42 protein-coding genes and 1 riboswitch (1 of these 43 running past the window's edge) are annotated in these 46,215 nt (G+C 69.4%); of the genes, 22 read left to right on the forward strand and 20 right to left on the reverse strand.

Annotation, left to right across the window (positions count from 1 at the left end; genetic code table 11):
- The 3 genes in view from ABEA30_RS04150 to ABEA30_RS04160 are tightly spaced (at most 43 nt apart) and all read left to right on the forward strand, a layout consistent with a single transcriptional unit that may run on beyond the window.
- Positions 1 to 1,272 carry the 3' portion of an MATE family efflux transporter gene (locus ABEA30_RS04150; RefSeq protein WP_345579406.1) on the forward strand. 36 nt of this gene lie to the left of the window's left edge, so the window shows 1,272 of its 1,308 coding nt (coding positions 37-1,308); its start codon lies beyond the left edge, outside the window; it ends in the stop codon at positions 1,270 to 1,272.
- 43 nt (positions 1,273 to 1,315) lie between these two features.
- Positions 1,316 to 2,560 carry a PQQ-dependent sugar dehydrogenase gene (locus ABEA30_RS04155; protein ID WP_345579409.1) on the forward strand — a complete coding sequence of 415 codons (1,245 nt, stop codon included), beginning with the start codon at positions 1,316 to 1,318 and terminating at the stop codon, positions 2,558 to 2,560.
- A gap of 18 nt (positions 2,561 to 2,578) precedes the next feature.
- A complete protein-coding gene (locus ABEA30_RS04160) occupies positions 2,579 to 3,382 on the forward strand; it encodes a hypothetical protein (protein WP_345579412.1) in 804 nt (267 codons plus the stop codon).
- Positions 3,383 to 3,479: 97 nt separating this feature from the next.
- Here ABEA30_RS04160 and pdxH read toward each other — a convergent pair whose 3' ends face one another.
- A complete protein-coding gene (gene pdxH / locus ABEA30_RS04165) occupies positions 3,480 to 4,118 on the reverse strand; it encodes a pyridoxamine 5'-phosphate oxidase (RefSeq protein WP_345579415.1) in 639 nt (212 codons plus the stop codon).
- Between the two features lie 55 nt (positions 4,119 to 4,173).
- Here pdxH and ABEA30_RS04170 point away from each other — a divergent pair, with 55 nt between their 5' ends.
- The gene (locus ABEA30_RS04170; protein WP_345579417.1) at positions 4,174 to 4,539 is read left to right on the forward strand and encodes a hypothetical protein; all 366 of its coding nucleotides are present in this window, start codon (positions 4,174 to 4,176) and stop codon (positions 4,537 to 4,539) included.
- 6 nt (positions 4,540 to 4,545) lie between these two features.
- Here the strand turns inward: ABEA30_RS04170 and ABEA30_RS04175 are convergent, their stop codons facing one another.
- Positions 4,546 to 5,226 (reverse strand): DUF1707 SHOCT-like domain-containing protein, encoded by a 681-nt coding sequence (locus ABEA30_RS04175; RefSeq protein ID WP_345579420.1) that lies wholly within the window; start codon positions 5,224 to 5,226, stop codon positions 4,546 to 4,548.
- Between the two features lie 159 nt (positions 5,227 to 5,385).
- The gene (gene clpB, locus ABEA30_RS04180) at positions 5,386 to 7,962 is read right to left on the reverse strand and encodes an ATP-dependent chaperone ClpB (RefSeq protein WP_345579423.1); all 2,577 of its coding nucleotides are present in this window, start codon (positions 7,960 to 7,962) and stop codon (positions 5,386 to 5,388) included.
- A gap of 300 nt (positions 7,963 to 8,262) precedes the next feature.
- Here clpB and ABEA30_RS04185 point away from each other — a divergent pair, with 300 nt between their 5' ends.
- The 4 genes from ABEA30_RS04185 to treS are packed head-to-tail and all read left to right on the forward strand — an operon-like array spanning position 8,263 to position 14,503.
- Positions 8,263 to 9,489: a helicase-related protein gene (locus ABEA30_RS04185; protein WP_345579426.1), complete on the forward strand. Its 1,227-nt coding sequence runs from the start codon at positions 8,263 to 8,265 to the stop codon at positions 9,487 to 9,489.
- Position 9,490: 1 nt separating this feature from the next.
- The gene (drmB, locus tag ABEA30_RS04190) at positions 9,491 to 11,500 is read left to right on the forward strand and encodes a DrmB family protein (protein ID WP_345579429.1); all 2,010 of its coding nucleotides are present in this window, start codon (positions 9,491 to 9,493) and stop codon (positions 11,498 to 11,500) included.
- Positions 11,497 to 12,246, forward strand: a complete 750-nt coding sequence (drmC, locus tag ABEA30_RS04195) for a DISARM system phospholipase D-like protein DrmC (protein WP_345579432.1) — start codon at positions 11,497 to 11,499, stop codon at positions 12,244 to 12,246. Before drmB ends, drmC begins: the two co-directional genes overlap by 4 nt.
- Positions 12,247 to 12,292: 46 nt before the next feature.
- Positions 12,293 to 14,503 carry a maltose alpha-D-glucosyltransferase gene (gene treS / locus ABEA30_RS04200; RefSeq protein ID WP_345579435.1) on the forward strand — a complete coding sequence of 737 codons (2,211 nt, stop codon included), beginning with the start codon at positions 12,293 to 12,295 and terminating at the stop codon, positions 14,501 to 14,503.
- Positions 14,504 to 14,806: 303 nt separating this feature from the next.
- Here the strand turns inward: treS and ABEA30_RS04205 are convergent, their stop codons facing one another.
- Genes ABEA30_RS04205 through ABEA30_RS04215 form a run of 3 tightly spaced genes read right to left on the reverse strand, consistent with a single transcriptional unit; the run spans position 14,807 to position 18,449 of the window.
- On the reverse strand, positions 14,807 to 15,691 hold the full coding sequence (locus tag ABEA30_RS04205) for a carbohydrate ABC transporter permease (protein WP_345579438.1): 885 nt from the start codon (positions 15,689 to 15,691) through the stop codon (positions 14,807 to 14,809).
- Positions 15,688 to 17,043: a carbohydrate ABC transporter permease gene (locus tag ABEA30_RS04210; protein WP_345579441.1), complete on the reverse strand. Its 1,356-nt coding sequence runs from the start codon at positions 17,041 to 17,043 to the stop codon at positions 15,688 to 15,690. Before ABEA30_RS04210 ends, ABEA30_RS04205 begins: the two co-directional genes overlap by 4 nt.
- Before the next feature lie 11 nt (positions 17,044 to 17,054).
- Positions 17,055 to 18,449, reverse strand: a complete 1,395-nt coding sequence (locus tag ABEA30_RS04215; protein ID WP_345579444.1) for an ABC transporter substrate-binding protein — start codon at positions 18,447 to 18,449, stop codon at positions 17,055 to 17,057.
- A gap of 177 nt (positions 18,450 to 18,626) precedes the next feature.
- Between ABEA30_RS04215 and ABEA30_RS04220 the strand changes: the two genes are divergently transcribed.
- On the forward strand, positions 18,627 to 19,127 hold the full coding sequence (locus ABEA30_RS04220; protein ID WP_345579447.1) for a SixA phosphatase family protein: 501 nt from the start codon (positions 18,627 to 18,629) through the stop codon (positions 19,125 to 19,127).
- A 17-nt stretch (positions 19,128 to 19,144) separates the two neighbouring features.
- Here ABEA30_RS04220 and ABEA30_RS04225 read toward each other — a convergent pair whose 3' ends face one another.
- Entirely contained in the window at positions 19,145 to 19,720 is a 576-nt protein-coding gene (locus ABEA30_RS04225; RefSeq protein ID WP_345579450.1) for a maltokinase N-terminal cap-like domain-containing protein, read from the reverse strand.
- A gap of 143 nt (positions 19,721 to 19,863) precedes the next feature.
- Between ABEA30_RS04225 and ABEA30_RS04230 the strand changes: the two genes are divergently transcribed.
- A complete protein-coding gene (locus tag ABEA30_RS04230; protein ID WP_345579453.1) occupies positions 19,864 to 21,654 on the forward strand; it encodes a glycoside hydrolase family 3 protein in 1,791 nt (596 codons plus the stop codon).
- 169 nt (positions 21,655 to 21,823) lie between these two features.
- On the opposite strand, the gene ABEA30_RS04235 is transcribed toward ABEA30_RS04230, so the two are convergent.
- From ABEA30_RS04235 to ABEA30_RS04250, 4 genes are all read right to left on the reverse strand, one after another.
- Positions 21,824 to 22,690, reverse strand: coding sequence for a hypothetical protein (locus ABEA30_RS04235; RefSeq protein ID WP_345579456.1), 867 nt, complete (start codon positions 22,688 to 22,690; stop codon positions 21,824 to 21,826).
- 129 nt (positions 22,691 to 22,819) lie between these two features.
- A complete protein-coding gene (locus tag ABEA30_RS04240) occupies positions 22,820 to 23,095 on the reverse strand; it encodes a DUF2277 domain-containing protein (RefSeq protein ID WP_345579459.1) in 276 nt (91 codons plus the stop codon).
- Positions 23,096 to 23,097: 2 nt separating this feature from the next.
- The gene (locus ABEA30_RS04245; RefSeq protein WP_345579462.1) at positions 23,098 to 23,460 is read right to left on the reverse strand and encodes a VOC family protein; all 363 of its coding nucleotides are present in this window, start codon (positions 23,458 to 23,460) and stop codon (positions 23,098 to 23,100) included.
- A 32-nt stretch (positions 23,461 to 23,492) separates the two neighbouring features.
- Positions 23,493 to 23,891 carry a hypothetical protein gene (locus ABEA30_RS04250; RefSeq protein WP_345579465.1) on the reverse strand — a complete coding sequence of 133 codons (399 nt, stop codon included), beginning with the start codon at positions 23,889 to 23,891 and terminating at the stop codon, positions 23,493 to 23,495.
- A 51-nt stretch (positions 23,892 to 23,942) separates the two neighbouring features.
- Between ABEA30_RS04250 and tdh the strand changes: the two genes are divergently transcribed.
- The 6 genes from tdh (at position 23,943) to ABEA30_RS04280 (ending at position 29,319) form a co-directional block, all read left to right on the forward strand.
- A complete protein-coding gene (gene tdh / locus ABEA30_RS04255; protein ID WP_345579468.1) occupies positions 23,943 to 24,974 on the forward strand; it encodes an L-threonine 3-dehydrogenase in 1,032 nt (343 codons plus the stop codon).
- Positions 24,975 to 25,002: 28 nt separating this feature from the next.
- Positions 25,003 to 26,187, forward strand: a complete 1,185-nt coding sequence (locus ABEA30_RS04260; RefSeq protein WP_345579471.1) for a glycine C-acetyltransferase — start codon at positions 25,003 to 25,005, stop codon at positions 26,185 to 26,187.
- A 33-nt stretch (positions 26,188 to 26,220) separates the two neighbouring features.
- Positions 26,221 to 26,316: riboswitch (TPP riboswitch) on the forward strand.
- The gene (gene thiM, locus ABEA30_RS04265) at positions 26,307 to 27,107 is read left to right on the forward strand and encodes a hydroxyethylthiazole kinase (protein ID WP_345579474.1); all 801 of its coding nucleotides are present in this window, start codon (positions 26,307 to 26,309) and stop codon (positions 27,105 to 27,107) included. It overlaps the preceding riboswitch by 10 nt.
- Positions 27,107 to 27,784: a thiamine phosphate synthase gene (gene thiE, locus ABEA30_RS04270; protein ID WP_345579477.1), complete on the forward strand. Its 678-nt coding sequence runs from the start codon at positions 27,107 to 27,109 to the stop codon at positions 27,782 to 27,784. The genes thiM and thiE overlap by 1 nt, the downstream gene beginning before the upstream one ends.
- The gene (gene thiD / locus ABEA30_RS04275; protein WP_345579480.1) at positions 27,781 to 28,620 is read left to right on the forward strand and encodes a bifunctional hydroxymethylpyrimidine kinase/phosphomethylpyrimidine kinase; all 840 of its coding nucleotides are present in this window, start codon (positions 27,781 to 27,783) and stop codon (positions 28,618 to 28,620) included. The genes thiE and thiD overlap by 4 nt, the downstream gene beginning before the upstream one ends.
- Before the next feature lie 12 nt (positions 28,621 to 28,632).
- Entirely contained in the window at positions 28,633 to 29,319 is a 687-nt protein-coding gene (locus ABEA30_RS04280; protein ID WP_345579483.1) for a TenA family protein, read from the forward strand.
- Between the two features lie 86 nt (positions 29,320 to 29,405).
- On the opposite strand, the gene ABEA30_RS04285 is transcribed toward ABEA30_RS04280, so the two are convergent.
- The gene (locus ABEA30_RS04285) at positions 29,406 to 30,437 is read right to left on the reverse strand and encodes a hypothetical protein (RefSeq protein WP_345579486.1); all 1,032 of its coding nucleotides are present in this window, start codon (positions 30,435 to 30,437) and stop codon (positions 29,406 to 29,408) included.
- Between the two features lie 183 nt (positions 30,438 to 30,620).
- Entirely contained in the window at positions 30,621 to 31,442 is an 822-nt protein-coding gene (locus ABEA30_RS04290; protein ID WP_345579489.1) for a PRC-barrel domain-containing protein, read from the reverse strand.
- 195 nt (positions 31,443 to 31,637) lie between these two features.
- Here ABEA30_RS04290 and ABEA30_RS04295 point away from each other — a divergent pair, with 195 nt between their 5' ends.
- The 4 genes from ABEA30_RS04295 to ABEA30_RS04310 all read left to right on the forward strand — a co-directional run bounded on the left by ABEA30_RS04295 (position 31,638) and on the right by ABEA30_RS04310 (position 36,912).
- Positions 31,638 to 34,199, forward strand: coding sequence for a glycogen/starch/alpha-glucan phosphorylase (locus tag ABEA30_RS04295; RefSeq protein ID WP_345579492.1), 2,562 nt, complete (start codon positions 31,638 to 31,640; stop codon positions 34,197 to 34,199).
- Between the two features lie 116 nt (positions 34,200 to 34,315).
- The gene (locus tag ABEA30_RS04300; RefSeq protein ID WP_345579495.1) at positions 34,316 to 34,858 is read left to right on the forward strand and encodes a hypothetical protein; all 543 of its coding nucleotides are present in this window, start codon (positions 34,316 to 34,318) and stop codon (positions 34,856 to 34,858) included.
- 13 nt (positions 34,859 to 34,871) lie between these two features.
- Positions 34,872 to 36,086 carry a hypothetical protein gene (locus tag ABEA30_RS04305; RefSeq protein WP_345579498.1) on the forward strand — a complete coding sequence of 405 codons (1,215 nt, stop codon included), beginning with the start codon at positions 34,872 to 34,874 and terminating at the stop codon, positions 36,084 to 36,086.
- Positions 36,070 to 36,912, forward strand: coding sequence for a hypothetical protein (locus ABEA30_RS04310; protein ID WP_345579501.1), 843 nt, complete (start codon positions 36,070 to 36,072; stop codon positions 36,910 to 36,912). Before ABEA30_RS04305 ends, ABEA30_RS04310 begins: the two co-directional genes overlap by 17 nt.
- A gap of 62 nt (positions 36,913 to 36,974) precedes the next feature.
- On the opposite strand, the gene ABEA30_RS04315 is transcribed toward ABEA30_RS04310, so the two are convergent.
- Positions 36,975 to 37,475 carry a hypothetical protein gene (locus tag ABEA30_RS04315; protein ID WP_345579504.1) on the reverse strand — a complete coding sequence of 167 codons (501 nt, stop codon included), beginning with the start codon at positions 37,473 to 37,475 and terminating at the stop codon, positions 36,975 to 36,977.
- Between the two features lie 146 nt (positions 37,476 to 37,621).
- On the opposite strand from ABEA30_RS04315, the gene ABEA30_RS04320 reads away from it, so the two are divergent.
- Complete coding sequence (locus tag ABEA30_RS04320) at positions 37,622 to 38,572, forward strand: L-lactate dehydrogenase (protein ID WP_345579507.1); 951 nt, start codon at positions 37,622 to 37,624, stop codon at positions 38,570 to 38,572.
- A 325-nt stretch (positions 38,573 to 38,897) separates the two neighbouring features.
- Here the strand turns inward: ABEA30_RS04320 and ABEA30_RS04325 are convergent, their stop codons facing one another.
- The 6 genes from ABEA30_RS04325 to ABEA30_RS04350 all read right to left on the reverse strand — a co-directional run bounded on the left by ABEA30_RS04325 (position 38,898) and on the right by ABEA30_RS04350 (position 43,941).
- Positions 38,898 to 39,317 (reverse strand): heat shock protein transcriptional repressor HspR, encoded by a 420-nt coding sequence (locus tag ABEA30_RS04325; protein ID WP_345579510.1) that lies wholly within the window; start codon positions 39,315 to 39,317, stop codon positions 38,898 to 38,900.
- A gap of 6 nt (positions 39,318 to 39,323) precedes the next feature.
- Complete coding sequence (dnaJ, locus tag ABEA30_RS04330; RefSeq protein WP_345579513.1) at positions 39,324 to 40,481, reverse strand: molecular chaperone DnaJ; 1,158 nt, start codon at positions 40,479 to 40,481, stop codon at positions 39,324 to 39,326.
- Positions 40,482 to 40,504: 23 nt separating this feature from the next.
- The gene (locus ABEA30_RS04335; RefSeq protein ID WP_386085230.1) at positions 40,505 to 41,056 is read right to left on the reverse strand and encodes a nucleotide exchange factor GrpE; all 552 of its coding nucleotides are present in this window, start codon (positions 41,054 to 41,056) and stop codon (positions 40,505 to 40,507) included.
- Positions 41,053 to 42,903, reverse strand: a complete 1,851-nt coding sequence (gene dnaK / locus ABEA30_RS04340; RefSeq protein WP_345579516.1) for a molecular chaperone DnaK — start codon at positions 42,901 to 42,903, stop codon at positions 41,053 to 41,055. The genes ABEA30_RS04335 and dnaK overlap by 4 nt, the downstream gene beginning before the upstream one ends.
- Positions 42,904 to 43,076: 173 nt before the next feature.
- A complete protein-coding gene (locus ABEA30_RS04345; RefSeq protein WP_345579519.1) occupies positions 43,077 to 43,241 on the reverse strand; it encodes a hypothetical protein in 165 nt (54 codons plus the stop codon).
- A 106-nt stretch (positions 43,242 to 43,347) separates the two neighbouring features.
- Positions 43,348 to 43,941 carry a DUF1707 SHOCT-like domain-containing protein gene (locus tag ABEA30_RS04350; protein ID WP_345579522.1) on the reverse strand — a complete coding sequence of 198 codons (594 nt, stop codon included), beginning with the start codon at positions 43,939 to 43,941 and terminating at the stop codon, positions 43,348 to 43,350.
- Between the two features lie 84 nt (positions 43,942 to 44,025).
- On the opposite strand from ABEA30_RS04350, the gene ABEA30_RS04355 reads away from it, so the two are divergent.
- Positions 44,026 to 45,861: a N,N-dimethylformamidase beta subunit family domain-containing protein gene (locus ABEA30_RS04355; RefSeq protein ID WP_345579525.1), complete on the forward strand. Its 1,836-nt coding sequence runs from the start codon at positions 44,026 to 44,028 to the stop codon at positions 45,859 to 45,861.
- Positions 45,862 to 46,215: the final 354 nt, after the last annotated feature.

Consider the following 46,215-nt stretch of genomic DNA (forward strand, 5'->3'; position numbering starts at 1 on the left):
CCCGCGTTCGCCGCGCTGGTGGCCCAACCCCTGATGATGCTGGCCGACACCTGGATCGTCGGGCACCTCGGCACCGTCCCGCTCGCCGGCCTCGGCATCGGCTCCGGCCTGCTGACCACCGTCACGGGCCTGATGATCTTCCTCGCCTACGGGTCGACGTCGGTGGTGGCCCGCCAGATCGGCGCGGGCCATCGCGGCCGCGGCATCGAACTCGGCGTCCAGGCCATGTGGCTGGCCGGGCTCATCGGCGCGACGGTGGGCGCACTCACGTGGGCGGCCTCGCCGCTCCTCGCCACCGCCCTCGGTGCCACCGGGGAAGTGCACGCACAGGCGGTCGAGTACCTGCGGTGGTCGCTGCCGGGGCTGCCGGGCATGCTCGTCATGCTCGCCGCCACCGGCACCTTCCGCGGCCTCGCCGACGCCCGCACGCCGCTGGTGCTGTCCATCGGCAGTGCGGCCCTCAACCTCCTGCTCAACGTGGCGTTCGTGTTCGGGCTGGGCATGGGCATCGGCGGCGCAGGCCTGGGCACCGCCCTGGCAGAGACGGCGCTGGGCGCGACGGCGGCGGTCCTCGTCGCCCGCAAGGCCCGCGCCGCCGGGGCACGGCTGCGGCCGTCGTGGAGCGAAATGATGAGCAGCCTCGCGGTGGGGGTCCCGCTGCTGCTGCGCACGGTCACGCTGCGCTTCGCGCTGCTCATCACCACCTACATCGCAGCCCAGCAGGGGGTGGCAGGGTTGGCCGCGCACCACGTCGTGATGCAGGTGTGGGGCCTCCTGTCCTACGCCCTCGACGCGCTGGCCATCGCCGGCCAGACCATCATCGGCACGGCGCTGGGCGCGGCCAACGCGCGCGAGGCCCGCGAGTCGACGCGCCTCATGACGTGGTGGTCCGTCGGCGGCGGTGCGGTGATCGGCGTGCTCGTCGTGCTCGCCCGGGGCCCCGTCGCAGCGTTCTTCTCCCCCGACGACACTGTGCGCACCCTGGTCGCCTGGCTGCTGGTGGTGATCTCCGCCACGCTCCCGCTGGCCGGGTTCGTCTTCCTGCTCGACGGCGTGCTGATCGGCGCGGGCGACGGCCGCTACCTCGCGATCGCCGGCGTCATCACGCTGCTCGGCTACGCTCCGCTGGCGTTCGGCGCGCTCGCCGTCGACCCCGGCAGGCCCGGGTTGACGTGGCTCTGGCTGGCGTTCGCCGTCGGGTTCATGGGGCTGCGCGCACTCACGTTGGGGCTCCGCGCCCGAGGCGACCACTGGATGCGCCTCGGGGCCTGAGGCCCGGGACCATCCTCGCTGGCGCGGCTGGTAGCGTCGTGACATGCGACGCCTTGCGCCTCTTGTCCTGACCGCCGCACTCAGCCTCGCCGCCTGCACGGGGCCGGGCGACCAGCCCAGCCCTGGCCAACCGGCGCCCACGCCCGACACGTCGCCGAACATCACCACGGCGGTTGCCTCGCCGTCGCCCAGCAGTGCCGCCCCCAGCCCGGACGCGAGCGAGGCGGTCTCGCCTCCGTCCACGGAGTCGCCGACGGTGCCGGAGACGCACGAGTTCACCATCACCGAGCACGAATCCTTCACCAACCCCTGGGCGCTCGAATTCCTGCCGGGGACGGACCTGTTGGCCATCACCGAGCGCACGGGCGCGCTCAAGCTGCGCTCCGCGGATGGCACTGTGCGCGAGGTGACCGGGGCGCCGGAAGTCGCCGTCGCTGGGCAGGGCGGCCTCGGCGACGTCATCGCCGGCCCCACGTTCGAGGCCGACGGCACCGTCTACCTCTCCTGGGTGGAGCGGGGCGACGGCGGGTCGGGCGCGGTGGTCGGCACTGCCACGCTGGACGCTGAGGCCGCAACCCTCAGCAACGTCACGAAGATCTGGACGCAGACCCCGAAGGTGGGCGGCGACGGCCACTTCTCGCACCGCCTCGCCATCCAGGGGGAGCACCTGTTCGTCAGCTCCGGAGACCGGCAGAAGATGGACCCGGCGCAGGAGATGGACAACACGCTCGGCAAGGTGCTGCGGCTCACGCTTGACGGCCAACCGGCCCCTGACAACCCCTTCCAAGAGGACGCGCCCGCGGCACAGCAGTTCTGGTCCATGGGACACCGCAACGTGCTGGGGCTGGCGTTCGACGCCGACGGCCGACTGTGGGCCTCCGAGATGGGGCCGGAGGGCGGCGACGAGTTGAACCTCATCAAGCCCGGCCTCAACTACGGGTGGCCCGCGGCCTCCAACGGCTCCCACTACGGCGGCGGCGAGATCCCGGACCACGCCGCGGGCGACGGGTTCGAGCCGCCCAAGGCTTTCTGGACACCGTCGATCTCCCCCGGGTCGCTGATGATCTACCAGGGTGACCTGTTCCCCGGCTGGAAGGGCGACGCGTTCCTGGGTGCGCTGTCCGGCGAACGTCTCGTCCGGGTGCCGCTCGACGGCGAAGTCGCCGGTACGCCGGAGGAGTGGCCGATGGGCGCGCGGATCCGGGCCGTGGAGGAGGGCCCCGACGGCGCGATCTGGCTGCTGCAGGACGGCGAAGGGGGCAAGCTGCTGGAGCTGCGACCGGCGTGACCGCGTAGGGTGACGGGCATGACCCGACGCATCACCGGTTCTCAACACGCTGTCGCCCTCGCCAAGTCCGCCGCCTGGGCAGGCATCACGCTCATCGACCCCCACCGGCTCACCGGATGGCGCAAGCACGCGTACTGGCTGGCGATGGCCGGCGGCGTGGCCGCCGAGACGGCGCTGACCGACGACCCGTACTCTTCGCCGGCGCTGCGGGCCGGCATCGGCGTTGGCGCTGCCGGCGTGACGTACGGCGCGCAGGACCTGCTCGCGCGCAGCGATGCCTGGTCGATCGGCCTGCTGCGGCGCCTCGGCCTGAAGCGGCCGCGGGTCTGGGCGGCTGCCGCAGTGTTCGCGTCGTCGCTGGCCGTGTCGCTGGCCGAGGCTGCCAAGGGCCGGGAGTTCCCGTTCGACGACGGCTTCGACGACGAGGGCCAGCCGCTCCCCGAGACGCTCGAACCGCTGCCCGACGAGGCCCGCGCCGTCATCACTGCGCTCCTGGGCGCCGTCGACGGTTGGGGCGGCGACGAACTGCGGAGCCAGCTCGAGGGTGCGGCGTGCCGGCCGGAGCAGGGGCAGTTCCTGCTGGTCCCCGACGAGGAGGCACCGCGCACGCTGCTCGACAGCTACACGTTCCCGGCTGTCGCCACGTTCCGCCGCGACGGCCTCAACCATGTGCTGATGCTCGACGTCGAGGACGGCCTGATGGCGTATCTCACGCACTTCGTGGAGCCGTACCCCGACGACGACAGCGGTCTGGACCTGTCGCTGCCCGCGGCGGGAGAGCTGAAGATCGTGCTCGGACAGGCCGACGCCTCGGACGCCTGACTTATCTCTACGCAATCAGAGCCCTCGATGTGGATTATCCACATTGAGGGCTCTGATTGCGTAGGGATAATTTTCAGCCGGCGGGCGGGGCCCCGTACTAGGGCTGGAGGCGGACGTTGCGCCAGCCGTCGGCAGTGCGGGTGCAGCGCACCCGATCGTGGAGCCGGCCGGGCAGCCCCTGCCAGAACTCGAAGGTGTCGACGTCGAGCACGTAGCCGCCCCAGTACGGCGGGCAGGGCACGTCGACCCCGTCGAACCGCTGCCGGGCCTCCTCGACGGCGACCTCCAGGCGGTCGCGCCTCTCCAGCGGCGCCGACTGGTGCGATGCCCACGCCTCCAGCTGGCTCTCGCGAGGACGCTTGGCGAAGTACGCCTCGTTGCGCTCGCGGGAGAGCTTCGCCATGGTGCCGACCGTGCGCACCTGCCGCATCTGCAGCGGCCACCACAGCGAGATGGCGGCCGCCGGGTGCGCCTCGAGGTCGCGGGCCTTGGCGGATTCGTAGCTGGAGAACACCACCAGGCCGTCGGGGCTCGCCTCCTTCAGCAGCACCACCCGCGACTGAGGCCTGCCGTCGGCGTCCACCGTGGCCAGGGTGACTGCGGTGGGTTCGGGCTCGCCGACGGCCAGCGCGTCGTTGAGCCAGTCCGCCAGCAGGTCCCACGGCTCGAGGGAGGCGACGTCTTCGGGCAGCGGTGCGCCGGTGTAGTCGCGGCGCACGTCGTGGAGGTTCGTCATGCCCCCATCCAATCATTCGCCCCACGCGGCCCGGCAGGGGGACTAGCGTCAGTGCATGAGTTACGACATCGCCGTGTTCGACCCGGCCAACGCCCCGCGGGACGACGACGCCTTCGTCGCCTGGTTCCAGCAGCAGACCGCGGCCGACGACGACCCCGACGCGGGCACCGTCGCGCTGCGCAACTGGTTCGCCGACTTCTCCGGCCACTTCCCCGCCGTCAACGGGCCCTACGCCGACTCCGATGACGGCACCACCACCTACGGGTTCGGGCGCGCCGTCACACGGGCCAGCTGCCCCGACGACGAGGCTGACAAGGCCGCGCGGGCCGGGCGTTCGTTGGCGGCCAAGCACGGCGTCGGCTTCTACAACGCCAACTCCGGCGAGGAGCGGCTGTTCTTCCCTGGCGGCGGTTCCGGCTAGGAGGACCTAGCGGCCGATCTGGCGGCTCCAGGAGTCGACGGTCTCCTTCGCAGTGCGCAGGTCAGCGCCGGTGAGTTCGCGGTAGCGCTTGACGGCGTTGATCTTGCGGCCGGCCCGCACCTCGTCCATGACGTACTCGCGCTCCGAGTAGGTCAACGGTCGCGTGGGCTGCGGCGCCGGGCCCACCTCCTGGTAGCGGCGCTTCTCGAACACGGCCGGATAGATCACCCACACCCACAGTGCGGTCAGCGCGATGAGGAAACCCCAGTCGATCATGCCCGCGACGGGGATGGCGAGCAGCACCATCCACCACTGCGCCCACCAGGGGCGGGGCCGCTTGGTGTGCTCGACCATGCCCTCGGGGTCGCCGTACGGCACGGGGGTGGGGTCGTAGCCGTGGGTCGCCGTCGTGTCGTCGTAGCCGTAGACCGGCGGGTTGGGGCTGTAGCCGTAGGACGGCGTGACCGGCTGCGGCGTCGGCGCCGAGGCCGGGTACTCACCCGGCCGGGGGTAGGGGAGATCGGTGAACAGGTCGGTGAGGTCGCTCTGGGTGCGGGCGGCAAGGGCCCGCGACATGCGGTCGTCGAACTCCTCCGCACTCAACCGACCGTTGGCGTGGTGCTCGCGCAGCATGCCCACCGCCTCGTCGCGTTCGGCATCCCCAATGCGCATGAAATCCGCAGCCATGGGGTCCAGCGTACCGCTGGGCGCTGGGCTGGGTGACTGCGGGTGATGAGCAATTGGATGGGGTCATCGGCCCCGAACGCCGGTTTCTCGGGCGTGTCGGGCCGTGACCCCATCCAATTGCTCACGGCGGGAAGGCGGCGGGCGGGGGCCGACGGCGGGTCAGGCGCCGTCGACCATCCCGATGCCGTCGTCGAGCCGGTCGAAGCGCACCGTCTGGCCGTCGTGGATCTCGCCGGACAGCAGGCCGCGGGCCAGGTCGTCCTCGATGGTCGACTGCACCAGGCGGCGCAGCGGCCGCGCGCCGTAGACCGGGTCGAAGCCCACCTCGCCGAGCCACGTCTTCGCCGCGTCGGACACCTCGACGGTGATCCGGCGCCCGGCGAGGCGTGCGTTGAGGCGACGCAGCTGGATGTCGACGATCTGGCTCAGCTGTTCCTGGCTCAGCGCCTCGAACAGCACAACCTCGTCGAGCCGGTTGAGGAACTCGGGCCGGAAAGCCTGCCGCACCACCGCCATCACCGACTTCTCCTTCTCCTCGGAGCTGAGGAGCGGGTCCGCCATGAACTGCGAACCCAGGTTGGAGGTGAGGATCAGCAGCGTGTTGCGGAAGTCGACGGTGCGGCCCTGGCCGTCGGTCAGCCGGCCGTCGTCGAGCACCTGCAGCAGGATGTTGAACAGGTCCGGGTGGGCCTTCTCCACCTCGTCGAGCAGGATCACCGAGTACGGACGGCGGCGCACCGCCTCCGTCAACTGGCCGCCCTCCTCGTAGCCGACATAGCCGGGCGGGGCGCCGACGAGCCGGGCCACCGAGTGCTTCTCGGAGTACTCGCTCATGTCGATGCGCACCAGCGCGGTCTCGTCGTCGAACAGGAAGTCGGCGAGCGCCTTGGCCAGCTCGGTCTTGCCGACGCCGGTGGGGCCGAGGAACAGGAACGAGCCCGTCGGCCGGTTCGGGTCGGAGATGCCGGCGCGCGAGCGGCGCACCGCGTCGGCGACTGCCGCGACGGCGGCCCGCTGCCCGATGAGCCGCTCGCCGATGCGCTCCTCCATGAGGAGCAGCTTCTCGGACTCGCCCTGCAGCAGGCGGCCCACCGGCACGCCCGTCCAGGCGGCGACGACCTCGGCGATGTCGCCGGCACCGACCTCCTCGGAGACCATCGACGGCGTCGCGTCGGACGCCTCCGCCTCCGCGAGCTCCTTCTCCGCGGCGGGGATCTCGCCGTAGAGGATGGTGGAGGCCTTCGTGAGGTCGCCCTCGCGCTGGGCGCGGTCCGCCTCCACCCGCAGCTGGTCGATGCGCTCCTTGAGGTCGCCCACCCGGTTGAGGCCGGACTTCTCCGACTCCCACCGCGTCTCCAGCCCGCGGAGTTGCTCCTGCGCGTCGGCGAGTTCTGCGTTGAGCGCGGCGAGCCGCTCGCGCGAGGCGTCGTCGTCCTCCTTCTCCAGGTGGAACTTCTGCATGGTCATGCGGTCGACGTCGCGGCGCAGCATGTCGATCTCCTCCGGGGAGGAGTCGATCTCCATCCGCAGGCGCGAGGCAGCCTCGTCGACGAGGTCGATGGCCTTGTCGGGCAGCTGTCGGCTGGTGATGTAGCGGTTCGAGAGCTCGGCGGCGGCCACCAGCGCGGAGTCGGTGATGCGCACCTTGTGGTGCGCCTCGTAGCGCTCACGCAGGCCGCGGAGGATGGCCACGGTGTCGTCGACGGAGGGCTCACCCACGTAGACCTGCTGGAAGCGGCGCTCCAGCGCCGGGTCCTTCTCGATGCGTTCGCGGTACTCGTCGAGCGTGGTGGCGCCGATCATCCGCAGCTCGCCGCGGGCCAGCATGGGCTTGAGCATGTTGCCGGCGTCCATCGCGCCCTCGCCGGAGGCACCCGCACCGACGACGGTGTGCAGCTCGTCGATGAACGTGATGACCTGACCCTCGGCCTCCTTGATCTCGTTCAGCACGGCCTTGAGCCGCTCCTCGAACTCGCCGCGGTACTTCGCGCCGGCCACCATCGACGCGAGGTCGAGCGACACCAGCCGGCGGCCCTTCAGCGAGTCGGGCACGTCGCCGGCGACCAGTCGCTGCGCGAGCCCCTCGACGACGGCGGTCTTGCCGACGCCGGGTTCGCCGATCAGCACGGGGTTGTTCTTCGTGCGCCGGGCCAGCACCTGGACCACGCGGCGGATCTCCTGGTCTCGGCCGATGACCGGGTCGAGCTTGCCGGAGCGGGCGCGCTCGGTGAGGTCGATCGAGTACTTCTCGAGCACCGACTCGCCGCCCTCGGATTCGGCCGACGTGACGCGCTTGCCGCCGCGCGAGGCCTCGAAGGATTCCTTCAGCGCATCAGCGGTGACGCCGGCGCGGTCGAGGATGGTCTTGGCGTCGGAGGCGATCGTGGCCAGGCCGATGAGCAGGTGCTCGGTGGCGACGAAGTCGTCGCCGAGGGTGTCGGCGAGCGTCTCGGCCGCCGCGAGCACGCGAGCGAAGGGGCCGCTCAGGGCGGGCTGGCTGACGGAGCTGCCCGTCGTCGAGGGCAGCTTGCCGATGGCTGCGACGGCGGCCTGGTCGACCTGGTCGGCATTGGCGCCGACTGCCTCGAGCAGCGCGCCGACGGTGTTGTCGGGCGTCAGGAGCAGCCCGTGCAGCAGGTGCACGGGCTCGGTGTTGGGGTTGCCGTGGGTGAGAGCCTGCCGGACCGCCGCCGTGACGGCGTCCCGCGACTTCGTCGTGAGCCGTTCGGTGTTCATGTAGCTGGATCTCCTTGATGGTGTCCAAAGGTGATTTCAAAGTTGAGTCTACATCACTCAACCTTAGCCGACACCTCGCTATTCCCTCGAGCACGAGAGCGATCATGATCGTCTTTCGAGAGGCAGGTCTGCCCTTCATGCCCACGTCTGATTGACTGAGCAACGAAGAGCCACGCGCGCCTTGGCTCCTCCGCCACGGTTCGCAATGCCGCCGATCAGGTGAAGGCGCTGTATGGAAGGGGCACAGCGCTGTTCCCGCCCCAAGTGCTGGACGCCTCGGACACGTACTTCTCACGGGAAGTGCCCATCTCCAAGGAGAACCCCGGTCGGCGCTACATCGGGGTCTGCGCCTCGGGCGTGCGGTTGACGGCCGCAGAGATCCGCGTCTCGGAGGTTCTCATGGCAGGCGCGCAGCTTCTGCTGGACCGCGGCGGGGCATCTGCCGATCCTTACCTCACGATGGTGGCCTACTTCAACGCCACCCGCGAACTGGCAGGCATGGCCCGCTTCATGCAGGACGACATCCAGACAGGCCTGGCAAGGGGACGGCTCTGGTCCAAACTCCCCCGCCGCAGTGGCATCGCCTTTGGGCCCATCAACCACGCGGAGCTCACCTCACGCGTGGCCAGCTCCGCAATCACTGAGACGCTGAATCAACTGGCGGTGCCTTTCGACCCCGATCAGGACACCAACGCTGCACGCCAAGCTCGGATCGCGGCTGCCCGAGCAGGGCAATCCGTCCCTAGGGAGGGCCCGCTGCCCTTCGACGCAGTGCTCGCCACCTCCATGCTTCAGGTGGGCGTCGACGTGCCGCGGCTGGGCCTCATGCTGCTGGTGGGCCAGCCCAAGAACACTGCGGAGTACATCCAGGCCTCTTCCCGGGTGGGCCGCTCGGCCGACGGGCCAGGCCTGGTGGTCACCTTGGGCAACTGGGCTCGCCCACGCGACCTCGCACACTTCGAGCAGTTCCGTCACTTCCACGAGACCTTCTACGCCCAGGTGGAAGCACTCTCAGTAACCCCGTACTCGGTCACCTCGATTGAGCGTGGGCTTGAGGGGGTGCTCGTGAGCGCCGCCAGGGTGGCGTCCGGCGTCGACGGTGCGGCTGGGTTGTCACCGGAATCCGGTGCGAACCGTGTCTCTGAGCAAACGGCGTTCCTCGACGCGCTGACGGGTCGCCTCGTCGCGAGGGCATTGACCGCATGTGGGGAGCACGACGCCAACTTGGTGAAGCAGCGGCTCGCGAGCCGGCTCGGCAACTGGCGGAAACGCCGGACAGACACGCTGGCGGAGAGCAAACAGCTCGTCTATGAGAAGACCCACAAAGCCGGGCAGGCGCCCCTGATGATCGGGGCAGAGGCAACCACCCGCAAGGAGATCCTGGAGGGTGCCCCCTTCGTAGTGCCCAACTCGATGCGCGAGGTTCAGCCGGAGATCAATCTGCTGGTCTCCCCCAAACCCGAACGTCTTTGGATTCAACATGGCGAGGGCGCACCGCAATGGGTGTTCCCTGCAGAGGAGGAGTGACATGACCAGTTGGATCAAGGGCCGCCGGCAACTCGACCCGCTCGCCGACGGCGAAGAACTGCAGGCAGCGAACGCCAAGAAGAACTTCGCGAAGGTAGGCTCCGGACGCCCTTCGTCGTTGCTGTACACCTACGGGCCTGGCGCGATCATGGATCTCCCCCACTTCACCGTCATGCCGGCGGGCTACGATGCATGGGAACCGGTGTGGGCACGCCGCGATGGCAGCAAGCCCATCCACGCACCCCGGCTCCTCGACGCAGTTCGAGTCCAGTTGGCGACACCAGTGCGGGAGATCAGGCCGTTCCCTCACCAACCCGACGTCGGGCTGTTTTCGGACGACGGCCGTGACTTGGGTGTGCCCGCCGTCGTTTTTCCCCAGTGGCTGCGCTGCACAGGCTGCGACAGATTGGCGCCGCTCAGCCACTTCGGGTATCGCAACACCCACCCTTACCGGCCCGACGAAGCCCAATTCCAGCACGAGGGCTGCCCCGGAAGGGGCGGCAACGCCAGCAAGAAGCGACGACCACTGGCGCTGCCCGCCAGGTACCTGCTCGCCTGCACCATGGGGCACCTTGACGAGTTCCCCTACGACGGCTGGGTGCACCACGGCGAGCGGTGCGCCACGTCGGAGATCCCACATCTCAAGATGATGGAGTCAACGATGGGACGCGGCGCCTCCGCCACCATTCAGTGCGCCTCATGCGGGGCGAAACGCGGAATGAACGAGGCACTGGGTGCAGCAGGCAGGGCCAAACTCCCCGGCTGCCGTGCACGGCACCCACACCTCAATGCGTTCGATGCGGCGGGCTGCAGCGCCGGCACGCACCTCATGCTGATCGGCGCCTCCAACCTCTGGTTCCCGCAGCTGCAATCGGTGATTGTGATGCCGATGGACCCCACGGAGAAGGCGCAAGACCTCGCGGACAAGATCCGCGCCGCCCTCGGTGATGACATCGGAGACTTCGACGGAGTGCGGGCGTCGGTGCTACGAAGGTCGCTCACCGAGATCGAGGGCCTATCGTCCATCGCCGACGGTGAACTCCACGCTGCTTACCAAGCTGCGCTGACCCCAGCCAGTAGCGAGGCCTTGGCAGAACGACGAGAGGGTTGGCACCCCAACGATCTGCTCGCACCAGAGTGGAAGGCCCTCACCCTTCAGGTGGGCGGCGACCATCACGAGGACGAGGCGAGCGGGCTGACCGTCAGCCTGCGCCCCCGCGACCCCGACCTGCCATCCCCCATCGCCAGGATTCTGGCCGTCGAGAAGCTGCGGCAGGTCAACGCTCTCATAGGCTTCACACGCATCGACGAGATGGACCGGGTCGCCGATCTGCCAGCACGCCGTGCTCCGCTGTCATTGACGCCACCAACTTGGGTGGTGGGCACAGAGAACCGCGGTGAGGGCATCTTCCTGCAACTGGACGAGGAAGCGGTACAGGAGTGGGAGCAGCGCGTGCACAATTCAGCGCTCTGGGCGGCGCACGTGGCTGCGCACAAGCGGAACTTCGAGAACCGCATGTCGGAGACCGCCAGCGTGACCGACCACTGGACGCGTCTACAACCGCCCAGGTACTGGCTGCTCCACACCTTTGCGCACGTGTTGCTCCGCGAGATGGCGATGACCTCCGGCTACGGCGCCGCGAGCATTTCGGAGCGGATCTACGCGTGGGAGGACGGTCAACGTGAACCGGCTGCGGGGGTCTTGTTGCTGACGACCTCCTCGGATTCCGATGGAACGCTCGGCGGGTTGGTCCGGTTGAGCCAGCCGGAGAGGCTGAACGACACGGTTCGCGGGGCGCTTCGTCGAGCCCTGCGCTGCTCGTCGGACCCCATCTGTGCCCACCGCACCCCGCAACAGCCGGAGGACTTCCTGCACGGTGCGGCCTGCCACTGCTGCACGATGGCCTCCGAAACTTCCTGCGAACGGGCCAATCGATTCCTGGATCGCCGATTCTTGGTGCCGCTCCCGGGCGAATTCAACGACTTGGGCTTCTTCCGAGATGTGCCATGAGCCATGAGTTGCGCCACTTGGGCGACACCCTCACCGGCACAGAGGCCGGGGACCTCGCCACGGCAGTGAGCGCCGGACGCACGCTGACGCAGGCGTTGCAGCTCGTGCAGGCGTCCAGACGTGCCGCGGTGAGACAGGCCGTGGAGGAGGCGACCTCCGCCATGGGGGCACAAGACCCGGCTCAGCTCAGTGCACTGCTCTACGGCATCCAAGGCGCGAAGAGCCGGCCCACGGAGGTCCTGCCGCAGTGGACGCTTCCCGGATACTTGGCCGATTACGGCGACCTCACGTCCAGCGTCGGCGAACTCGTTCGTTCTGCCCGCAGCGCCGTCACGTGCTCAACGTTCAACTTCCAGCGCTCCTCGGTGCTTTGGGAAGCGCTGCGCGAGGTCGCGCAGCGCGGCTCGGTGTCCGTCCGTGTCTATCTCGACGCAGGCGCAGCGGCGAGCAACCCTTGGACCCCATCCGCCACCGAGGTGGCTGAACAACTTCCGGGGGCGAAGGTCTTCCGCACGACGGAGCGGGACGGGAAACTGGTCGTGAATCATGCGAAGTTTGTCGCCGTCGACCACCAGTTCCTCATCGTCACGAGCGCCAACATGTCGATGAGCGCAGAACGCAGCAACATCGAGCTAGGGCTTCGAGTCCACTCGGAAGCCCTTTGTGAAGCCGTCGAAAAGCAGCTCTTGAGCGCAGAATCCGTCCTCTATGAACTCATGCCACCGTCGGTCCAGACAACCTCCTAGCCGCGAGCCACCTCATCCGTGTGCCGACCCCGGTAGCGTGGGGCAGGTGACCACCGCACCTGAGAACCCGGTCCCTGAGCAGATCGACGACGAGGAACTGCCGGAGTCGAGCTTCGACCAGCAGCGGTTCGCGGCCCGCCCGGCGCGCCTGCGGCCCCGGGCACGCCGTCGGCCCGACGACCAGGGGCCCATCGCGCCGCCCTTCACCGCCTCCGGGCAGAACCGCGCCTACGTGGAGTGGCTGGAGGAACAGTCGATGCTGCACGACGCGCTGGCGGTGTCGCGGCAGGTGGCGGGCAAACACCTCATGTGGGCCAACCCATACGCCCACCCGGACCCGCGGGCAGCGCTGCAGCGGGCGTCGGTGTGGTTCACGGCGTACCCGCTGTCGCACATCACGGACAGGGGCGAGTCCTTCCTCGGCGCGCTGGGCGCGCAGGCGTTGTGGGACGCGTTCTCGTCGATCGGCATCGACGCCCTCCACACCGGCCCGGTGAAGCTCGCCGGAGGCCTCCATGGCTGGGAGCCCACGCCGTCGGTGGACGGGCACTTCGACCGCATCTCGATGGCGATCGACCCCCTGTTCGGCACCGAGGACGAGTTCCGCCACATGTGCGAGACCGCCAACCGGCACCACGCCACCATCATCGACGACATCGTCCCGGGCCACACCGGCAAGGGTGCCGACTTCCGGCTCGCCGAGCTGAACTACCACGACTATCCGGGCATCTTCCACATGGTCGACATCCCGGAGGAGCACTGGCACCTGCTGCCCGACGTGCCGGAGGGTCGCGACTCGGTGAACCTCTCCCCCGAGGCCGAGCAGGCGCTGTCCGACGAGGGGCTGATCATCGGTGCCCTCCAGCGGGTGATCTTCTACGAGCCCGGCGTGAAGGAGACCAACTGGTCCTGCACGCCGCCGATCGTCGACTACAAGGGCGTCGAGCGACGGTGGGTGTACCTCCACTACTTCAAGGAGGGCCAGCCCACCATCAACTGGCTCGACCCGACGTGCGCCGGCATGCGCCTGGTGATGGGCGACGCGCTGCATTCGCAGCTCGACCTGGGCTCCGGCGGGCTGCGGCTCGACGCCAACGGGTTCCTCGGCGTCGAGCGGACCGTCGGGTCGCCTGCGTGGTCCGAGGGGCACCCGTTGTCGTTGGCGGCGAACCAGCTCATCGGCTCCCTGGTGCGCAAGGTGGGTGGCTTCACGTTCCAGGAGCTCAACCTGTCGATCGACGACATCGCCCGCACCGGCGCCGTCGGGCCGGACCTGAGCTATGACTTCATCACCCGCCCCGCCGCGCAGTTCTCCCTTGCCACGGGCGACACCGAATTCCTGCGGCTGGTGCTGCGCGAGGCGATGCGCATCGGCATCGACCAGGCGTCGCTGGTGCACGCACTGCAGAACCACGACGAGCTGACCTACGAACTGGTGCACTTCACCACCGCGCACCGCGACGACGAATTCACCCTCGGAGGCCAGACCTACACCGGCCTCGAGTTGGCCGAGCACGTGCGCCAGACCATGCGCGACAAGCTCACCGGCGACGCCGCACCCTACAACGCGGTGTTCACCACCAACGGCATCGCGAGCACGACGGCGTCGATCGTGGCCGCGTCGTTGGGGTTCGCCGACCTCGACGAGATCTCCGACGCCGACGCCCGCCGCATCGCGTCCGCGCACCTGCTGCTGTGCATGTTCAACGCATGGCAGCCGGGCGTGTTCGCGCTGTCAGGCTGGGACCTCGTCGGCGCGCTGCCGCTGGACCGCAGCGAGGTGAAGGCCCTGATCAGCATGGGCGACACCCGCTGGATCGAACGCGGAGCCTACGACCTGCTGGGCGTGGCGCCGGACGCCAAGAAGTCGTCGAGCGGCATGCCGCGCGCACGGGCCCTGTACGGGTCGGTGCCAGACCAGCTGAAGCGCGAGACGTCGTTCGCGAGCCGCTTGGCGCAGGTGCTGAAGGTGCGCAAGCGCAACGGGCTGCCCAGCGGCGCGCTCGTCGACGTCCCGGACGTCGGCGACAAGGCGTTGCTGGTGATGGTCAACGAGTTGGAGAACGGCACGACGCAGATCACCGCGCTGAACTTCGGAGGCGAGAAGTTGAGTGCCCGGGTGCAGTCGGAGAAGCTCCCCGCCGGCCGGGTGTTCGACCTGACCACCCGACGGAAGGTCGGCGCGGTCGACGACCTGCGCGGGTTCACCGTCGAGTTGCCGGCCTACGGCGGGCGGGCGATGATCATCCGGGACTGAGCTGGGGGCTTGTAGTCGCCCGACGGCGCACGCTCCGGCGACGACGGCGGACCGGTGTCGGCCCACACCCCCCCAGCAGCCGAGACCCGAAGCCGGGCACGGGGCATGAAGGACGCGAGTTCAGAGTCCACCCGCATCCCGCCACGCCCAACGTCGCCCCGCCCGCCCACGGGACACACTCGCGTCCTTCTTGCCCCGTGCCCGGCGGAAGCCTGCGGTGACGAACCCGGCAAGATTCAGACACGAGGAGCGACAACCGCGGGCGGCCCCATCCAAGGGACCGCCCGCGGCTGAACAGCGGCGTTACTTCTGCGAACCCGCCAGCAGCGCCTGGACGAAGTAGCGCTGGAAGGCGAAGAACACGATCAGCGGCACGATCATCGACAGGAACGCACCCGCCGAGAGCACGTCGATGTTCGAGCCGAACTGCCTCAGTTGCGACTGGATCGCCACGGTCAACGGCATCGACTGCGCGTTGGTGAAGATCAACGCCACCAGCATGTCGTTCCACGTCCAGAGGAACTGGAAGATCGCCAGCGACGCGATGGCCGGCAGGCCCAGGGGCAGGATCATCCGGAAGAAGATCTGCCACTCCGACGCGCCGTCGACCCTTGCCGCCTCCAACAACTCCGACGGGAACTGCGTGAAGAAGTTGCGCAGGAGGAAGATCGCGAACGGCAGGCCGAACGCCACGTGGAACAGGATCACACCCACCACGGAGCCAAAGATCCCCAGCTGGCCGAAGAGCCGCGCGAGCGGGATCAGCGCCACCTGGATGGGCACCGCCAGCAGCACGATGACGGCGATCAGCAGCCAGTCGCGGCCGGGGAAGTCGAGCCACGCGAACGCGTACCCCGCCAAGGCCCCGAGCAGCACCACCAACACCGTCGACGGCACCGCGATCACCACGGTGTTCCAGAACGATCCGGTGATCGTCGGGTTCGACAGCAGGTTGGCGTAGTTGTCCAACGTCAGCTGTGCCGGCTTGGTGAACACCTGCCACCAGCCAGACGCCGCGTTGTCGCCCGAGCTGCGCAGCGACGTGAGCAGCAGCCCGACGGTGGGCACCAGCCAGAAGATGGCCACGATGGCCAACACCACATTGACCACGGAGTTGTTCAGCGCACGCACCACCTTCTGGGCGGGGGTGAGCTTGGGCTTCACGATGCTGAGTTCTGCGGCGGTCATCGGCTGCGCTCCTCTCGGAAGCGGCGGATGTTCATGATCATCGACGGCAGCACCAGCACCAACAACAAGATGGCCAAGGCGGAGCCCAGGCCGTAGTCATTGCCGCCACCGAACGACACCGTCCACATCTCCACCGCGATCACGTTCGCCGCCGGTTTCGACGCGCCGGGCGGGATGACGTAGACCAGGTCGAAGATCTTCAGCACGTTGATGATCAGGGTCACGAACACCACGATCAGCACCGGCGCCAGCAGCGGGGCCGTGATGCGGGTGAACACGCGCCACTCGTTGGCGCCGTCGATCCGTGCGGCCTCCTGCAGCGACGGGTCCATGGCCGACAGGCCCGACGAGATCATCACCATCGCGAAGCCCGCCCAGATCCACACGTACGACAGGATCACCACGGCGTTGATGAACGTGGAGCTCAACCACGACACACCCTGCGCGCCCTCGCCGAAGTTCGCCGCGGGCAGTGCAACGCGGTAGCTGGCGCCCGGCTCGAGGCCCTCGATGAGGTAGGTGCCGTTGGGCTCGGTCGTGGCGTGCCCGGCGATCGTGCCGTCCTCGGCGACCGCGTCGACGCGGATGCCGGGCAGCCCGGACTTGCCCTCCTCGACCTGTCCCTGCGTACCGCCACCGCCGCGGATGACGTCGAGGAACACGGTGCCGGCGATCTGGTCGTCGCCCGGCGCTTCGGCCACGACGGCGCCCTCGGCGCCCTCCGGAAGGTCGTCCTGCCTGATGCCGGTGAGCGGGAGGTCGACGACCGTGCCCGCGTTCACCGTCGACTCAGTGCTGATGATCCCGCCCTCGGCGACGAGGCCCACGTCCTTGCGGGGGTTCGCGCCGGGATAGTTGGCGGTGTCGGAGAACGCGTTCTGCACCCCGACGATGGCCGCGTTCACGGCGCCGAGCTGCGGGTTCTCCTGGAACAGGCCGCGGAAGATGACGCCCGCGGCGAGCATCGAGATGGCCATCGGCATGAAGATGATCAGCCGGAACGCCGTCTTCCACTTCAGCCGCTGCAGCAGCACCGCGAAGATCAGGCCGAGCACCGTGCACACCAGCGGCGCCACCAGCACCCACATGATGTTGTTGCGGATGGCGGTGAACGTGGTCTCGTTGGTGAACATCGTGACGTAGTTCTGCCAGCCGGTGAACTTCTCGCCGGTGCGGTCGTAGAACGAGCGCACCAGCGTGAACACGATGGGGTAGACCACGAGGGCACCCAGCACGATCAGCGCGGGCGCCAGGAACGAGGCAATGACCAGGCCGCGCCGTAAGCGGCCCGAGGACCGGGGCTGGTGATCCCCGGTCCTCGGACGCTGCGGCGCGGTGACGACGGTAGTCACCGGGCCCCCTGTCAGCTGCCGTATGCCGAAGCGGCGGCCGCCTCGAGGCGCTGCATGGTGCCCTCGACGTCGGAGGGGTTCTCGTAGAAGGTGATCATCTCCTGCCAGAAGCCCTGGCCCTGGGTGCCACCGAACGCGCTGGGCGTCAGGTCGGACATGTCGAAGCGGAAGGCCTCGGCGCCGGTGAGGGCCTCAGCGATCTGACGCGAGATGTCGTCGGGGTACAGCGAGGTGTCGACACCGTTGTTCGGCGACGTCAGGCCGCCCTTGGGCACCCACACGGCCGCCGACTCGGGCGAAGCCAGGTACGCCATGAGGGCGTTGGTGGCCTCGTCGTCGGTGAACTGGATGGCGACGTCGCCGCCGCCCACCACCGCCGGGCCGGAGTCGTTCACGGACGGGAAGTTGAAGAACAGCGCGTTCTCGCCGACGGTGGAGTTGCCGTCGTCTGCGATGTTGCCGGCCACGAAGTCGCCCTCGTAGACGGTGCCCGCCTGCGGGTCAGCGCCGAAGACCTCGGTCACGGTCTCGGGGAAGGTGCGCTGCGCGCCGCCGTCCTGCACGAGGTCGCTGCTCCACAGCTCTGCGAGCGCGTCGAGCGCCTCCTTGACCGACGGGTCCGTCCAGGGGATCTCGTGGTTGGTCAGCTGGTCGTACATCTCGGGGCCCGCGGTGCGCAGGTAGACGTTCTCGAACCAGTCAGTCAGCGGCCAGCCCACGTCGGCGCCGATCGAGATGCCCGCGTAACCCGCGTCGCGGATCAGGCCGAGCTGCTCGAGGAAGCCGTCCCAGCTCTCGGCGGCGCCGGCGTCGGCGCCCGCCTCATCCCAGATGTCGGCGTTGTACCACATGGTCGACTTGTTGGCGGCCTTGAACCAGACGCCGTACAGCTCACCGTCGACGCTGCCGAGGTCGAGCCAGGACTGCGAGTAGTTCTCCTCGACGGCGGCCTTCACGTCGTCGGAGAGCGGCTTGAGGTGGCCATCGGTGGCGAGCTGCTGCATCAGCGCCGGCTGGCCGACGATGGCGACGTTGGGCGGGGTGCCGCCCTCGAGCTGGCCGGAGATGTAGGTGGGGCCGTTGTCGCCGAAACTGGTGTAGGTGACGCTGGCGCCGGTGTCGTCCATGAACTTCTGGAGGACGGCCTCGAAGTTGGCCTGCTCGGCGCCGGACCAGGCGGCCACGACGTTGAGGGTGCTACCGGAGAGATCGACGCTCGAGCCGGCCGGCGTGCTCTCCTCGCCGGCGGGCGTGGTCTGCTCGGCGGCGGTGGTCTCACCGGCCGCCGTGGTATCGGTGCCGGTGGTGGGGGCGGTGTCGCCGTCGCCGCAGGCGCTGAGCAGCGCCGCGCTGGCCATCCCGAGCGCAGCCAAGGCCGCGAAACGTTTGCGGGTGCGCTTGAACATAGGTGTCTCCTTCTTTGGCGGCAACGCATCTGTCCTGTCGTGGTCGGCGACCGCGTTGTCGTTGAGGACCGGTGAACACCTCCCAACCTATACAGCTGTCAATGGCTGTTGACGCTAACAATTGTTTCTTTTTGGCAACTTTTTCTCGATTGTGCGCACATCCGCTTAATCTGGACCATGACCGTGACCCTCATCCTCGTGCGCCACGCCAAGTCCGACTGGGGCACGGCCGTGGCGGACCGGCACCGGCCTCTCGCTGACAGGGGCATTCGGCAGGCGCCGCACACCGGACGGTGGGTCGCCGAGCACGTCGACGGCGTGGACCTCGCCGTCGTCTCAGTTGCCACCCGTGCGCGTGCCACGTGGGAGCTGCTCGCCGCGCACCTGGATCCCGCCGTGCGCCGCACCCTCTCCGAGAAGGCCTACACGTTCATTGGTCAGGACCTGGCAGACGTCGTGGCGGACCTGCCCGGCTCCGCTCGGACGGTTTTGCTCGTGGGACACAATCCGGCGCTCGAGGAACTCATCGAGATCGCCACCGGCCGGTCCGTGCCGATGCCGACGGCGGCGGTGGCGATGCTGCAGCTACGGAGCTGGCGCGGGGTCACGGACGGCAACGGGACGGTGCTGGCGGCCGGACGCCCGGCCGACGACCAGTGGACGGTCCAGGGCCCCTGACTTTCCCTCCGGCAGGATCAGCGCAGCAGCGCGAGCAGGTCGTGACGCGGGCCGCCGTCGTCGGTCCAGTCCGCGATGAGCGTGCCCAAGGCGTCGCCAGGCACGTCGGCGGCGCGTTCCAGGACCCGCATCAACTGCAGCTCGGCCTCGGGGGCCTCGCCCGGCACCACCCCGCTGCCCTTGACGTCCATCACCAGCGGGATGACGTTGCCGTGGGCGTCATGGATGTCGGCCTGGCAGTCGGCCTCGCGGATGACCCGTTCCAGTTCCGCCATGAACACCGGGTCTGTGGCGGCGTCGTAGCAGTAGCGGGTGCCGAGGACCGAGTGCTCGAGCGTGCCGATGAGTTCTGCACCCTCCAACGGCTGGGCACGCCACGTGACGGGCACGAAGTAGGCGTGGGTGCCGTCGGAGATCACCATCGCGTCGAGACCGACCTCACCGTCGGGGTCCACCAGCCGGAAGTTGGCGGCCCGCTCAAGCTTCTGGGCGTCGCCGAAGAACCAGTGCTGGCGGGGCAGCCATCCCTGGAGGAGCTCGATCTTGCTGGGGCGGAGCTCTGCTCCGACATGGACTTCGGCTGTGCCGCTCATGGTGCCTCCTCGCTTCACCCCCAACGATAGGCGCTGCGGTGCGCACCACCGCCGAGCCGCCCATGGGCGACGCCGCAACCAAAACATGGACGGTGGCAGAGTGGCGAGATCGCCTCCCCCCGGGCGATGTGAGAGGAGCAAAGATGCTGACCTTCAACCGCCGACAACTGCTCGGCCTCGGCGTGGGGACCCTCGCCGCCAGCGCCGTCGCCGGCCGCCTCCCGGCCTCGGCCAACAACGTGACCGGCTACGTCGAGTCGATCATCTCCCGCATGACGCTGCCCCAGAAGGTGGGCCAGCTCATGGTCTCGGAGGTCTACGGCGCCGACCCCACCGTCGAACACACGGGCAACCTCCAACTGTTCGGCATCGGCAAGGCCGTCGACGTGGTGCGCGAGCTCCACCTCGGTGGCGTCATCTACTTCGCCTGGACCGACAGCTACGCCGGCGGGCCCGACGGCGTGGCCCAGCTGAGCAACACCCTGCAGGCCGCCGCCCTCGAGACCCGCGTGACCGCGACGAAGGGCCAACCACAAGGCAACAAGGTCTCGGTGCCGCTGCTGGTGGCCACCGACCAGGAGCAGGGCATCGTGACCCGCTTCGGCCCGCCGGCCACCCAGTTCCCGGGCGCGATGGCGCTCGGCGCGGGCCGGTCAGAGGCCAACGCCAAGGCCGCGGCAGAGATCACGGGCATGGAACTGCGGGCGGTGGGCATCAACACCAACTTCGCCCCCGTGGCAGACGTCAACGTCAACCCCGCCAACCCCGTCATCGGCGTGCGTTCGTTCAGCTCCGACCCCGAACTCGTGTCACGGATGGTGGCCGCCCAGGTCGAGGGCTACCAGGGCGCGGGCCGGGTGTCCGCGTCGGCCAAGCACTTCCCCGGCCACGGCGACACCGCCGTCGACTCGCACTACGGCCTGCCACTGATCACCCACAGCCGTGAGGAATGGGAACGCCTCGACGCGCCGCCGTTCCGCGCGGCGATCGCAGCGGGCATCGACATGATCATGACGGCGCACCTACTGCTGCCCGCCTTCGACGACTCCGGAGACCCGGCCACCCTCTCCAAGCCCATCCTCACCGGCGTGCTGCGCGACCAGCTGGGCTACGACGGCGTGGTGATCACCGACGCCCTCAACATGGCCGGCGTCCGCGAGATGTACGGCGACGCCGAGGTGGCCGTGCGCGCCCTGGAGGCCGGTGTCGACATCCTGCTGATGTCGCCGTCGCCCATCGCGGCCCGCGACGCCGTGCTCGAGGCCGTGACCTCGGGACGGATCAGCGAGGCGGAGATCGACCGCAAGGTGGCCCGCGTCCTGCGGATGAAGCACCGACGCGGCATCATCGCCGAACCCATGTGCGACCCGGCACTCATCGGTTCCGTGGTGGGCATCCCGCAGCACCTGGAGATCGCCGACGCCGTGACCGACCGCACCATCACCCTCATCCGCAACGACGGCGTGCTGCCCATGCCGGTCAGCGGGAAGAAGGTGCTGGTCACCGGGTGGGGCGCGGGCACGACCACCAACGTGCAGGCAGCGTTCACCGCGGCAGGGGCCACGGCCACGCGGCTCAACTACAACTCCCCCACCGCGGCCCAGATCAGCGCGGCGGTGACCGCTGCGCAGGACGTCGACCTGGTCGTCGTGCTCACGCAGAACGCGGCGCCGAACTCGGCGCTGGTGCGCCTCGTCAACGCGCTGGTGGCGACCGGCAAGCCGGTGGTCGCCGTCGCGGTGCGCAACCCGTACGACGTGGCGCACTACGAGGCACCCGCGGAGATCTGCACGTACTCCTACGCACCGGTGATGCCGGCGTCGCTGGTACGCGTGATCACCGGCGAGGTCAACCCCAGCGGCACGCTGCCCGTCGACGTGCCGTCGCCGTCGGGCGGGGTGGCCTACCCGTTCGGGCATGGGCTGAGCTACTAGCCGTTGGGGTCACCCGCTGCATGTCGAGGTGCTGGGTGCCTGCGCTGGGCAGGGCAGCAAACGCGGCAGCGGAGCGGTGGTCGTCGCAGGCGGCCCAAGCCGGCCCGACGCGCTAGCTGCCCTCACCCACCGTCACCATCCAAGGCCCGCAGCCGACAGCCGCCGTGGTTCAGGGGGCCTGATGGTCGACGAACCACTGGGCGTCGGCGGGTTCGAGCTGCCTGGCCACCTCGACCATCTGGTCCGCCTGCCAGTCGTTGTCGCTGGAGTCGGGCCAGAGCTCGGCGTTGACCGAACCCAGCTGGCGGCACACCCGCCGGAACGACTGGTCGCGCCCCGTGGCGACGATGCCGTCCCCCAGGTCGGTCCCGTTACGCCCCAGTTCGCACGGCTGGGTTGCGGCGGGCTCGAGGACGATGCGCAGCCAGCCCGTGTGCTGCGGGGTGCGGAGGTCGTAGATCACCTGGTCGTCCTCGGCGAGCACCAGACGCAGTTCGGCCTGCTCCAGGGCCGTTGGCGCGTGGAGCGGGAGGGCGGCGGCGCGGAACTGATCGGCGCGCCGGTCCAGCTGTGCCCGCCGGTCGAGGTGTGCTCCCAGCGTGAGGACGGCGGTGCCGAACACGGCCAGGGCGGCGAGCGAGGCGATGCCGACGGTGAACCCCCGCCGCCTGAGCCCTGCGGCGGACAGCGCCCCCGCCATCGGGGACAGCAGGGCCAGCAGCACGCCCGCTCGCTCGGGCACGCCGTCGAACCGGGTGAACAGCACCACTCCCACCGCGAGGACGGCCACCAGCACCGGCACGAACCACCACCGCAGCCCCAGCCTCGCGCCGACCACAGCCGTCACGACGAGACCCAGCGCACCACCGACCAGCGCGCCCAGGAACGCGTTGCCGACGTTGCAGAGGAAGCCGTCGCACGGCAGCACCGCGGCGCCGGACCCGATGACGACGGCGGGGATGACCACGCACAGGTAGGCGGCGCCGGCACCCAGCCACAGGCGGACGTTGGAGTCAGTGGTTCGCGTCCCCGTCATGGACGCAGGGTAGCCGCCGGCGGGTCCGCCGCCCTTCGACCGGGCGCCGGGCGCCCGGCTCAGGGCACGAGACGGGGGGGCGGAGGGTCCGTCGCCCTTCGACCGGGCGCAGAGCGCCCGGCTCAGGGATCAGCTGGCGGCGGCGAAGCGCTTGGCCGAGCGGGCCTTGGCCTTGACCGCCTCCTCCTCGCGGTTCTTGAGCGGCGCCGTGGTGACCAGGTCCTCGAGGAGGTGCCGCGTGATGTGCGCGATCTCCTCGACGGCGCGGTTGAACGCCTCCTCGTTGGCCTTGCTCGGCTTCGTGGCGCCGGAGACCTTGCGCACGAACTGCAGCGCTGCCGCGTGCACCTCGTCCTGCGTGGCGGGCGGCTCGAAGTTGTTCAGCGGGCGGATGTTGCGGCACATGCTCAGCCCTCCATCGAACCCTCGTAGAGGCCGACCGAATTGCCGTCGGGGTCCTCGAAGACCGCGAACCAGCTGGTGGGCGTGATCTCGGTCTTCTTCACCACCACGATGCCGCCGCTGCTCTGGACCCGGGTCAGGGTCTCCTCGATGGAGTCGACCTCGACGGTGGCGCGCGGCTGCGTGAAGGCCTCGTCGCGCGGGGTGAGGGCGCCGCCGCTGACCTTGTTCGGGGCCTGCCACATGGGGTAGCCCTCGAAACCGGGGTATTCGTTGATCTCCCAGCCGAAGAGGGCGGTGTAGAACTCGGCCGAACGCCTCATGTCGCTGACGGGGATCTCGAGGTGGGTGATGTCGCCGTGGGCCATGGGAGGCTCCTTCGCTCTCGGGTGATGCCAGCCTAGGCTGCGTCTCCGGCACGGTCCAGCCCCTTGGGAGGGCGGGCACTGAGGGCCGCGAGGACCGGGGCCAGGAGCCCGAGCAGGACGGCCTCCCAGCCGGCGCCCGCCACCATGAAGGGCAGGCCGAGGGAGAGGGCGAAGAGCACCAGCAGGACGGGGCCGAACCACCAGCGCAGGCCCAGCCGTCGGCCCACGAAGGCCGCCACGATGATCCCGAGCCCCAGGCCGATGCAGCTGCCGACGAACGCCGACTCGAACCAGCACAGGAGGCCCTCACACGGCACCTGGGCGGCGGCGAAGAACCCCAGGAGCGCCGGCACGAAGGTGCACAGGTAGCCGAACGCGACACCGAGCATCACACGCTGCGTCGCGGTGGCGCGGGACACGTCGAGGGCCATTGCAGCAGGGTACCTGCACCCAGCCCGACCGGGCATGCCACGATGGGATCCATGCGTGCCCTGGTGAAGACCTCCGCCGGCCCCGGCCTGGAGCTCATTGACGTGCCCACCCCCGAGCCCGGCCCCAACGACGTGCTGATCAGGATCCGGCGCACCGGCATCTGCGGCACCGACGTGCACATCGACCGGTGGGACGGCTGGGCCGAGAAGAACGTGCAGGCGCCGCGCATCATCGGGCACGAGTTCTGCGGCGACATCGTGGCGCTCGGCTCGTCGGTCACCAACCTGGAGGTGGGGCAGTTCGTCTCCGGCGAGGGGCACTACGTGTGCGGCCGCTGCCGCGCCTGCCTGGCCGGCAAGCGGCACCTGTGCCGCAACTTCAAGGGCATCGGCTACCACGTCGACGGCGTGTTCTGTGAGTACTTCGTCATGCCCGCCCGCAACGTGTGGGTGCATCCCGCCGGGATGGACCCCGACGTCGCGGCGATCTTCGACCCGTTCGGCAACGCCGTCCACGCCGCGCTGCAGTTCCCCGCCCTCGCGGAGGACGTGCTGGTCACCGGCGCAGGGCCGATCGGCATCATGGCGGCGCTGGTGGCCAGGTTCCAGGGCGCCCGCAACGTCGTCATCACGGACCTGTCCGACGAGCGCCTCGAGCTGGCGCGCTCGCTGGGCATCTCGTCGACCGTCAACACCGGCCGCGAACGACTCGAGGACGTCTACGAGCGCTTCGGCATGGTGGAGGGCTTCGACATCGGGCTGGAGATGTCGGGCTCGGGCGTGGCGCTGCGCTCGATGATCGACAACATGACGCACGGTGGGCGCATCGCGCTGCTGGGGTCGCCGACGAAGGAGCTCACCGTCGACTTCGCCACCATCATCTTCAACATGCTCACCATCCAAGGCGTGACCGGGCGCGAGATCTTCGAGACCTGGTACGCCATGAACGCCCTGATCAGGTCGGGGTTGGACATCTCCGGCGTGATCACGCACCGCTTCCCGGCGGAGTCTTTCGCCGAGGCGTTCGCAGTCGCCTCCGACGGCAAGTCCGGCAAGGTGATCCTGACCTGGGACCACTTCTGACGCCCACCCCCCAACCACAGGAGCAGCCATGACCTTCCTCGACGACATCCGCAGCCAGCTGCAAGAGCTCCGCGACGAGGGGCTCTACAAGAACGAGGCCCCGCTCACGACGGCGCAGGCCGCGCACGTCGGCACCCTCGACGGCGACGTGATCAACCTGTGCGCCAACAACTACCTCGGCCTCGCCGACTCCCCCGAGCTCATCGCCGCCGCCAAGGACGCCCTCGACCGCTGGGGATTCGGCCTGGCCTCGGTGCGCTTCATCTGCGGCACCCAGACGCAGCACCAGGACCTCGAGGCCAAGCTCACCGGCTTCCTCCGCAAGGGCGCCGACGGGTTCGACACCATCCTCTACTCGTCGTGCTTCGACGCGAACACCGGCCTGTTCGAGACCATCTTCGGGCCCGACGACGCGATCATCTCCGACGAGCTCAACCACGCGTCGATCATCGACGGCGTGCGCCTGACGAAGTCGCAGCGCCTGCGTTACCGCAACCGCGACCTCGACGACCTGCGCGCGCAACTCGAGGCCGCCAAGGGCGCCCGGCACCGCGTGATCGCCACCGACGGCGTGTTCTCCATGGACGGCTACGTGGCGCCCCTCGACGACATCTGCACGCTCGCCGACGAGTACGGCGCGCTGGTCATGGTCGACGACTCGCACGCCGTCGGCTTCGTCGGCCCCACCGGGGCCGGCACCCCCGAACTGTTCGGCGTCACCGACCGCGTCGACATCCTCACCGGCACGCTCGGCAAGGCCCTGGGCGGCGCGTCCGGTGGGTTCACGTGCGCGCGCCAGCCCATCGTCGAACTGCTGCGGCAGAAGTCGCGGCCGTACCTGTTCAGCAACTCCCTGGCGCCCGCCATCACGGCCTCGGCCATCGCGGTGCTCGACCTCATCGAGTCGCGGCCCGAGCTGCTGGACCGGCTGCGCGACAACACCGCCCACTTCCGCCGTCGCATCGTGGAGGAGGGCTTCGAGGTGCCGGAGTCGGACCACCCCATCGTGCCCGTGATGATCGGCGACGCCGCGCTGGCCGCCCGGATGGCCGACGAGATCCTCGCCCGCGGCGTCTACGTGCGGGCGTTCTCGTTCCCGGTGGTGCCGCGCGGCAAGGCGCGCATCAGGACGCAGCTGTCGGCGGCGCTCACGCGCGAGGACCTCGACGCCGCGGTGACGGCGTTCGTCGAGGCTCGGGCGGCGGTGGCCTGAGTCAGGGTCCGTCGGAGGACACTGGTAGGGTCGACGGCGAAGCCGGGGTGCCCCGTCGTCGGGGCTGAGAGCACACCCGTACCACCTGATCTAGGTCGTGCTAGCGAAGGGAGCAACCCATGACCCGTATTGCCGAGACCCTCACCGGTGTCCGCGCCACCACGCCGCTGGTGCACTGCATGACCAACACCGTCGTGCCGGAGATCACCGCCAACGTGCTGCTGGCCGTCGGCGCCGCGCCGGCCATGATCGACCTGCCCGAGGAGGCGGAGATCTTCGCCGGGATCGCGTCGGCCCTGCTGATCAACGTGGGCAACGGCTCGGCGGAGCAGCACGCCGGCATGCGCCTCGCGGCACCCGCCGCGGCTGCGGCCGGCAAGCCGTGGGTGCTCGACCCCGTCGCCGTCGGCGGCCTGCCCGTGCGCACCCAGCTCGCCCGAGACCTGCTCGTCCACCGCCCCGCCGCCATCCGCGCCAATGCGTCCGAGGTGCTCGGGCTCGCGGGCACCTCCGCCGGGGGTCGCGGCGTCGACGCCACCGACGAGGTGGACGCCGCCGTCGACACCGCCCGCCAGCTGTGCGCCGACACCGGCGCCGTCGTCGCCATCTCCGGCCCCACGGATGTCGTCGTCTCCGACGGCCGCGTCACGCGCGTGACCGGCGGCCACGAGCTGATGCCGCTGGTGATCGGCACCGGTTGCGCGCTGGGCGCCACCGTCGCGGCCTGCCTCGCCGTCGCGGAGTCGGAGGCGGACCGGCACGACGCCGTGGTCGCCGCCCACGCACTGTTCGGCGCCGCCGGGCTCGTCGCCGCACGCGGCGCCACCGCCCCCGCCACCTTCCGCACGCTCTGGCTCGATGCCCTGCACACGCTGACGCCGGCCGAGGTCGAGGAGCTCGTCACCGTCGAGGAGGACTGATGCAGGCCCACAAGAAGCACGCCAAGCAGGTCGACTGGCGGCTGTACGTCGTCACCGACACCGAACTGGCCGGAGGGCCAGACCGCGTCCCGCGCATCGTCGAGCAGGCCGTGCTGGGCGGAGCCGGCGTCGTGCAGGTGCGCGACAAGCACATGTCGGAGGTGGACTTCCTCAAGCTGACGCAGTCGGTGGTGGACGCCACACAGCGGGTGTTCGACGCCACCGGCCACCGCGCCGCCGTGTTCGTCAACGACCGCCTCGACATCGCTGAAGACCTGGGGCTCCACTTCCACATGGGGCAGGCGGACGGCGACATCCACGAGGCCCGACGGCGGCTCGGCCAGGACCTCATGATCGGCCTGTCGATCTCCAACACCGAACAACTGCGCGCCGAGCTGCGCGACCAGACCGCCGACGTCCTCGGCCTGTCGCCCATCTGGAACACCACCACCAAGACCGACACCGAGGCGCCGCTCGAGCTTCAGGGTGCCGAGCAGATCGTGCGCGAGACGGCGGGCCGCGCCAGGACGGTCGCCATCGGCGGCATCAACCCCGTCAACGCCCGGTGGGTCATCGACACCGGCGTCGACGGCATCTGCGTGGTGTCGGCCATCATGTCGGCGCCAGACCCGTTGGCCGCCGCGAAGCAACTCATGTCCCTCTGGAGGACCAGATGACCACGCCAAGGATCGCCCTCAGCATCGCAGGCTCGGACCCGTCGGGGGGCGCCGGCATCCAGGCCGACCTGAAGACCTTCCACGCGCTCGGCGTCTACGGCGCGGCCGCGCTCGCGGGGCTCACCGTGCAGAACACGCAGGGCGTGCGCGATGCCCGGCCCGTGGACCCCGCCTTCGTCCGCGCGCAGGTCGAGGCCGTCCTCGACGACCTGCCCGTCGCCGCCACCAAGCTGGGCATGCTCTCCAACGCCGAGGTCGCCGGCGCGGTGGCAGACCTGCTCGACGAGCGCCGGGCCGACTTCGGCGTGGTGGTCCTCGACCCCGTCATGGTCGCTACCTCGGGCGACAAGCTCCTCCACGACGACGCCATCTCCGTGGTGCGCGAGCGCCTGATGCGCCAGGCCGACGTCATCACCCCCAACGTGCCGGAGGCCGCGGTGCTGCTCGGCACCGGCCCCGCCGTCGACGCCACCGGGGTGATCGCCCAGGCCAACGCGCTGGTCGCCGCCGGCGCCCGCGCCGCGCTGGTCAAGGGCGGGCATCTCTCCGACGCGCAGGTCACCGACGCCTTCGCCACCGCCGAGGGCGTGGCCATCCTCAGCGGCCCGCGCATCGAGTCGCGGCACACGCACGGGACGGGCTGCACGCTGTCGTCGGCGATCGCGGCGTTCGCCGCCCGCAACGGAGACTCCCCCCAGACGGGTGTCCGGCTGCCCTCCGTGGAGCAGGCCCGCGACTACCTGATGCGCGCCATCGACTCCGGCTCCCGCTGGACGCTGTCGCGCACCCCCACCCTGGGCCATGGCCCCGTCGATCATTTCGTCGACGCCCTCTGACCGAAGGAACACATGACCATCACGTGGAAGACCGGTGAGTTCAGCGCGCGCGCGTGGGACGCCACCGCCGAGATCCGCCGCCGCATCGATGCGCTGCCGCTGCTGACCGAACTCGCCGACGGCACCCTCGACGTCAACCGATTCGTCGAGTACCTCGTGCAGGACGACTTCTACCTGCGCGGCTACACCCGAGCCCTCGCCATGCTCGCCACCCGCGCCCCCTCACCCGAGGCCTCGGGCTTCTGGGCCACCAGCGCCGGCGGCGCCGTCGCGGCGGAGGTGGAGATGCACGCCGGGCTGATGGCAGACCCGGTGCTGGCCGGGGCGCCCAGGCCTGCCGTCGCCTCCCCCACCACCCGCGCGTACGTCAACATGCTGCAGACGATGACGGCCTACGAGCCGTACGCGGTGGGTGTCGCCGCCGTGCTGCCCTGCTACTGGGTCTACGCCGACGTCGGCGCCCGCCTCGCCGAGACCGCCTCCGCCGTCAAGGACCATCCGTTCGGGGCCTGGGCTGCGGCCTACGCCGACCCGGCGTTCCAGGACGCCACCCGTCAGGCGATCGTGTTCCTCGACGAGGCGGCCGCCGCTGCGGATGACGCCACCCGCGCGGCCATGCTGACGGCGTTCGTCGACGCCACGTACTACGAGGAACAGTTCTGGGCGAAGTCGTATCAGCAGGAGGCGTGGACCGTCTGACCCGCAACTTTTCCCTACGCCAGAAGGGGGTCAGGTGTGGATTATCCACACCTGACCCCCTTTGGCGTAGGGATATCTTCAGGGGCTCAGCAGCCGCCGAAGCTCACGTCCTCGGTGTAGGCCTGCGCCGAGATCTCGACCACCGCATCGGTGTCCTTCATGGGCGTGGTCGGGGCGTAGCGGGGGCCACCACCGTCGGGGTAGGGCTCGCCCTCGACGCGGAACTGCAACTCGCGGTCGCCGACCTTGACCGACCCCAGGTACTGCCACTCGCCGTGGTTCTGCTTGCGGACCTGCATGAAGTCGGAGCCGTAGATGGCCTTGATCTGCGCGATGGTCATGCCGACCTCCGCACCCTCGGCCGTCTCGATGCCGGGCTCGCGCACGGCGACGTCGGCCAGGTCGACCACGGAGATGCCGCGATCCACGAGCTCGGGCCCGTTGCGGAACGCCTCACAATCCTCGGTGGGGGACGGCACCACGTAACCCAGCCGCAGGAAGTTGCGGTAGGTGTCGGTGTACGCCTGGCTGGTGTACGGCGCGAACGTCAGCGGGCCGAGGCCGTCGACGGTGAGCTTGCTCTGGTCGAGCACGTGCGCCGGGATCGTGGTCACCGGGGCGACGGTGCCACCGGAGAAGCGGACGAGGTTGTTGAACACGAAGCCCGTCTTGCGTACGTACGAGTTGCCCTCCTTCGCGATGAAGTTGGTCTCGATGTACGAGCGGCAGGCGCCCCGGCCGGTGGCGGGGGTGTCGCATTCGGTGCGCCAGTCGTGCCCGGCACTGTGGAAGGTGCCCGTCGTGGCAAGCGGGTTGCCGGCCCAGTTCGCGCGGGGTGACGGCAGGTAGGTGAGGTTGTTGAAGTGCCAGTCGGTGTCGTTGACGAACCGGCCGTCACGGTAGACGACCTGCGTCGACCAGATCTGGGTGGTGCAGCGCACCACGGTCGACGAGTACATCTCGCAGTCGGTGATCCAGAGGCGACCGTTCTGGATGTGGCCACCCGGAGTCGTGTAGACGTCCGTGGTGTCGGCTGCCTGGGAGGGCTGGGTGACCAGCCCTGCGATGGCCAGCCCCGCGGCGGCTGCCGCGAAGGTGATTCGGCGGAGAAGCGACATTGCTGCGTCCTTACTGTTGCCGGGGCCATGCCCCGTGGATGTGTCCATCCTCGCTCGCGGAGGAGTCACTGGTAATACGTCGCAGGTCTGGATTCGGTTGCGGCCCCCGACGCATTTTGTCCCACCACGGGAAACGGCCGGCCCGTTGCCGGGCCGACCGATCCCCGGGATCACTCGATCACATCAGTTGGGGCGGGGGTTGCCCCGGTCGGGTGCGTCGAAGATGTTGTCGATGGGGCGGGCGCCGCGGGTGCGCTCCCCCAGCGGGCCCTCGGCCGCATCCGGGTAGCTGGCCGGGTCGTCGTCGACGTATTCCTCGTCGTCGACGTACTCGCCGTCGGGGCCGACGTCGCGGAGGCGCTCGTCGCGCAGGCGCTCGTCGTCGACGTACTGCTCGCCGCCGAGCGCGGCCTGGTCCTCGACGTAGGCGGGGTCGTTGCGGTAGGCGGGGTCGCCCTCGAGGTCGTCGCGGCGGCTGCGGAGGTCGTCCTCGTTGCCCATGCCGGGCGAGCCGAGGCCACCACCGGTGGCGCTGTGCGTCGCGTTGCCGAGGCCCGGCGAGCCCGGGCTCTCGTCGTCGCGGCGGACGTCGTCGTGGACGTGGGCGTAGGTGGGATCGGAGCGCTGTTCGCCGGACAGGTCGTGGTCGCGATCCCAGCGGCGGGTGCGGAGGCGGTCCGCCTCGATGACGGAGCTGTCGACCTGGTAGTAGCGGTACAGGTCGTCTTCCTGCGAACGGGAGATGTGCCCGTCCTCGTCCACGTTCGGGGCGTCCTTGACGGTGTCCTTGTCGGCGGCGAGCGTCAGGCGTTCGCCGTCCAGGGTGGAGCCGGCCAGCGGCGCGAAACTGGTGCGCAGCCCGAACAGGCCGGTGTTGACCGTCACCCACATGGGCTGGCTGGTCTGGTCGTCCAGGTAAACCCCGCTGACGCCGCCGATGCGTTCACCGTTGCGGTCGTAGGCCGTGGCCTCGAGCAGCTGGTCGATGTTCTCGTCGTGGTGCATGGTGTTGCTCCCTTCGTCCCCCGGCAGAACCTGAGCCGGTCCGTGAAACCGGGATACTCATCCAGCCTCTCTCAGCCCCGGGGAAGGGAAAACACCCCGAGGGAGGTGATTAGCACGCGCGGTACCGGTTAGCGTGCATTGGCGCCCCAGACACGCCGATGTGAGAAATGTGCACGTTCAAACTACTGTTGGGTCATGCCTGACATTGCGCAGATCAATGGGGGCCCTGAGCGGGCCGATGAATCACCCAGCACCGACGTCCGACGCATCGGACCCACGTCGACACCGACCCATCCTCTGGCCACTGCACCGGTGGGAGCCCCGACGTACTCGGTCGACGGGTTCGTGCGGGAGTTCCTCCATGAACTCAACACCAACCAGGGCGTGACGCTCTCGCGTTCCTCCGTCAACGACCAGTACCTGGCGCTCGCCAGCACCGTGAAGAACTACCTCATGGCGCGTTGGCTCGAGACCAATCGCAAGACGCAGGACGCCAAGGTCAAGACCATCGGCTACCTGTCGGCCGAGTACCTCCTCGGCAGCCAGCTGAACAACGCGCTGCTCGCCTCCGACCTGCACGACATTGCCGCAGAGGGCCTGCGGCAGTGCGGGCTGAGCCTGCCCACCCTGCGCGCGCAGGAGATCGAGCCCGGGCTCGGCAACGGCGGCCTCGGCCGCCTGGCCGCCTGCTTCATCGACTCGCTGGCCACCATGAACGTGCCCTGCATCGGCTACGGCATCCGCTACGAGTACGGCATCTTCCGCCAGACGTTCGTCGACGGCCGCCAGGTCGAGCAGCCCGACACCTGGCTGGCGCTGGGCGCGCCGTGGGAGTTCCCGCACCCCGAGGCCTCCGTCGTGGTGAACTTCGGTGGCACCACCGAGCGCTACACGGACGTCGACGGCGAGGAGCGCTGCCGCTGGAACCCGGAGTGGAACGTGCTCGCGGTGCCGTACAACTACATGGTGCCGGGCTACCTCAACGGCCGCGTGAACACCCTGCGCCTCTGGAGCGCCGTGGCCACAAAGGCGTTCGACCTGCAGATCTTCAACGCGGGCGACTACGCCCAGGCCGTCCGCGCCCAGACCTTCGCGGAGAACATCTCGAAGGTGCTGTACCCGGAGGACTCCACGCCGCAGGGCAAGGAGCTGCGCCTGCAGCAGCAGTACTTCTTCGTCGCCGCCTCGCTGCGCGACTTCATCAACAACGAGCTCGAGGAGGGCTTCGACCTCCACAACCTGTCGGACCGGATCATCTTCCAGCTCAACGACACGCACCCGGTCATCGCGGTGCCGGAGCTGATGCGCATCCTCATCGACGAAGAGGGCTTCGAGTGGGAGGAGGCCTGGGAGGCCACCCGCAAGTGCTTCGCCTACACCTGCCACACGCTGCTGCCGGAGGCGCTCGAGGTGTGGTCGACGGAGTTGCTGGGCCGCCTGCTGCCCCGCCACCTGGAACTGATCTACCAGATCAACGAGCACTTCCTCCGCGAGGTGCACGAGACGTTCCCCGGCGATGAGATCCGCGCCCGCCGCATGTCGCTGATCGTCGAGGACCGGGAGCAGGGGGTGCGCATGGCGCACCTGGCCGCCGTCGCCGCCACGAAGATCAACGGCGTGGCCGCGCTGCACTCGCAGTTGCTGCGCGACAAGGTCCTCAAGGACTTCGCCGACCTCTGGCCCGACCGGTTCACCAACGTCACCAACGGCGTGACCCCCCGTCGCTTCGTGCGGATGGCCAACTACAAGTTCGCCGACCTCCTGAACGACACGCTGGGCAGCGGCTGGGTCACCGACCTCGAGCGGCTCCGCGAGCTGGAGCCGTACGCCGAGGACGAGGACTTCAAGGCCCGGTTCCGTGAGGTCAAGGCGTGGAACAAGCGCCGCCTGACCGGCCTGTTGGAGGCCCGCGACGGCATCGCGCTGCCCGAGGGCCACATGCTCGACGTCATGGTGAAGCGCCTGCACGAGTACAAGCGCCAGTCGCTGAAGCTGCTGCACATCGTGTCGCTGTACGAGCAGGTCCTCAGCGGCAAGATCGCCGCCGCCGACGTGACGCCGCGCACCGTGCTGTTCGGCGCGAAGGCCGCCCCTGGCTACCGGATGGCGAAGGACACCATCCACCTGATCAACAAGGTGGCCGAGGTCGTCAACAACGACGCGCGGCTCGAGGGCCGGCTGAAGGTCGCGTTCCCCGCGAACTACAACGTCACGCTCGCCGAGAAGCTCATCCCTGCGGCGGACCTGTCCGAGCAGATCTCGTTGGCCGGCATGGAGGCCTCGGGTACCGGCAACATGAAGTTCGCGCTCAACGGCGCGCTGACGATCGGCACGGACGACGGCGCCAACGTCGAGATCCGCCAACTGGTGGGCGACGAGCACTTCTTCCTGTTCGGCATGACGGAGCCGGAGGTGGCCGACCTGGGCGCTGCCGGATACAACCCGGCGTCCTACTACGAGTCCAACGAGAACCTGCGCGACGCGCTGAACCTCATCCTCTCCGGGCACTTCTCGGGCGGCAACCGCCACCTGTTCGACTCGGTCGTGTTGAACCTGATCAACCAAGACCGCTTCATGGCGCTGGCAGACTTCCAGAGCTACGTCGACGCGCAGGCGCGGGTCGAGGAGCGTTACGCGGACCAGGAGGCGTGGACCCGCTCGGCCATCCTCAACGTGGCCCGCACCGGCTACTTCAGCTCGGACCGCTCGATGCGCGACTACCTGCAGCGCATCTGGCACACCACGCCGATGATCTGACGCACGTCAGGACGACGGCGGCCGGCACCCCGACGGGTGGCGGCCGCCGTCGCGTTCAGGGCAGTGGCCGTGACCCCGCCGCGCCGTAGGCTGCACACGCAAACTTGGGAGGCACAGTGCAGGAAACGGTCATTACGGACGAGTCCGGCGTCATCACCATCACCGTCGCGGACCTCGAGGTCGTCTCGCTCCGCATCAGCGCGTCGTGGCGCGACCACCTCAACCCCCGCGAGCTGGCCGAGGCCATCTCCGCCGCCATCCGCCAAGCCCTGCCGCCTCGTGGGCAGGAGGCGCCTCCGGCGGTGCCGGAGGTGCACCTGCCGCTCTCGTCCATCCCGGCGTACCTGGCCGAGATGCGTGAGGGCCGCGCCGCCATGCGCCGCTACCTCGCGCGCCTGAGGGCCGGCGAGGTGGACCACCGTCGCGCGGAGGTGCTCAGCACGCCGCGCGACAGGGTGGAGGTGTTCCTGGTCGGCGGCCGGTTCCACTCCCTGCAGATCAACCCCGAGTGGGCCGAGAAGGCGGCGCTGCAGTCGCTGTCCGACGAGATCCTCGACGCGCTCCCGAACCCCCTCGTGCGGCCCGCGCAGGAGGACCCCGACATCGCCGCGGCCCAGCGGCACTATGCGGCGGCCCGCCGCCACCTCATCGAGAAGTAGAACGGAGACGCCCATGGGACCCCAAGCCACCCTCGACCTCATCACCCAGATGACCGACGACCTCCAGGACGCCTACGAACTCCAGGCCGAGCTGGTGCTGGCCGAGATCGAGGCGTCGCGCGCGCTGGTCGGCGACTTCAAGGAGTACCGCTGCGAGAGCTGGCCGTTCTGCCCCTCGGGCGGGTACTACAGCGAGACCCGCCCGTCAGACTGGAGCATGTTCTGGCACACCATCCGGGTGAGCGACCACGAACGTCAGGGCGAGGCCATGGACGCCCTCGCGGACGCGGAGACGAAGTACAACACCACCGAGACCGAGCAGATGAGCCGCAAGGACAAGCTGGTGTCCATCCCCACCGACGTGGGCGGCTTCCTGACCGACTGGTTCAGCATCGACTCATCCTTCGAGAACATCTACTACCCCGCCAACACCAACGAGATCCCGGCCGACGGCGAGCCGTGGGCCAGCGGCAACGCGGCGGGCTACGACGCCTCGATCGGCAGCCAGCGGACCGCTGCGGAGAAGGCCCGCGACGTCACGGGCGGCCTGGTGTCCAACACCACCACCTACCTCGGCAACGTGACGGATTCGATCGCCAACCTGACCGACCTTGCGCAGCAGCAGGAGCAGGTCTACCTCGACGCGATCAAGATCGTGCTGATGGAGCCCACGATCGGCGACTTCATCGGCGCGGTGGAGGACCTCGCGCAACTGGTCCTCGACCAGCGGCAGCTGTTCTTCGACCGCGTGCAGGAACAGGGCCGGCAACTGGTGGCGGCGGTCACCTCCGTCGTGCAGGTGGGGCTCCTGGGCAATGACCTCGACGGCGTCGGCCCGGGCGGCACGTGGCCCACGCCCCGCAACGTCTCCCGCGACCTCGACCAGCCCGGCTGCGTCGAGACCGACGAGGTGCGGGCCAACGCGGCGTGGTTCCGGTCCCAGGCCACCTACTGGGACGACATCGCCAACGAGATGTCCTCGTTGCACGCCACCGCCACCGGGGCAGCGCGGCTGCCTGTCATCATGATCGACATGCCCCACTTCTCCTCCGCCGAGTCGGCCTCGTTGAACGGCCTGGCAGACGACCTCACCGCAGCGATCGACGGCGGGCGCACCGCCGCCGAGGACATGCGGGACGCGCTGCGCCAGACCGCACGCAACTACCTGGACAACGAAGCGTCCTCCACGTCCGAGGCCGACGCCCTCTTCAATGAGTACTTCGGGTAGGCGGGCGGCCCTCTGGGTGGCGGCCGCTGCCCTGGCCGCCTCCGGGTGCACGCCGTCGCCCGACGAGGACAGGCGGGCCGAGGCCATCGACGCGTTGCGCGGGCATGTGGCATCCACCGCGCGGCTGTCGGGCTTCACGCTCACCGACGACTGGCGGCTGGAGGTGGTCAGCGGCCAGCCGCCCAGCACGCAGGCCCTGTACCCGACGGAGGGTTCCGGCACGACGGATCCCGCGGCGCCCATCGCGGTGCCGCGCGACGACTTCCCGCTGGACGCCACCGTCGAGCTGGCGCAGGCGCAGATCGAGTCCTGCGACGGCGACGCCCGCGTCACGGCGCGCGCGCTCGCTGCCGGCACCGCCGTGGTGAGCGCGGAGTGCGACGGCCAGGGCAGCGCCTTCCTCGACGGCGACCCGCTCCAGCCCATCGCCGAACCCGTCTCCGCGGCTGCGGTGACGCAGGTCTGGGCGGACATCGAGCGCGCGGGCATCGCCGAGGACGTCGTCTTCGTGGACGTGGACGCCTCGCAGGGCATCGTCAACGTCGCCCTGCGCGGCACCGACCGTGAACGGACCTACCACTGGTACCGCGCCCTCGACGGTACGCACACGAGGGTCGAGTCGCACCCGCTGCTCACCGGCGTGACGCTGCCCGGCCCGGGTCCGCTCCCGGACGCGCCGACCGTGGCAGCCGCCGTCGACGAGCTGCTCGCCTCGCTTCCCGACCCCGGTCAGGCGGCGCGGCTCGAGGTGCGGCGCGACACGGGCCAGGTGGTGGCGCTGAAGGCTGCCGACGGCACCGACCTGGCGTCGGCCACCTTGGACTGATCAGGCGCGAAGCGGCCGGCACCCCGAGGGGCGCCGGCCGCTTGTGTGCGTGGGTGAGGGACTCAGATCGTGTAGTCCTTGTTCTCGTCGTTGGGCTGGTCAGACCCTTCGGCACCGTGGGTGCCGGTGGTCGTCGCGTCCTTGCCGGAGGCGCGGCCCCGGTCCGCCAGGTCGCGGAACCCGCGGTTGACGTCGTCGATGAACCGGTCGAGCTGCTCGCGCAACTGGTTGATGAAGTTCTTCGCGCCCTGCTCGCCTTCGGCATCGGGGTGCGATTCGGCGTACTGCTTCTTCTGGTCCTCGTAGAACTCCTTGGCCTTGTCGGCCATGAGGCCCACGAAGCCGACGGCGGCGTAGGCCGTGTCCTCGGCGGCCTTGCGCAGGTTCTGCCCCAACTGCTCCTGCTGGGAGCGCGGGGCCTCCGGCCCGTCGACGGTGTCGTGGCGCTCGCCGAAGGCCGAGTCGGCCGCCGCCTCAGGGGCGTCGTGGGTGAAGGCGGCTTCGTCCGCGAAGTGCTCGCCCTCGTGGTGTTCGTCGGGCCGGTCGGTGTGGTACTCGGTCATGGGACCCTCCTGGATCGCTTGGCTTCCCCATCCAGTGTGCATCGACAAGGTGCCCGGCTCGATGGGTTCCCTCCCGGAAACCTCCCCGATTCACCCCTTAGGGCGCGTTCTGCTCGGTGATTGGTGCTGTCCGCCAGACTGGGCACATGAAGATTCGCGGCACGAAGCTCACCGTCGTCGGCGCAGGCGCCGTCGGCACCTCCCTCGCCTACGCGGCACTCATCAAGGGGGCGGCCACGCACGTGGCGCTCCACGACATCAGCGCCGTCAAGGTGAAGGCCGAGGCCTTGGACCTCGCCCACGGCAGCCAGTTCCTGCCACCCCACGTCACCGTCGAGGGCTCCGACGACGTGGCGGTCACCGCCAACTCGGACGTGGTGGTCGTCGCCGCGGGCGCCAAGCAGCAGCCAGGCGAGACCCGGATGGACCTGGCCGCCAAGACGGTGGGGATGATGAAGTCGCTGATCCCGCCGCTGGTGGAACAGTCGCCGGGCGCCGTGTTCATCATGGTGACCAACCCCGTCGACGTGACGACGCAGGCCGCGCTGAAGATCTCCGGCCTCCCCCGCAACCAGGTGATGGGGTCCGGCACGGTGCTGGACTCGTCGCGGTTGCGGTGGCTGATCGCGGCCGAGTGCGCGGTGTCGGTGACCAACGTGCACGCCTACATCGCCGGCGAGCACGGGGACACCGAGACGCCGCTGTGGAGCACGGCCACGATCGGCGGCGTGCCGTTGAAGCAGTGGGAGGAGCAGACCGGCCAGTTGAGCCGCGAGGTGCGCGAACGGATCGCCGAGCAGGTCGTCGGAGCCGCCTACGAGGTGATCGAGGGCAAGGGGGCCACGAACTACGCCATCGGGTTGGCGGGCACCCGCATCATCCAGGCGGTGCTGCGCGACGAGCACCGGGTGATGCCGGTGTCGTCGTACCTCGACGACTGGAAGGGCATCTCCGACGTGTGCATGTCGGTGCCGCACGTGGTCGACGGCAAGGGGGTGGGCCGCGCATTGGAGCTGCCCCTGACCGACGGTGAACTCCAGCGCCTGCGCGACAGCGCCGACCACATCCGTGAGGCCGCCCGCCGCCTGGGGTTCTGACGTGGTGCTCGCGTCGTCGCAGACCTGAGCCCGACGTCGCAGACCTTCGGCTCGTCGTCGCAGACCTGCGCCCCACGTCGCAGAATTGGGGCTCGACGTCGCAGACCTGAGCCCGACGTCGCAGACCTCGGCCGCTGTCGCAGACAGAGGACTGTCTGCGACGCCATGGCCGGTCTGCGAGGTCACCGGAGGTCTGCGAGGTCACCGGAGGTCTGCGAGATCACGCAAGGTCTGCGACGTCACCGAAGGTCTGCGAGATCACGCAAGGTCTGCGACGTCACCGAACGTCTGCGACAGGCCAGCAACGACGGCGGGCTGGGCGCGCTCAGGAGCCGCTGGGCAGCTCGAGACGGCGCTGCGGGCGGTACCAACCCTGGTGGACCCGGCCCGAGGATTCGGCGGTGAACACCCGCGCCGTCATCTGGTCGCCCTGGATGCGGCGCACCAGGTCGCCGAGGCGTTCCACCTGGTCACGCAGGCCGTCCACCTGCTCCTCCAACGCCAGGATGCGCCGGATGCCCTCGAGGTTGATGCCCTCGGTCTGTGACAGGTACTGCACGTGCCGCAGCTTGGCGACGTCGCGCAACGAGTAACGCCGGCCCCGGCCCCGCGCCCGCTTGGGGACGACGAGGCCGAGCCGGTCGTAGCCGCGCAGGGTCTGCGCGTGCATGTCAGCCAGCGAGGCGGCCACCGAGACGGGGAAGACCGCCGCGTCGGGATCGAACGGCTGCAGGTGCTGGCTCATCTGTCATCACCCGCCGAAGAGTGCCTCGCGCGGGTTGCCCTGGTGGGCCTTCTCCGCGTACTCCTGCAGCGCGGCCTTGGCCTCCTCGCTCAGGTCGTCGGGCACCTCGACCTTGATGGTGACCAGCAGGTCGCCGTTGGTGCCGTCGGCCTTGCGCGCGCCGCGGCCGCGGACGCGCATCGTGCGCCCGTTCGGGGTCGACGGCGGGATGCGCAACTTCACGCGCTGCCCCTGCATGGTGGGGATCTGGATGTCGGCACCCAGCGACGCCTCGGTGAAGGTCACCGGGACCTCCAGCGTCAGGTTGGAGCCGCTGCGCCCGAACAGCTTGTGCGGGGTGACGTGCACGCTGACGTACAGGTCGCCCGGCGCGCCGCCGTTCTCGCCGGCCGCGCCCTTGCCCTTGAGCCGGATGCGCTGCCCGTCGTCGACGCCTGCGGGGATCCGCACGTTCATCGTCTTGGTCGACTTGCCGCGGCCGGAGCCGCCACAGTCTGGGCACGGCGTGTCGACGATGAGGCCGCGGCCGAGGCAGTCGGTGCACGGCTCGCTCATCTGGAACACGCCCCCGGCCTGCGTCGTCTGCATGCCCGAGCCCTCACAGGTGGGGCACACCCGCGGCAGGGTGCCGGCCTTCGCGCCGGTGCCCCGGCACGACGGACACGGCTGGTCCGACACCGTACGCATCGTGACGGTGGCGCCCTCGACCGCCTGCTCGAAGGTGATGGTCACGTCGCCCTCGATGTCGGCGCCCCGACGGGGGCCGCGCTGCGTGGCGCGACGCGTGGCTCCACCCCCGCTGAAGAGGCCGCCGAACAGGTCGCCGAAGCCCTGCTGGCCGGCGCCCTGCCCCGCGTTGCGGAACAGGTCCTCGAACGACGGCGACGCACCGCCCGGCTGGCCGGGCCGGTTGAACCGGAACCCGCCGCCGAACAGGCTGCGTGCCTCGTCGTACTCCTTGCGCTTCTCCACGTCCGACAACACCGCGTTGGCCTCGGAGGCTTCCTTGAACCTGGCCTCGGCGGACTTGTCGCCGGGGTTCTGGTCAGGGTGGTTGTCGCGCGCGATCTTGCGGAAGGCCTTCTTGATCTCGTCCGGCGCCGCGTTCTTGGAGACGCCGAGAACCTTGTAGTAGTCCTTCTCGAGCCAGTCCTTCGTACTCACGTCCCGATCATCTCCTCTCTACGTCACGGGTTGGCGACGGCGACCCGGGCCGGGCGGATGACCCGGCCCTTCAGCTGGTAGCCCTGCTGCATGACCTGCGACACGGTGGTCACCGTCACGGGCTGCTCCAGCGGCACCGCCATGAGGGCCTCGTGCAGGTTGGGGTCGAACTCCTCACCCACCTCACCGAAGGCCACCAGGCCGTGCTTGGAGGTCACCTTCTCGAGTTCCTCGGCCACCATCTTGAAGCCGCCGTCGACGTCACCGTGCAGGCGGGCGAGCGCGATGGCGTCGAGCACCGGCATGAAGTCGGCGAGCACCGACTCGATGCCCGAGGCGCGGGCCAGGTCGCGGTCGCGGTCGACGCGCTTCTTGTAGTTGACGTACTCCGCGCCGAGGCGCTGCAGGTCTGTGGTGCGCTCCTCGACGAGCTTCTCGAGCTCGGCGACGCGGTCAACGGCCTCCACGGCCTCGAACTCGACGGGGGTCTCGTCCTGCGCGCCCGTGGGCGAGGCCGTCTCCTCGACGGTCTCGCCCACTGCTTCGCTGTCCGGAGTGAACTGCGAATCGGTCACTTGTCGTTCTCCTCGTCGACGATCTCCGCCTCGACGACGTCTTCCTCGCCCGCAGGCGTGGCGTCAGCGGGTTCGCCGTCGGCGGGAGCGGACTCCTGGGCCTTGGCCTGGGCGGCGGCGTAGATCGCCTGGCCCATGGCGGCGGCCTTGGTGTTGAGGTCCTCGATGGCGGCCTTCACCGCATCGTCGTCCTCACCCTTCAGGGCTTCCTTCAGCGTGTTGGTGGCCTCGACGACGGGCGCCTTGACGTCCTCGCCGATGGTCTCCTCGTGCTCGGTGAGCAGCTTCTCGGTGCGGAACACCAGGGCGTCGCCCTCGTTGCGCATGTCGACGGCCTCGCGACGCTTGCGGTCCTCCTCGGCGTGCGACTCGGCGTCCTTGACCATGCGCTCGATGTCGTCCTTGGCCAGCGCCGAACCGCCGGTGACAGTCATGGACTGCTCCTTGCTGGTGGCGAGGTCCTTGGCGTTGACGTGCACGATGCCGTTGGCGTCGATGTCAAAGGTGACCTCGATCTGCGGCACCGAACGCGGCGCGGGCAGGATGCCGGTCAGCTCGAAGTTGCCGAGCGACTTGTTGTCGCGGGCGAACTCGCGCTCGCCCTGGTAGACCTGGATCATCACCGACGGCTGGTTGTCCTCGGCGGTGGTGAACACCTCGGACCGCTTGGTGGGGATGGTGGTGTTGCGCTCGATGATCTTGGTCATCACGCCGCCCTTGGTCTCGATGCCCAGCGACAGCGGGGTCACGTCGAGCAGGAGCACGTCCTTGACCTCGCCCTTGAGCACGCCGGCCTGCAGCGAAGCACCCAGCGCGACGACCTCGTCGGGGTTGACACCCTTGTTGGGCTCCTTGCCGCCGGTCAGTTCCTTCACCAGGTCTGCGACGGCGGGCATGCGGGTGGAGCCACCGACGAGCAGGACCGTGTCGATCTTGTCGACGGAGGTCTTGGCGTCGGCGATCACCGCGTTGAACGGCGCGCGGCAGCGGTCCAGCAGCGACTGGGTCATGCGCTGGAACTCGGCGCGCGAGAGCTTCTCGTCGAGGTGCAGCGGGCCCTCGGCCGAGGCCGTGATGTAGGGCAGGTTGATGGCGGTCTCCGACGCGGAGCTCAGCTCGATCTTCGCGCGCTCGGCGGCCTCCTGCAGGCGCTGGCGGGCCATCTTGTCCTTGGACAGGTCGACGCCGTTCTTGTTCTTGAACTGCGTGACCAGCCAGTCGACGACGACGGCGTCCCAGTCGTCGCCACCGAGGCGGTTGTCGCCCTTCGTGGCCTTGACCTCGAACACGCCGTCGGCGATCTCGAGCAGCGACACGTCGAACGTGCCGCCACCGAGGTCGAACACCAGGACGGTCTGCTCGGTGTCGCCCTTGTCGAGGCCGTAGGCCAGCGCGGCGGCGGTGGGTTCGTTGATGATGCGGTCCACCTTCAGGCCGGCGATCTCGCCGGCTTCCTTGGTGGCCTGGCGCTCGGCGTCGGAGAAGTACGCGGGGACGGTGATGACGGCGTTGGTGACCGACTCACCGAGGTAGGCCTCGGCGTCGCGCTTCAGCTTCTGCAGCACGAACGCGGAGATCTGCTGCGGGCGGTAGTCCTTGCCGTCGATCTCGACCTTCCAGTCAGTGCCCATGTGGCGCTTGACGGAGCGGACGGTGCGGTCGACGTTGGTGACCGCCTGACGCTTGGCGACCTCACCGACGAGGACCTCGCCGGAGTTGGAGAACGCGACCACCGACGGGGTGGTGCGCGAGCCTTCAGCGTTGGGGATGACGGTGGGTTCGCCGCCCTCGAGGACGGCGACGCACGAGTTGGTGGTGCCGAGGTCGATGCCTACTGCACGAGCCATGTGATTTCCTCCTGGGATTGGTGCTGTGAAGCGTTGAAGTCTGTGTCAGTTCCCTTGAGCGGGGTTGACTCAAGCTAACCACAGACCCGGCCCACGCTCAAGTCAAAGTTGAGCCAGAGCGGCTCAACCCTGGTAAACCCTGAGGAAAATGGGGGTATCGGCGCCTCGGCGCTTCAGGCGTCGGCGTCCGCGTCGTCGTCCGGCTCCGTGCCCTCCGTGCCCTCCGGGCTGGGTGGCTGGTCGGCATCATGGGTCTCGGCGCGGTGGACGGCCTCGTCGTGATCCGTGATCACCGACGTGGGGTTGTCCTCTTCCTCGAAATAGCGGTCCTCGGACATGTCGGCTCCTTCGTTCGGCAGGGCCGCCTGGGCCCTGCCCCGGGGACTCGACGCTACTCCTCCCCTCCGTCGCGCGCACCACCCCGGCAGGGGACGCCGAGCGTCCCTACTGCCGCAGCTTGACGTCGTTGCCGCCCCAGAACTGCAGGCCCTTGATCACCACGGTGCCGTTTGACCCGTCGCCCTGCGCCCGCGCGTGGATGTCGTTGCCCCCCATGAGGGCCACCGACTGGTCGATGACCCGCACGCCGGGCGGCACGTGGACGTTGCAGCCACCCATGATGGAATTCAACGTCATGGTCACGATCCGGCCGGGGCCCATGGCCTGGGTGAGGTCGTAGTTGTTGCCTCCCCAGAAGGAAAGGCAGCCGACCTCGCGGGTGCCTGGCTCGACGAGCACGTCGCGGCCGCTCATGATGGCCACGTTGAACCCACCGTCGCCGGGCGCCGTGGCCGGGAGCGCTTCGTAGCGGGGCGCGTTGGCCGCGGGAGCGTGCGCGGGGCGCGCCACCAGCTCACTGCCCTCGGGGAGGTCCACGACCAGCGCGGGCAGCTCGTCGGTGTAGCGCGACTTCAGGGCCTTCTCCTGACGCTCGCGCATCTCGTCGAGGTCGAGCCGGCCCGCCTCGTAGGCTCGCTGGATGATGGTGAGGGTGTGATCGCGGTCCGAATCCCCTGCGCGCAAACGTTGATCGTTCATGGGGTCAGACTTTCCGCCCTCGCCCACCATGTCGGATGCCCGGGCTAGAGTCTGTGGGGATGTCGCTGACAAGGGGGAAGTTACATGCGGATCCGTGCGCTGCTCGTTGCAATCGTCGTCGCCCTCACCTCGGTGTGGGTACCCAGCCAGGAGGCCGCGGCGGCGCCCACGTGGCAGTTGAGCCGAGGCGCCGCTGACTGGCTCGAGCTGTCCGGCTACGCCGTGGGCGAGTCGATCCTCCCGGGGCAGGAACTCCAGCTGAAGGTGCACGGCACCGGCGCCACGGTCACCGTCGAGGTGTTCCGGATGGGCCACTACGACGGCGCGGGCGGGCTGCTGGTCGCCACCGCCGCCGCGCAGCCGCTGGTGAGGCAGCCGGCCTGCGCCACCGTCGACAAGACCGTGGACTGCTCCAACTGGGGCGTGACGCACCGCTTCGACACCACCGGCTGGCAGCCCGGCGCCTACCTGGCCAAGCTGACCGATGACCAGAACCGGCAGCGCTACGCCGCCGCCTTCCTCCGCTCCCCCAGCCACTCCGGGGCGGTGACCGTGATGTTGGCCACCTCGACGCACGCGGCCTACAACAGCATCGGCGGGTACTCGCTCTACGTCGGCCTGCCCGACGGCAGCGCCCTGAACCGTGCGTACACCGTCAGCATGCACCGGCCCAACCGCGGCAACGGCGCCGACAAGTTCTACCGCTACGAGCTGGGCCTGGTGCAGTACCTGGAGTCGCTGGGGGTGCCGATCAGCTACACGACGAACTCCGAACTCCACCGCGGCGCGGACTCGTTCCGCGGCTCCCGTGCGCTGGTGATGCTGGGCCACGACGAGTACTGGTCGGTGGAGATGCGCCGCAACGCCGAGGTCCTGCGCGACAGGGGCACCAACCTGTTGTTCCTCGGGTCGAACGCCGCCTACTACCGCACGCGGTTCAACGCCGACTTCACGCGCGTCACCTCCTACAAGCTCAGCCACCTCGACCCGGTCCAGGACCGCACGACGACGGGCACCTTCCGCTCGGAGCCGTACCCCAATCCCGAGGCGCGGCTGATCGGGTCGCAGTACGACTGCGACGGCGCCAATCCGCAGACGGACCTGGTGGTGGTGAACCCCAGCTTCTGGGCGTTCAAGGGAACTGGGGCCACCGTCGGGTCGCGGTACCCGCAGTTGATCGGCCACGAGGTCGACAAGGCCGGGCCTGACTCGCCGCAGGGCGTGCACATCGCCGCGCACTCGTCGTTCAACTGCACCACCCGCACCGGCACGTCGGACCTCACGTACTACGTGGCGCCGTCGAAGGCCGGCGTGTTCAACCTGGGCACGATGGGCTTCGCGTTCGCGCTGTCGCCGGGCATCCGGTACGAGGAGCGCTCCGTGGCGTTCGTGAAGCAGGTGCTGAAGAACGTGGTCACCGAGGCGGCGAAGGCGCCGCTCGGCAACCTCCACACCGAACGGGGCAACTACCTCGAGGTCTACCCGGACCTCACGCCCAAGCCGGTGGACATCTACATCACGCCGGGCGAGCACCTGGTCAACGGCCGTCGTTGGCGCACCACGTGCGAGCCGTACTCCCGCACGGAGCGCTGCCGCACGGAGATCTGGGCCACGACGGTGGCGCAGGTGGGCGGCACGTTCGTGCAGTCCAACGGGTGGGCGTTCAACAACCTGACGTACAAGGCCTCTCCCCGCGCACTGTGGAGGGGCAACCCGCTGGGGGCGACGGGGTCGTGGACTGCCGCCGACGGCCGGAAGTGGCGCACGGAGTGCGACACCGCCGCCACTGGCCGCAACGGGTGTCGCAGTTACATCGAGTCGGACGCGATCGCGCTCGTGACGAGGGCTGACGGCACGAAGGCGTACCAGTGGGTGCGTGACTGGCGGTTCAACAACATGGTTCGCTTCGGCGGTTCCTGAGGGGCGCCCGCGACGAAGGAGCCAGCGCCCACGAAGGACGGTTCCTGAGGGGTGCCCGCGACGAAGGAGCCAGCGCCCACGAAGGACGGTTCCCGAGGTGCGCCCGCGACGAAGGAGCCAGCGCCCACGAAGGACGGTTCCCGAGGTGCGCCCGCGACGAAGGAGCCAGCGCCCACGAAGGACGGTTCCTGAGGGGCGCCCGCGACGAAGGAGCCAGCGCCCACGAAGGACGGCTCCTGAGGGGCGCCCGCGACGAAGGAGCCAGCGCCCACGAAGGACGGCTCCTGAGGGGCGCCCGCGACGAAGGAGCCAGCGCCCACGAAGGACGGTTCCTGAGGGGCGCCCGCGACGAAG

This window comes from Tessaracoccus lubricantis, assembly GCF_039544535.1.
Classification (GTDB): domain Bacteria; phylum Actinomycetota; class Actinomycetes; order Propionibacteriales; family Propionibacteriaceae; genus Arachnia; species Arachnia lubricantis.

Excerpts from the sequence above, each read along its gene's own strand:
- ABEA30_RS04155 (WP_345579409.1), top strand. The coding sequence starts at position 1,316 with ATGCGACGCCTTGCGCCTCTTGTCCTGACCGCCGCACTCAGCCTCGCC.
- ABEA30_RS04160 (WP_345579412.1), top strand. The coding sequence starts at position 2,579 with ATGACCCGACGCATCACCGGTTCTCAACACGCTGTCGCCCTCGCCAAG.
- pdxH (WP_345579415.1), bottom strand. The coding sequence starts at position 4,118 with ATGACGAACCTCCACGACGTGCGCCGCGACTACACCGGCGCACCGCTG.
- ABEA30_RS04170 (WP_345579417.1), top strand. The coding sequence starts at position 4,174 with ATGAGTTACGACATCGCCGTGTTCGACCCGGCCAACGCCCCGCGGGAC.
- ABEA30_RS04175 (WP_345579420.1), bottom strand. The coding sequence starts at position 5,226 with ATGGCTGCGGATTTCATGCGCATTGGGGATGCCGAACGCGACGAGGCG.
- clpB (WP_345579423.1), bottom strand. The coding sequence starts at position 7,962 with ATGAACACCGAACGGCTCACGACGAAGTCGCGGGACGCCGTCACGGCG.
- drmB (WP_345579429.1), top strand. The coding sequence starts at position 9,491 with ATGACCAGTTGGATCAAGGGCCGCCGGCAACTCGACCCGCTCGCCGAC.
- drmC (WP_345579432.1), top strand. The coding sequence starts at position 11,497 with ATGAGCCATGAGTTGCGCCACTTGGGCGACACCCTCACCGGCACAGAG.
- ABEA30_RS04205 (WP_345579438.1), bottom strand. The coding sequence starts at position 15,691 with ATGACCGCCGCAGAACTCAGCATCGTGAAGCCCAAGCTCACCCCCGCC.
- ABEA30_RS04215 (WP_345579444.1), bottom strand. The coding sequence starts at position 18,449 with ATGTTCAAGCGCACCCGCAAACGTTTCGCGGCCTTGGCTGCGCTCGGG.
- ABEA30_RS04220 (WP_345579447.1), top strand. The coding sequence starts at position 18,627 with ATGACCGTGACCCTCATCCTCGTGCGCCACGCCAAGTCCGACTGGGGC.
- ABEA30_RS04225 (WP_345579450.1), bottom strand. The coding sequence starts at position 19,720 with ATGAGCGGCACAGCCGAAGTCCATGTCGGAGCAGAGCTCCGCCCCAGC.
- ABEA30_RS04230 (WP_345579453.1), top strand. The coding sequence starts at position 19,864 with ATGCTGACCTTCAACCGCCGACAACTGCTCGGCCTCGGCGTGGGGACC.
- ABEA30_RS04235 (WP_345579456.1), bottom strand. The coding sequence starts at position 22,690 with ATGACGGGGACGCGAACCACTGACTCCAACGTCCGCCTGTGGCTGGGT.
- ABEA30_RS04240 (WP_345579459.1), bottom strand. The coding sequence starts at position 23,095 with ATGTGCCGCAACATCCGCCCGCTGAACAACTTCGAGCCGCCCGCCACG.
- ABEA30_RS04245 (WP_345579462.1), bottom strand. The coding sequence starts at position 23,460 with ATGGCCCACGGCGACATCACCCACCTCGAGATCCCCGTCAGCGACATG.
- ABEA30_RS04250 (WP_345579465.1), bottom strand. The coding sequence starts at position 23,891 with ATGGCCCTCGACGTGTCCCGCGCCACCGCGACGCAGCGTGTGATGCTC.
- tdh (WP_345579468.1), top strand. The coding sequence starts at position 23,943 with ATGCGTGCCCTGGTGAAGACCTCCGCCGGCCCCGGCCTGGAGCTCATT.
- ABEA30_RS04260 (WP_345579471.1), top strand. The coding sequence starts at position 25,003 with ATGACCTTCCTCGACGACATCCGCAGCCAGCTGCAAGAGCTCCGCGAC.
- thiM (WP_345579474.1), top strand. The coding sequence starts at position 26,307 with ATGACCCGTATTGCCGAGACCCTCACCGGTGTCCGCGCCACCACGCCG.
- thiE (WP_345579477.1), top strand. The coding sequence starts at position 27,107 with ATGCAGGCCCACAAGAAGCACGCCAAGCAGGTCGACTGGCGGCTGTAC.
- thiD (WP_345579480.1), top strand. The coding sequence starts at position 27,781 with ATGACCACGCCAAGGATCGCCCTCAGCATCGCAGGCTCGGACCCGTCG.
- ABEA30_RS04280 (WP_345579483.1), top strand. The coding sequence starts at position 28,633 with ATGACCATCACGTGGAAGACCGGTGAGTTCAGCGCGCGCGCGTGGGAC.
- ABEA30_RS04285 (WP_345579486.1), bottom strand. The coding sequence starts at position 30,437 with ATGTCGCTTCTCCGCCGAATCACCTTCGCGGCAGCCGCCGCGGGGCTG.
- ABEA30_RS04290 (WP_345579489.1), bottom strand. The coding sequence starts at position 31,442 with ATGCACCACGACGAGAACATCGACCAGCTGCTCGAGGCCACGGCCTAC.
- ABEA30_RS04295 (WP_345579492.1), top strand. The coding sequence starts at position 31,638 with ATGCCTGACATTGCGCAGATCAATGGGGGCCCTGAGCGGGCCGATGAA.
- ABEA30_RS04305 (WP_345579498.1), top strand. The coding sequence starts at position 34,872 with ATGGGACCCCAAGCCACCCTCGACCTCATCACCCAGATGACCGACGAC.
- ABEA30_RS04310 (WP_345579501.1), top strand. The coding sequence starts at position 36,070 with ATGAGTACTTCGGGTAGGCGGGCGGCCCTCTGGGTGGCGGCCGCTGCC.
- ABEA30_RS04315 (WP_345579504.1), bottom strand. The coding sequence starts at position 37,475 with ATGACCGAGTACCACACCGACCGGCCCGACGAACACCACGAGGGCGAG.
- ABEA30_RS04320 (WP_345579507.1), top strand. The coding sequence starts at position 37,622 with ATGAAGATTCGCGGCACGAAGCTCACCGTCGTCGGCGCAGGCGCCGTC.
- ABEA30_RS04325 (WP_345579510.1), bottom strand. The coding sequence starts at position 39,317 with ATGAGCCAGCACCTGCAGCCGTTCGATCCCGACGCGGCGGTCTTCCCC.
- dnaK (WP_345579516.1), bottom strand. The coding sequence starts at position 42,903 with ATGGCTCGTGCAGTAGGCATCGACCTCGGCACCACCAACTCGTGCGTC.
- ABEA30_RS04345 (WP_345579519.1), bottom strand. The coding sequence starts at position 43,241 with ATGTCCGAGGACCGCTATTTCGAGGAAGAGGACAACCCCACGTCGGTG.
- ABEA30_RS04350 (WP_345579522.1), bottom strand. The coding sequence starts at position 43,941 with ATGAACGATCAACGTTTGCGCGCAGGGGATTCGGACCGCGATCACACC.
- ABEA30_RS04355 (WP_345579525.1), top strand. The coding sequence starts at position 44,026 with ATGCGGATCCGTGCGCTGCTCGTTGCAATCGTCGTCGCCCTCACCTCG.